56 protein-coding genes and 1 tRNA gene (2 of these 57 running past the window's edge) are annotated in these 54,866 nt (G+C 67.9%); 23 read left to right on the top strand and 34 right to left on the bottom strand.

Annotated elements, in window-relative coordinates:
• Positions 1-582, top strand: partial view of an MBL fold metallo-hydrolase gene (locus tag BU124_RS02850; RefSeq protein ID WP_084860929.1) — the 3' portion only. It extends 273 nt beyond the left edge of the window; 582 of the gene's 855 nt are visible here — the last part of the coding sequence; the start codon falls outside the window, past its left edge; it ends in the stop codon at positions 580-582.
• 51 nt (positions 583-633) lie between these two features.
• On the opposite strand, the gene clpB is transcribed toward BU124_RS02850, so the two are convergent.
• A complete protein-coding gene (clpB, locus tag BU124_RS02845; protein WP_084860928.1) occupies positions 634-3,255 on the bottom strand; it encodes an ATP-dependent chaperone ClpB in 2,622 nt (873 codons plus the stop codon).
• A gap of 191 nt (positions 3,256-3,446) precedes the next feature.
• Here clpB and pyrF point away from each other — a divergent pair, with 191 nt between their 5' ends.
• Positions 3,447-4,154, top strand: coding sequence for an orotidine-5'-phosphate decarboxylase (gene pyrF / locus BU124_RS02840; protein WP_084860927.1), 708 nt, complete (start codon positions 3,447-3,449; stop codon positions 4,152-4,154).
• 55 nt (positions 4,155-4,209) lie between these two features.
• A complete protein-coding gene (locus BU124_RS02835) occupies positions 4,210-5,463 on the top strand; it encodes a DNA polymerase IV (protein ID WP_084860926.1) in 1,254 nt (417 codons plus the stop codon).
• Positions 5,464-5,515: 52 nt separating this feature from the next.
• Here the strand turns inward: BU124_RS02835 and BU124_RS02830 are convergent, their stop codons facing one another.
• Positions 5,516-6,379: an N-formylglutamate amidohydrolase gene (locus BU124_RS02830; RefSeq protein WP_084860925.1), complete on the bottom strand. Its 864-nt coding sequence runs from the start codon at positions 6,377-6,379 to the stop codon at positions 5,516-5,518.
• A gap of 146 nt (positions 6,380-6,525) precedes the next feature.
• Between BU124_RS02830 and BU124_RS02825 the strand changes: the two genes are divergently transcribed.
• From BU124_RS02825 to BU124_RS02815, 3 genes are all read left to right on the top strand, one after another.
• Positions 6,526-6,600, top strand: a tRNA-Val gene (locus tag BU124_RS02825).
• A 75-nt stretch (positions 6,601-6,675) separates the two neighbouring features.
• Positions 6,676-6,801 carry a type B 50S ribosomal protein L36 gene (gene ykgO / locus BU124_RS02820; protein ID WP_010141322.1) on the top strand — a complete coding sequence of 42 codons (126 nt, stop codon included), beginning with the start codon at positions 6,676-6,678 and terminating at the stop codon, positions 6,799-6,801.
• A gap of 288 nt (positions 6,802-7,089) precedes the next feature.
• Entirely contained in the window at positions 7,090-8,295 is a 1,206-nt protein-coding gene (locus BU124_RS02815; protein ID WP_084860924.1) for an ABC transporter substrate-binding protein, read from the top strand.
• A 16-nt stretch (positions 8,296-8,311) separates the two neighbouring features.
• Here BU124_RS02815 and BU124_RS02810 read toward each other — a convergent pair whose 3' ends face one another.
• Together BU124_RS02810 and BU124_RS14730 are read right to left on the bottom strand one after the other, a co-directional pair.
• On the bottom strand, positions 8,312-9,973 hold the full coding sequence (locus tag BU124_RS02810; RefSeq protein ID WP_084860923.1) for a peptidoglycan-binding protein: 1,662 nt from the start codon (positions 9,971-9,973) through the stop codon (positions 8,312-8,314).
• Positions 9,955-10,098 (bottom strand): hypothetical protein, encoded by a 144-nt coding sequence (locus BU124_RS14730; RefSeq protein ID WP_179141855.1) that lies wholly within the window; start codon positions 10,096-10,098, stop codon positions 9,955-9,957. The genes BU124_RS02810 and BU124_RS14730 overlap by 19 nt, the downstream gene beginning before the upstream one ends.
• A 156-nt stretch (positions 10,099-10,254) precedes the next feature.
• Here BU124_RS14730 and BU124_RS02800 point away from each other — a divergent pair, with 156 nt between their 5' ends.
• Positions 10,255-11,094 carry a hypothetical protein gene (locus BU124_RS02800; protein ID WP_084860921.1) on the top strand — a complete coding sequence of 280 codons (840 nt, stop codon included), beginning with the start codon at positions 10,255-10,257 and terminating at the stop codon, positions 11,092-11,094.
• A gap of 163 nt (positions 11,095-11,257) precedes the next feature.
• Here the strand turns inward: BU124_RS02800 and BU124_RS02795 are convergent, their stop codons facing one another.
• From BU124_RS02795 to BU124_RS02770, 6 genes are all read right to left on the bottom strand, one after another.
• Positions 11,258-11,578, bottom strand: a complete 321-nt coding sequence (locus BU124_RS02795) for a DUF3775 domain-containing protein (protein WP_084860920.1) — start codon at positions 11,576-11,578, stop codon at positions 11,258-11,260.
• 82 nt (positions 11,579-11,660) lie between these two features.
• Positions 11,661-12,395, bottom strand: coding sequence for an SDR family NAD(P)-dependent oxidoreductase (locus BU124_RS02790; RefSeq protein ID WP_084860919.1), 735 nt, complete (start codon positions 12,393-12,395; stop codon positions 11,661-11,663).
• Between the two features lie 46 nt (positions 12,396-12,441).
• A complete protein-coding gene (locus BU124_RS02785; protein ID WP_084860918.1) occupies positions 12,442-13,020 on the bottom strand; it encodes a DUF3833 domain-containing protein in 579 nt (192 codons plus the stop codon).
• Positions 13,017-14,252 (bottom strand): MFS transporter, encoded by a 1,236-nt coding sequence (locus tag BU124_RS02780; protein WP_084860917.1) that lies wholly within the window; start codon positions 14,250-14,252, stop codon positions 13,017-13,019. The genes BU124_RS02785 and BU124_RS02780 overlap by 4 nt, the downstream gene beginning before the upstream one ends.
• Entirely contained in the window at positions 14,249-15,007 is a 759-nt protein-coding gene (locus tag BU124_RS02775) for a DUF1365 domain-containing protein (RefSeq protein ID WP_084860916.1), read from the bottom strand. Before BU124_RS02775 ends, BU124_RS02780 begins: the two co-directional genes overlap by 4 nt.
• Entirely contained in the window at positions 15,004-16,299 is a 1,296-nt protein-coding gene (locus BU124_RS02770) for an NAD(P)/FAD-dependent oxidoreductase (RefSeq protein ID WP_084860915.1), read from the bottom strand. The genes BU124_RS02775 and BU124_RS02770 overlap by 4 nt, the downstream gene beginning before the upstream one ends.
• 126 nt (positions 16,300-16,425) lie before the next feature.
• On the opposite strand from BU124_RS02770, the gene BU124_RS02765 reads away from it, so the two are divergent.
• Positions 16,426-17,094, top strand: coding sequence for a sigma-70 family RNA polymerase sigma factor (locus BU124_RS02765; RefSeq protein ID WP_084860954.1), 669 nt, complete (start codon positions 16,426-16,428; stop codon positions 17,092-17,094).
• A gap of 10 nt (positions 17,095-17,104) precedes the next feature.
• Positions 17,105-17,770 (top strand): ChrR family anti-sigma-E factor, encoded by a 666-nt coding sequence (locus tag BU124_RS02760; protein ID WP_084860914.1) that lies wholly within the window; start codon positions 17,105-17,107, stop codon positions 17,768-17,770.
• A gap of 15 nt (positions 17,771-17,785) precedes the next feature.
• Here the strand turns inward: BU124_RS02760 and BU124_RS02755 are convergent, their stop codons facing one another.
• The 10 genes from BU124_RS02755 to BU124_RS02710 all read right to left on the bottom strand — a co-directional run bounded on the left by BU124_RS02755 (position 17,786) and on the right by BU124_RS02710 (position 29,807).
• A complete protein-coding gene (locus tag BU124_RS02755; protein ID WP_084860913.1) occupies positions 17,786-18,148 on the bottom strand; it encodes a hypothetical protein in 363 nt (120 codons plus the stop codon).
• A 62-nt stretch (positions 18,149-18,210) separates the two neighbouring features.
• A complete protein-coding gene (locus BU124_RS02750; protein WP_084860912.1) occupies positions 18,211-19,389 on the bottom strand; it encodes a DNA recombination protein RmuC in 1,179 nt (392 codons plus the stop codon).
• On the bottom strand, positions 19,386-21,221 hold the full coding sequence (mutL, locus tag BU124_RS02745) for a DNA mismatch repair endonuclease MutL (RefSeq protein ID WP_084860911.1): 1,836 nt from the start codon (positions 21,219-21,221) through the stop codon (positions 19,386-19,388). Before mutL ends, BU124_RS02750 begins: the two co-directional genes overlap by 4 nt.
• Positions 21,222-21,284: 63 nt before the next feature.
• The gene (locus BU124_RS02740) at positions 21,285-22,586 is read right to left on the bottom strand and encodes a M16 family metallopeptidase (protein WP_084860910.1); all 1,302 of its coding nucleotides are present in this window, start codon (positions 22,584-22,586) and stop codon (positions 21,285-21,287) included.
• Positions 22,583-23,914, bottom strand: coding sequence for a M16 family metallopeptidase (locus BU124_RS02735; RefSeq protein WP_084860909.1), 1,332 nt, complete (start codon positions 23,912-23,914; stop codon positions 22,583-22,585). Before BU124_RS02735 ends, BU124_RS02740 begins: the two co-directional genes overlap by 4 nt.
• 90 nt (positions 23,915-24,004) lie before the next feature.
• Positions 24,005-24,511 (bottom strand): DUF3035 domain-containing protein, encoded by a 507-nt coding sequence (locus BU124_RS02730; protein ID WP_084860908.1) that lies wholly within the window; start codon positions 24,509-24,511, stop codon positions 24,005-24,007.
• Positions 24,512-24,568: 57 nt separating this feature from the next.
• Complete coding sequence (locus tag BU124_RS02725; RefSeq protein ID WP_084860907.1) at positions 24,569-25,072, bottom strand: signal peptidase II; 504 nt, start codon at positions 25,070-25,072, stop codon at positions 24,569-24,571.
• Between the two features lie 13 nt (positions 25,073-25,085).
• Positions 25,086-26,675, bottom strand: coding sequence for a bifunctional phosphoribosylaminoimidazolecarboxamide formyltransferase/IMP cyclohydrolase (gene purH, locus BU124_RS02720; protein WP_084860906.1), 1,590 nt, complete (start codon positions 26,673-26,675; stop codon positions 25,086-25,088).
• Positions 26,676-26,697: 22 nt separating this feature from the next.
• On the bottom strand, positions 26,698-28,407 hold the full coding sequence (locus tag BU124_RS02715; RefSeq protein ID WP_084860905.1) for a heparinase II/III family protein: 1,710 nt from the start codon (positions 28,405-28,407) through the stop codon (positions 26,698-26,700).
• Between the two features lie 119 nt (positions 28,408-28,526).
• Entirely contained in the window at positions 28,527-29,807 is a 1,281-nt protein-coding gene (locus BU124_RS02710) for an RsmB/NOP family class I SAM-dependent RNA methyltransferase (RefSeq protein WP_084860904.1), read from the bottom strand.
• A 67-nt stretch (positions 29,808-29,874) separates the two neighbouring features.
• Here BU124_RS02710 and BU124_RS02705 point away from each other — a divergent pair, with 67 nt between their 5' ends.
• A complete protein-coding gene (locus BU124_RS02705; protein ID WP_084860953.1) occupies positions 29,875-30,051 on the top strand; it encodes a DUF1674 domain-containing protein in 177 nt (58 codons plus the stop codon).
• Here the strand turns inward: BU124_RS02705 and BU124_RS02700 are convergent.
• Together BU124_RS02700 and dapB are read right to left on the bottom strand one after the other, a co-directional pair.
• Positions 30,048-30,404, bottom strand: coding sequence for a dihydrodipicolinate reductase (locus BU124_RS02700; RefSeq protein ID WP_084860903.1), 357 nt, complete (start codon positions 30,402-30,404; stop codon positions 30,048-30,050). The genes BU124_RS02705 and BU124_RS02700 overlap by 4 nt on opposite strands.
• A 52-nt stretch (positions 30,405-30,456) precedes the next feature.
• Complete coding sequence (gene dapB, locus BU124_RS02695; protein ID WP_084860902.1) at positions 30,457-31,272, bottom strand: 4-hydroxy-tetrahydrodipicolinate reductase; 816 nt, start codon at positions 31,270-31,272, stop codon at positions 30,457-30,459.
• Positions 31,273-31,354: 82 nt separating this feature from the next.
• Here dapB and rbfA point away from each other — a divergent pair, with 82 nt between their 5' ends.
• From rbfA to rpsO, 6 genes are all read left to right on the top strand, one after another.
• Entirely contained in the window at positions 31,355-31,750 is a 396-nt protein-coding gene (gene rbfA / locus BU124_RS02690) for a 30S ribosome-binding factor RbfA (protein ID WP_084860952.1), read from the top strand.
• On the top strand, positions 31,750-32,490 hold the full coding sequence (locus BU124_RS02685) for a phosphodiester glycosidase family protein (RefSeq protein WP_084860901.1): 741 nt from the start codon (positions 31,750-31,752) through the stop codon (positions 32,488-32,490). The genes rbfA and BU124_RS02685 overlap by 1 nt, the downstream gene beginning before the upstream one ends.
• 33 nt (positions 32,491-32,523) lie before the next feature.
• Positions 32,524-33,429 carry a tRNA pseudouridine(55) synthase TruB gene (truB, locus tag BU124_RS02680; RefSeq protein WP_084860900.1) on the top strand — a complete coding sequence of 302 codons (906 nt, stop codon included), beginning with the start codon at positions 32,524-32,526 and terminating at the stop codon, positions 33,427-33,429.
• 102 nt (positions 33,430-33,531) lie between these two features.
• Positions 33,532-34,038, top strand: a complete 507-nt coding sequence (locus tag BU124_RS02675) for a DUF1643 domain-containing protein (protein WP_084860899.1) — start codon at positions 33,532-33,534, stop codon at positions 34,036-34,038.
• A 96-nt stretch (positions 34,039-34,134) separates the two neighbouring features.
• Positions 34,135-35,031, top strand: coding sequence for a calcium-binding protein (locus BU124_RS02670; RefSeq protein ID WP_084860898.1), 897 nt, complete (start codon positions 34,135-34,137; stop codon positions 35,029-35,031).
• A 152-nt stretch (positions 35,032-35,183) separates the two neighbouring features.
• Complete coding sequence (gene rpsO / locus BU124_RS02665) at positions 35,184-35,453, top strand: 30S ribosomal protein S15 (RefSeq protein WP_084860897.1); 270 nt, start codon at positions 35,184-35,186, stop codon at positions 35,451-35,453.
• 120 nt (positions 35,454-35,573) lie between these two features.
• Here the strand turns inward: rpsO and BU124_RS02660 are convergent, their stop codons facing one another.
• A complete protein-coding gene (locus BU124_RS02660) occupies positions 35,574-36,008 on the bottom strand; it encodes a DUF3592 domain-containing protein (protein ID WP_179141854.1) in 435 nt (144 codons plus the stop codon).
• A gap of 54 nt (positions 36,009-36,062) precedes the next feature.
• On the bottom strand, positions 36,063-36,467 hold the full coding sequence (locus BU124_RS14725; RefSeq protein WP_179141853.1) for a DUF4189 domain-containing protein: 405 nt from the start codon (positions 36,465-36,467) through the stop codon (positions 36,063-36,065).
• Positions 36,468-36,741: 274 nt separating this feature from the next.
• On the opposite strand from BU124_RS14725, the gene BU124_RS02650 reads away from it, so the two are divergent.
• The 4 genes from BU124_RS02650 (at position 36,742) to BU124_RS02635 (ending at position 41,955) form a co-directional block, all read left to right on the top strand.
• Positions 36,742-37,710, top strand: a complete 969-nt coding sequence (locus tag BU124_RS02650; protein ID WP_084860895.1) for an NAD(P)H-binding protein — start codon at positions 36,742-36,744, stop codon at positions 37,708-37,710.
• A 171-nt stretch (positions 37,711-37,881) separates the two neighbouring features.
• A complete protein-coding gene (gene pnp / locus BU124_RS02645; RefSeq protein ID WP_084860894.1) occupies positions 37,882-40,014 on the top strand; it encodes a polyribonucleotide nucleotidyltransferase in 2,133 nt (710 codons plus the stop codon).
• 131 nt (positions 40,015-40,145) lie between these two features.
• Positions 40,146-41,048 carry an ATP-grasp fold amidoligase family protein gene (locus BU124_RS02640; protein WP_179141852.1) on the top strand — a complete coding sequence of 301 codons (903 nt, stop codon included), beginning with the start codon at positions 40,146-40,148 and terminating at the stop codon, positions 41,046-41,048.
• Between the two features lie 64 nt (positions 41,049-41,112).
• Positions 41,113-41,955, top strand: coding sequence for a putative nucleotide-diphospho-sugar transferase (locus BU124_RS02635; RefSeq protein WP_084860892.1), 843 nt, complete (start codon positions 41,113-41,115; stop codon positions 41,953-41,955).
• 168 nt (positions 41,956-42,123) lie between these two features.
• Here the strand turns inward: BU124_RS02635 and BU124_RS02630 are convergent, their stop codons facing one another.
• The 5 genes from BU124_RS02630 to BU124_RS02610 form a co-directional block, all read right to left on the bottom strand.
• Entirely contained in the window at positions 42,124-42,777 is a 654-nt protein-coding gene (locus BU124_RS02630; protein ID WP_084860891.1) for a peroxiredoxin, read from the bottom strand.
• 124 nt (positions 42,778-42,901) lie between these two features.
• Complete coding sequence (locus tag BU124_RS02625; protein WP_084860890.1) at positions 42,902-43,549, bottom strand: RluA family pseudouridine synthase; 648 nt, start codon at positions 43,547-43,549, stop codon at positions 42,902-42,904.
• 65 nt (positions 43,550-43,614) lie between these two features.
• Positions 43,615-44,502 (bottom strand): homocysteine S-methyltransferase family protein, encoded by an 888-nt coding sequence (locus tag BU124_RS02620; RefSeq protein WP_084860889.1) that lies wholly within the window; start codon positions 44,500-44,502, stop codon positions 43,615-43,617.
• A complete protein-coding gene (locus BU124_RS02615) occupies positions 44,499-44,954 on the bottom strand; it encodes a pyridoxamine 5'-phosphate oxidase family protein (RefSeq protein WP_084860888.1) in 456 nt (151 codons plus the stop codon). The genes BU124_RS02620 and BU124_RS02615 overlap by 4 nt, the downstream gene beginning before the upstream one ends.
• On the bottom strand, positions 44,944-45,423 hold the full coding sequence (locus tag BU124_RS02610; protein WP_084860887.1) for a GAF domain-containing protein: 480 nt from the start codon (positions 45,421-45,423) through the stop codon (positions 44,944-44,946). The genes BU124_RS02615 and BU124_RS02610 overlap by 11 nt, the downstream gene beginning before the upstream one ends.
• 303 nt (positions 45,424-45,726) lie before the next feature.
• Between BU124_RS02610 and BU124_RS02605 the strand changes: the two genes are divergently transcribed.
• Positions 45,727-47,301, top strand: coding sequence for a gamma-glutamyltransferase family protein (locus BU124_RS02605; protein ID WP_084860886.1), 1,575 nt, complete (start codon positions 45,727-45,729; stop codon positions 47,299-47,301).
• Positions 47,302-47,313: 12 nt separating this feature from the next.
• Here BU124_RS02605 and hspQ read toward each other — a convergent pair whose 3' ends face one another.
• Positions 47,314-47,640: a heat shock protein HspQ gene (hspQ, locus tag BU124_RS02600; protein WP_084860885.1), complete on the bottom strand. Its 327-nt coding sequence runs from the start codon at positions 47,638-47,640 to the stop codon at positions 47,314-47,316.
• A gap of 82 nt (positions 47,641-47,722) precedes the next feature.
• Between hspQ and BU124_RS02595 the strand changes: the two genes are divergently transcribed.
• Positions 47,723-48,607, top strand: a complete 885-nt coding sequence (locus BU124_RS02595) for an AEC family transporter (protein WP_084860950.1) — start codon at positions 47,723-47,725, stop codon at positions 48,605-48,607.
• Between the two features lie 75 nt (positions 48,608-48,682).
• On the top strand, positions 48,683-49,270 hold the full coding sequence (locus tag BU124_RS02590) for a transglycosylase SLT domain-containing protein (protein ID WP_084860884.1): 588 nt from the start codon (positions 48,683-48,685) through the stop codon (positions 49,268-49,270).
• A 20-nt stretch (positions 49,271-49,290) separates the two neighbouring features.
• Here BU124_RS02590 and BU124_RS02585 read toward each other — a convergent pair whose 3' ends face one another.
• The 4 genes from BU124_RS02585 to BU124_RS02570 all read right to left on the bottom strand — a co-directional run.
• Positions 49,291-49,908, bottom strand: a complete 618-nt coding sequence (locus BU124_RS02585) for a LolA family protein (protein WP_084860883.1) — start codon at positions 49,906-49,908, stop codon at positions 49,291-49,293.
• A gap of 137 nt (positions 49,909-50,045) precedes the next feature.
• Positions 50,046-52,952, bottom strand: coding sequence for a DNA translocase FtsK (locus tag BU124_RS02580; RefSeq protein WP_245831588.1), 2,907 nt, complete (start codon positions 52,950-52,952; stop codon positions 50,046-50,048).
• Positions 52,949-54,133 (bottom strand): aminotransferase class I/II-fold pyridoxal phosphate-dependent enzyme, encoded by a 1,185-nt coding sequence (locus BU124_RS02575; RefSeq protein ID WP_084860881.1) that lies wholly within the window; start codon positions 54,131-54,133, stop codon positions 52,949-52,951. The genes BU124_RS02580 and BU124_RS02575 overlap by 4 nt, the downstream gene beginning before the upstream one ends.
• A gap of 125 nt (positions 54,134-54,258) precedes the next feature.
• Positions 54,259-54,866, bottom strand: the 3' end of a protein-coding gene (locus BU124_RS02570; protein WP_084860880.1) for an amidase. It continues 721 nt past the right edge of the window; the window shows 608 of its 1,329 coding nt (coding positions 722-1,329); its start codon lies beyond the right edge, outside the window; the stop codon is at positions 54,259-54,261.

Genomic DNA, 54,866 nt, shown 5'->3' with positions numbered 1-54,866 from the left:
ATCGGGCCGCCGGGCCTGTCGGCCTACTGGGAGGGGTTCCTGCACGCCATGGCCTTCGACGTGACCCTGCGGATGGAGGACGAGGGCCGCGTGCCGCCGGGCCCGCTCTTCGATATAGGCCGGCTGTGCGAGGGGCTGGTGCATGACGCGGGGCGCGTGCGGGTTCACGCCATGCGCAACGATCACCCGCCCATATCAGAGAGCTACGCCCTGCGAATCGACTGTGGCGGCGACAGCATCGTGATCTCGGGCGATACCGCTTACATGCCGCAGATGGCCGAGTTCGCCGCCGATGCGGATATCCTGATCCACGAGGCGATGCTGCCAGCGGGGGTCGAGGCCCTTGTCGCGCGCATGACCAACGGCGACGATCGCCTGCGCGATCACATCCTGCGCAGCCACACCAGCGCCGAGGACGTCGGCCGCATCGCCGCCGCGGCCGGCGTTGGCCAGCTGGCCCTGACCCACATGGTGCCCGACGGCGACCCGGACATCACCGAGGATGACTGGATCGAAGCGGTGCGCAGGCACTGGCAGGGGCAGCTGCACATCGGCCGCGACGGGATGGTCCTGACCACCTGAAACGCGAAAGGCCCCGCCGACGGGCGGGGCCTTTGCTCGATTTTCGGCTGGTCAGTGGACGACAGCGTCGTCGGGCTTGGGCCGGTCGGAGCTGCCCAACCGTTCGCCGACGATGAGCCCGTCCGCCCCGGCAGTCACCGGCACGGTATCGCCGTCGCGGATCTCGCCGCCCAGCATGGCTTCGGCCAGCGGGTTCTGCAGCGCGGTCTGGATCACGCGGCCCAGCGGGCGCGCGCCGAAGACCGGGTCATACCCCTCGTCGGCCAGCCACTTGCGGGCCGCCTCGTCCAGCTCAAGCGTGATTTTGCGCGGGGCCAGCCGCTTCTGCAGCCGGGCCAGCTGGATATCGACGATCCCGCTCATGTCGGCGCGGCCCAGCCGATCGAAGACGATCTGATCGTCCAACCGGTTCAGGAACTCGGGCCGGAAATGGGCGCGCACGGCATCCATCACGTCCTGCTTGGCGCGAGCGGCATCGCCGCCGTCCTCCAGCCGGCTGAGCGCCTGCGAGCCGAGATTCGAGGTCAGCACGATCAGCGTCTGCTTGAAGTCCACTGTGCGGCCGTGCCCGTCGGTCAGGATACCGTCGTCCAGCACCTGCAACAGCACGTTGAAGACCTCCGGATGCGCCTTCTCGACCTCGTCGAACAGCACCACCTGGTAGGGGCGCCGGCGCACCGCCTCGGTCAGCACGCCACCCTCGTCGTAACCGACATAGCCCGGCGGCGCGCCGATCAGGCGCGAGACCGCGTGCTTTTCCATGAACTCGGACATGTCGATGCGCACCATGGCCTGGTCGTCGTCGAACAGGTAGTCGGCCAGCGCCTTGGTCAGCTCGGTCTTGCCCACGCCCGTGGGGCCAAGGAACAGGAACGACCCCAGCGGGCGGTTTTCGTCCTGCAGCCCCGCGCGCGCCCGGCGCACCGCGTTCGACACGGCCGTGACGGCCTGACGCTGCCCGACGACGCGGCGGCCAAGCTCGGACTCCATCTTGAGCAGCTTCTCGCGCTCACCTTCCAGCATCTTGGACATCGGGATGCCCGTCCAGCGTTCGACCACGGCGGCGATCTGTTCCGGGCGCACGGCCTCGTCGACCATCACGCCCTCGGCCCCTTCGGCCTGTTCGGCCTCGGCCAGCTGCTTTTCCAGCTGCGGGATGATGCCGTAGGACAATTCGCCGGCCTTTTGCAGGTTGCCCTCGCGCTTGGCGATGTCCAGGTCGGCGCGGGCGCGGTCCAGCTGGGCCTTGAGGTCGCGCGCGCTTTCCAGCTTGTCCCGCTCGGACTGCCACTTGGCGGTCATCTCGGCGCTGCGGTCCTGCAGATCGGCCAGTTCCTTTTCCAGCTTTTCCAGCCGGTCCTTAGAGGCCGTGTCGTCCTCTTTCTTGAGCGCCTCGGCCTCGATCTGCAACTGCAGGATCTGGCGGTCGAGCTGGTCCAGTTCCTCGGGCTTGGAGTCGACCTCCATCCGCAGGCGGCTAGCAGCCTCGTCCACGAGGTCGATGGCCTTGTCGGGCAGGAAACGGTCGGTGATGTAGCGCGCCGACAGCGTTGCCGCCGAGACCAGCGCCGAATCCGAGACCCGCACGCCGTGGTGCATCTCGTACTTTTCCTTGATGCCGCGCAGGATCGACACGGTATCCTCGACCGTGGGTTCCTCGACCATGAGCGGCTGGAACCTCCGGGCCAGCGCCGCGTCCTTCTCGACGTGCTTGCGATACTCGTCCAGCGTGGTGGCACCGATGCAGTGCAACTCGCCGCGCGCCAGGGCGGGCTTGATCAGGTTGGCGGCATCCATGGCGCCATCGGTCTTGCCCGCGCCGACCAGCGTGTGCATTTCGTCGATGAACAGGATGATCTCGCCCGCCGCCTCGGTGACCTCGGTCAGCACGGCCTTGAGGCGTTCCTCGAACTCGCCGCGGTACTTGGCCCCGGCGATCAGCGCGCCCATGTCCAGCGCCAGCAGCTTCTTGTTGCGCAGCGATTCGGGCACGTCACCGTTGATGATACGCAGGGCCAGCCCCTCGGCGATGGCCGTCTTGCCGACGCCGGGTTCCCCGATCAGGACCGGGTTGTTCTTGGTCCGGCGGCTCAGCACCTGCATGGCGCGGCGAATCTCCTCGTCGCGGCCGATGATCGGGTCGATCTTGCCCGCGCTGGCGCGTTCGGTCAGGTCCTGCGCGTATTTCTTCAGCGCGTCGTACCCTTCTTCCGCGCTGGCGCTGTCGGCGGTGCGGCCCTTGCGAATGTCCTCGATGGCTGCATTGAGCGCCTGGGCATTCACGGCCCCCTCCTCCAGGGCCGTCTTGGCCCCGGATTTCACCATGGCCAGCGCCATGAGCATCCGTTCGACCGGGACGAAACTGTCGCCGGCTTTCTGGGCGAGCTTCTCGGCCTCGGCCAGCACCTTGCCGGTGGTGGAATCAAGGTAGACCTGCCCGGCGTCGCCGGTCACCTTCGGCAGCTTGCCGACGGCAAGGTCGATGGACTCCTGCACGCGCTTGGCGCTGCCGCCGGAACGGTCAATGAGGTTGGCGGCCAACCCCTGGTCGTCGTCCATCAGGGCTTTCAACAAGTGTTCGGGAACCATCCTCTGATGGCTTTCCCGCATCGCGATCGTCTGGGCGGCCTGGATGAACCCCCGCGACCGCTCGGTGAACTTCTCCAAGTTCATGAGCTTTCTCCTTTTTCAAGCGCCCTGTTCCGGGTGCCCGTCACGCGGCGCACCCTCTCTGGGCCTCGCTCAACAGATGGGGAAAGGGCGATGTGTTTTCAAGTTGCCCGGCTCCGACAAATCCGTTCCGGCTTGACCTTCGCGGGACCAGCGGGCACCTGCATGGGCGTATCCATACGAGGAATGCCGCCATGCCCCAGCCCCCCGCCGATGACCGCCTGATCGTCGCCATGGACGTGCCCGACGCGCTTCAGGGGCTGGAGCTGGCGCGGACCCTTGGCGACGCGGTCGGGTTCTACAAGATCGGGCTGGGCATGCTGACGGGTGGCGGGCTGGCGCTGGCCAACGAGCTCAAGGACGAGCACGGCAAGCGCATCTTTCTGGACATGAAGCTGTTCGACATCGGCGCGACGGTCGAGGCCGCGGTGCGTGGCCTGTCCCAATTCGACCTGGACTTCCTGACAGTGCATGGCGACCCGCATGTGGTGCGCGCCGCCGCCCAGGGCCGCGGGGGCCGCGACATGAAGATCCTCGCCGTCACCATCCTGACATCGCTGGATCGCGGCGACCTCGACGCCAGCTGCATCAAGGCAGGGAAAATGACCGACCTCGTGCAGGAACGCGCCGGCATCGCGCTGGCCAACGGGGCCGACGGGGTGATCGCCAGCCCGCAGGAGGCCGCGCTGATCCGCGCCCTGCCCGAGGCCGCCGGCAAGCTGATCGTCACCCCCGGCGTGCGCCCGGCAGGCGGCGACCCGGGCGACCAGAAGCGCGTGACCACCCCCGCGCAGGCCATCGCGGGCGGGGCCGATCACGTCGTGGTGGGCCGTCCCGTCTGGCAGGCCGCGGACCCGCGCGCGGCGGCCCGCGCGATCACCGCGGAGATGGGCGCCAAATAGAGCCACGCCGGCGATTCCGGCTGACGCGGCCGCGCCGCGCCTGTATCCTCGCAACATGCCCAGCCTGTGCCGCGACTGCCTGCACGACTTCGACAGCGGCACCCGGTGTCCGGTCTGCCGATCGCCGCGCGTGCTCGCCCACCCCGAGCTGTTCGACCTGAGCATCGCGCACATGGACTGCGACGCCTTCTACGCCGCCGTCGAAAAGCGCGACAATCCCGACCTCGAGGGCAAGCCGGTCATCATCGGCGGCGGCCGGCGCGGGGTGGTTTCCACCGCCTGCTACGTCGCCCGCATCAAGGGCGTGAAATCGGCCATGCCCATGTTCAAGGCCCTGCAGCTGTGCCCCGAGGCCATCGTCGTGCGCGGCCGAATGGACCGCTACGTCGAAGTGTCGAAACAGGTGCGCGCCCTGATGGACGGCCTGACCCCGGTGGTCGAACCGCTTTCATTGGACGAGGCCTTCATGGACCTGACCGGCACCGCGCGGCTGCACGGCGCCCCGCCCGCCGTGATGCTTGCGCGGCTGGTCAAGCGGATGCAGGACGAGATCGGCATCACCGGCTCGATCGGGCTGAGCCACAACAAGTTCCTGGCCAAGGTCGCCAGCGACCTGGACAAGCCGCGCGGCTTTTCCGTGATCGGGCAGGCCGAGACGATGGATTTCCTGCGCCCGCAACCCGTGCGCCTGATCTGGGGCATCGGCCCGGCGGCGCAGGATAGCCTCGCCCGGGCGGGCATACGCACCTTCGACGACCTGCTGCGCTGGGACCTGCGCGATCTGCAACACCGCTTTGGCGGCATGGGCGCGCGCCTCTGGCACCTGGCACGCGGAAAGGATGCGCGCCGGGTCAGCGCGCACCGTCCCATCAAGAGCCTGTCAAACGAGACCACCTTTCCCGAGGACACCGCCGATCCGGATATCCTCGATGGCCACATCTGGCGCGTGGCCGAAAAGGTCAGCGCCCGCGCCAAGGCCAAGGGCAAGGCGGGGCGCGTCGTCACGCTCAAGCTCAAACGCGCCAACCACAAGGGCCTGACCCGGCGCCAGAGCCTGCACCAGCCCACGCAACTGGCCGACACGATCTACCGCACCGCGCGCGCGCTCTTCGACGGGGCCGCCGATCAGGGGCCGTTCCGCCTGCTGGGTGTGGGGATTTCCGATCTAGTCCCAGCCACTGCCGCCGACCGCGAGGCCGACCTGCTGGACACCGGCGCCGCTCGCCGGGCCGAGGCCGAACGCGCGCTGGACCGGATCAAGACCCGGTTCGGCACCGACGCCATCGTCAAGGGCCGCGCGCTGCGCTAGCACGGAGTCCCGCGATGGACCGGCGACGACCGCTGCGCTGTCGGGTGACCAGCTATTCCGCCGCCATCGGCATGTCCGCGGGCCGGCCGATATCGGCCAGCTGTCCGATCACGGTGTTCAGGGTGGCCTTGATCGCGTCGTAGTCGGCACTGGCCCGGATCGTCGCCTCGTTCATGTAGAGCGCGCGGTCGATCTCGACCTGCACGGCATGGCGGTGGCGCGCGGGGCGACCATAGTGCTGGCAGATGTAGGCCCCGGCAAAGGGCATGTTGCGCGCTACCTTGAATCCCGCCTGCGCAAAGGCCGCTTCGACCCGGTCCACAATCTCGGGCGCGGCCGAGGCACCGAACCGGTCACCCAGAACCACGTCGGGGCGGGTTCCGCCACGGGGGCCGACGCTTTCCAGCGCCTCGTGCGGCATCGAATGGCAGTCGATCAGGATCGCCTCGCCGAAGATGTTGACGGACCCGTCCATCAGCGCCTGCAATCGGTCGTGGTAGGGGCGCCAATGATCTCGGATCCGGTCATGCGCCTCGGCCAGGCCGATCTTGCCGCGATAGATCGGGCGACCGTTGGACACCACGCGCGGGATTACCCCCAGTCCCGAGGCGATGCGCGGGTTGTGTGCCCCGCGGACCAGCCCGCCGATCACGGCCGGGTCCAACTCGTCCGCGCCGCGGTTGAGGTCCAGAAAGGCCCGCGGCGCCCGCGCCGCCAGAAGCGGCGCTCCGTGATCCACCGCGGCGGCGAAGAGATCGTCGACAAAGGCATCCTCGGAGGAACGCACCTGCGCCTCGCTCAGGCAGGTCGCGCGCATGAAGCGCTCCGGATAGGCCCGCCCGCTGTGGGGCGAGGCGAAAACCACGCTGGTCGCGCGATGGCTGGGGTGCGACAAGGTGTAGGCTTGGTCGGTCATGTACCCTCCTGTCGGTCAGTCTAGCCCGTTTCGGCGATTTGCCAAAAGGCCTTGATCCCCGGTGCGACTCTTTATATAGCCCGCGTACCTGACGCGGTTCGCCCGCGTCCTGTTTCGTTACGGGACATGCGAACGGCCGACGGCGAGGGCGATTAGCTCAGCGGTAGAGCACTTCGTTGACATCGAAGGGGTCACTAGTTCGAACCTAGTATCGCCCACCACGCAAACACCGCGCCTGCCGGGCGCAGAACGCAACCCAAGGCGCATCGCCGCGCCGCGACAGAAGGATACGTGCCATGAAGGTTCGCAATTCCCTCCGCTCGCTCAAGCAGCGTCATCGCGATTGCCGCGTCGTGCGCCGCAAGGGCCGGGTCTACGTCATCAACAAGACCCAGCGTCGGTTCAAGGCTCGCCAGGGCTGATCCCCGAACCGGAACCGAACACCAAAGGCCGCGTCCCCGGGGACGCGGCCTTTTGCATTGCAGGCCAGACTCCCGGCGCAGCCGCCGGTGTGCCGGCGCCGCCCGGGGAAATTGCGCCGTTCACCCCGAGGCCGTGACGATGGCCCTTTCCGAACGGACCTGACCTTCCGCCGACGCAAGGGGTGATTTCATGCGAGCGCACCGTGACCACGCCCGGTTTTCGCTGGCCACGACAACCGCCCCCGGACTAGGCTGAATGCGACGCGCAACGCAGCACGAGGATCGGTCATGTCCTGTCTCACCCTCCGCTTGGCCGCCGCAGTGCTCGGCTTGGCCGCCACCGGTGCCAATGCCCAGCAGACCGATCTTTGCGGCGGGATCGGGGAAAACGGGCAATGGATCGGCAGCGACGCCGCGGGATCGGACATCTCGCGCGCGCCCGATCATCTGGAACAGATGGCACTGGTGATGCTGCGCGATGAATACGTCGCGCTCTTCTCGCTGTCCGATCCCGGCCCGGTCCGCGTCGAGGCAGCCGCTCGCGGCACCGGCGATACCGTGATCGACCTCTACGACGCGGCGGGAAACATCGTGGCGTCGGATGACGATTCGGGCGGCAATACCGACAGCCGCGCCGAACTCACCCTCGATCCGGGCACCTATTGCCTCGCCCTGCGCAGCTTCGACGGGTCGCCGCTGACCGGCCTCGTCCGGGTGGGCCGCCCCGAGCACCAGCCCCTAACCGAGGGGCTGGGCCCCACTCCCGTTGCCACACGGGGCACCTGCGATCCATCGGCGGCCACGCCGATCACGCTGGGCGCGCCACTTTCGGCCCCGGTCGAGACCACGCCTTTCTACAGCTTCACGCTGGATCAGCCCACCGCACTGTCGCTGACGGCCGAGAACCAGAACGCCGACCCGGTGCTGACACTCTACGACGCCCAGGGTGACTGGCTTGCCGAGAACGACGATTTCGAGGGGCTGAACAGCCGGATCGACATGGCCGAACCGCTGCCAGCCGGTCAATACTGCCTGGCGGTCGACGCGTTGGGCGACACCACCCTGCCCGTCGTGACAAGCGTGCGCAACTACGACCCCGAAGAGGTCATGCAGTCCCTTTATGACAGGGGCGAAGCCGCGCCGCCCCTGGACGGCTCCTACCCGGTGACAGACCTCGGCCAGGTCCAGACCCGGCAGCGCACCGATGCCAGGGTCGGTGGCGCGGCCGCCTGGCACGTCGTGGAGGTGCCCGCGCCCGGCCTTCTGCTGATTGAGGCGATTGCCCAGGGTCAGGGTGATCCGGTGCTGACCCTCTTCGACGACCTGGGCCGTCAGTTGGGACACAACGACGATTCGGGCGGTACGCTCGATTCAAGGCTGGCGCTTCGGGTCCAGCCGGGCACCTACCTTGTCGCCGTGCGTCAGGTCGACGACTCCGTGCAGGGCGTCATCCGAGTGCTGTTCGAACGCTACGTTCCGGCCCGGCCGGAGTAGGGCCGGCCAACGCGCCCTACTGTCCGGTGACCCCGGCCATGAGGCGTACCAGCGTTGCCTGGTCGAGGTAGCCCGTGGGCGCGATGCCCTGCTCCGTCTGATAGCTGCGCAGCGCGGTTCGGGTGCGGTCGTCGATGACCCCGTCCAGCGGCCCCGGCGACAGGCCGAGGTCGCGCAGCCGCAGTTCCAGCAGTTGCGCGCGCACGCCGCTCAGTTGCAGGCGCTCTTCCTGTGCGCGGGCTCGGGCGATCTCGTCGTCGGACACATCCGGCCCCCGCATCCGGTCGATCCGGGCGCGGGCCTGATCGGCAAAGACACCGTCGGGCCACGCGGCCAGGTAGTCCTCGTAGGCGGCGCGCGTGTCCTCGGCGGCGGCGATGCCCCAGGCCGACCGGTCGGCCAGCTCCGCATCCTCGGCGCGCTCGGACTCGATGGCCTCCAACCGGCGCAGCGCCACGTCCGCGAACAGCCCCCCGGGATAGCGGTTCAGATAGGCGCGATAGCCCGCCTCGCCGCCAAGCGCGCCGGTCTCGGACCAGTATTCCCGGTCCAGCCGTTCGGCTTCGGCGCGCGCGCGGTCCTCCTCGGCGGCGATCTCGGCGCGGCGACGCTCGGCCTGCGCGTTCAGGCGGTTGATCTGGCCCCGCGTCAGGTAGCTGGTCTGCGGATAGCCGTTGGACTGCTGCCAGTTGGTGACGGCCTGCCGGGTGCCCGGCCCGAAGATGCCGTCGACGCCGCGAGTATTGTAGCCCAGCACCGTCAGGTCGCCCTGCACCGCGCGGCGGTCACCGGCCGAAAGCGACAGCGCCTCTTCGGCCAGCCGAGCGTCGCGGTTGGGCTCCTCCAGGAGGGCGCTGATCCGCTCTTCGGCCAGGTCCACGAAGCGGCCATCGGGAAAGGCGCGGATATAGGCACGGTAGCCGTCCGCATCGTCGGCGTCCTCGGCCGCGTCCCAGGCCGCGGCCTCGGCGGTCAGGCGGTCGCGGTCTGAGCGGTCCTGGGTATCGGGCGCAGCCTCGGCCGCGGCGGGCATCAGCGACCAGCCCGGCATCAGGAAGCCGCGCGCCACCAGATCCGGGCGATCTTCGATGGCGGCGGCAAGACGGGTGGCCGGTTCGGCAAGATCCTCTTGCATGAAATCGGCGATGTCGCGGGGGGTGCCCCGCAGCACCGTGACCCCCTGCGGGATATCGAGATCGCCCGGCCCCGCGCGCAGCACCGGCCCGGCGATATCGAGGTTGCGCGCATCACCGGGGGCCAGTAGCAGCACGGCTTGCCCGGGCCGCGCGGCAAGCACCTGCAACAGGCTGTCGACCGACAGCGCCTGCCCGCGCAAGCCGAACAGCGTCGGCGATGGCGCCTCGGCGGTCAGGAGCCAGCTGCGCCGGCCGTCGGTCACGAAATGCCCCGACAGGGCAACAACCAGTCTCTCCGCCTCTTGCGCGTCTTCGGCAAAGGCCGCGGCCAGGTCATGCGCCACCGCACCACGCGGATTGGCGCGCGCCCGGACCGCGAAGCCCAGGCCGCGCAGCCCGTCCCGCGCGTCGATCAGGGTGTCGGCCCGGTTCACCCGGTCCAGACTTTCGTAACGCTCGACCCCGAGGATCAGCGCCGCGTCCTCGGCCCACACCATCAGCGGCGCAAGGATCAAAGCGGTTGTCAACAGAAGGCGGCCCATGACGTGTCCTTTCCCTTGGCACAATAGCTGCCCCGATGCGCGATCACCAGCCCGTCGCGCGACAGGCTGCCGGCGGCACAGACCCCGACCGTGCCGTGCCGGAGCACCGTGACACGCCGCAGCATCCTGCGGGCGCGGCCGCACAAGGCACCGGGGCAGGGAAAAAAGTCATGCGTCTTTTCCGTGAATTTGATCCGTGTCATCCACCGGCTCGCCCGGTCCGGGCGATTATCTGACCCTGTATCGTCGCATGTCGCGACCCGCAGGCAACGGAGAGGCCCATGACAGGCCGCTACACGCAGACGTTCTCACTCGACGAGATCGACAGCAGGATCACGGTGCACGAGGGGCGCCAGACGGTCGAGCTCGACCTGTCCGGTCTGTATTTCCGAACGTCGCGGGATGTTAACGCGCTGTTCGACCGGATCGAGGACCGGCTGCAGGAAACCGGCGAGCCGCTGTGGTTCTTTCTCGACAATGTCACCGATTACCGCGTGGACGAGTCCGCCTGGTTCGCCTTCACCCGCCGCGGCAACGACCTGCACCAGGCCCATTCCATGGGCACGCTGCGCTATGACACCACCCCCGAAACCGCGGCCCGCATCGCCCGGGATCGGGGCACGGACCGCGAACGTCCGAACCTGTTCGCGGATCGTGCGGCGGCGCTGGCGCATCTGTCCACGTTGCCGTCGAAGCGGCGCGAACGCATCCACCATCACCCCAACCACGAGCGCGGCCGGTTCATGCGGCGGCTGTCGTTCGACCCGGCGTCGCGGATATTCGAGATCGACCTGTCGGGGATCAGCTTCGAGCATTCGCGCGACGTCAACGACATCCACGACTGGCTGGAACAGGCGCTGCGCCGGGCCGGGGGGCGGTGGTATTTCCTCATCAATTACGAGAACACCCGCATCCAGTCCCCGGCCTGGGTCAAGTTCGCCGAGCGCGGCAAGGACCTGAACGCCCGGTTTTCGCTGGGCGCGGTGCGCTACGCGCCCTGCTCGGAAACCGAGACCGACATTCGCCTGCGCGCCGAAAGCGGTGGGTTCCGGCCCAACATCCGCAACACCCGGGTCGAGGCGCTCGCGCGCATCGACGAGATGAAGGCCGCGGCCGCCTGAGGCATTCCGGGGCGCGCGATGACAGACAAAGCGTGCGCCCCGTTCGCCGGGCGGGTGCCCCGCGTGCTGATCAACGGGGCGCAGGGCCGCTGCCACACCTGCACATCCGCGACCGGATCGACGGCCCATGGGCCCGCGCGGCAGAGGTCTTTCGCGGCTATCGCTACTGATAGAGCGCGTCCTCCTCGGCGCTGGCCGATATGCCCAGCGCATCGAGCCCGTTTTCCAGGTGGTCGGCCAGGTGCGGCGAGCCCTTGAGGTAGGTCTCGGTCGGCGTGCTGGCCTCGGCGGTGGCGTGGCGCGTGGCCTCGGCCAGCTCCTCGGCCTCGTAGGAGCCGCGCCCGATCCACATGATGGCCACCAGGCTGGCCTGTTCCTCTTCGGTCAGCCCGCCGACGAAGGCGTCGAATTCCGCCTCGGCCCGGTCAATTTCCCGCGCGAGGATGATGACCTCGGCGACCTTGTCCGTCGTGATGTTCAGCATCGGATCCTCCCGCAGCTTGCTGTCGCGTCCGCGTGCTCAACTTGGCCGCCAAAGTGGCACGTCGCCTTGATCCAGGACAAGCTCAGCGCCCGAAAAGGCGATAATAGGCCCAGTCCGGCAGGAATTGCGACAGCCGGAAGACCCAGGAAAAGACCGTCGGAAAGCTGCGCTTGAAAACATCCGTCTGCATGTGCTCGAACACCTCGCGCGCGGCCGGTTCGGGCTCCATGATGAAGGGCATGTGAAAATCGTTCTTGTCGGTCAGCCGGGTGCGGATGAACCCGGGATTGACCACCTGAACGTCGACGCCGGTGCGCCGCAGGTCGGCGTGCATGCATTCGGCCAGGCTCATGGTGCCCGCCTTGGAGGCGGTATAGCCGATGGACCCCGGAAGCCCGCGAAAGCCGGTCAGCGACGAGGTGATGACGATATGGCCCGCATTGCGCGCGACCATGCCCGGCACCACCTGGCCCAGCACCCGGATGAAGCCGGTGAAATTGACGTTGGCCATGGCGGTCGCCTGATCGGCGTTCCAGTCCTGCGCGCCGAAGGGCCAGTAGACCCCGGCCAGCAGGACCACGCCGTCGACCGCGCCCACGGCCTCGCCCGCCTGCCTGACACTCTCGTCCTCGCCGATGTCCATGGGCTGCACATGGGCCTTGCCGGACAGTTCGCCGGCCAGCGCCTCGAGGCTTTCGGCCGAGCGTGCCGAGAGGATCAGCTCGGCCCCGGCCCTGCTGAGGTGATGGGCCACGGCCCGGCCCAGCCCCTCGCTGGCACCGACCACCCAGTAGCGTTTTCCTGCGAACTCTCTCACGACTGCTCCTTCCGTGCGGACCTGCGCCCCTCTCCTGTTACCCGTCTCACGCGCTCGGCGCCATCTCGCCCTCGTCATGGATCGGGCGCATCGTGGCGACAAGCTCGGCCACCTTGATCCCGAACTTGCGGAACTGGCTGCGATTCATGATCGTGCCATTGGGCATGAGATACATCCAGTCCACGGTGTCCAACTCGTGGCCGCCGGCGTCCTCGGTCAGCTTGATGCGGTATTTCAGCCGCACGGCCGAGCCCTGCTGCCGCCCCTCGCCCGTGCCGATCACGTCGGGCGCGGTTGCCCGGATGCGCCCGTCGTTGCCCAGCCTGAGGGTCCACTCCCGTTCCTGCCGGGTGCCGCTGTCGTAGTCGAAGACCTCGCGCAGGGTGCCGGCATCGCCGTCCCAATGGCCCTCGAAGCGGGCCACGAAGCGCGAGGCGACCCGCCCGGTGGGGCCGTAGATCACGCCCTCGCAGGCCAGCGGGCCGTTGAGCACGGCGCGGATATTGAACACCGGGCCGTCAGCGTAATCCTCGGGGCTCTGGGCGGTGAAACCGGCAAACCGGGCCTTGAGGATCATCAGCGCGACGACCGCCGCCGCCCCCAGCAGGATATGGAACGCAGTCATGTGGTTTCCTCCAGTTGAGTGGCCGCCAGAAGCGCGATCGCCACGAGTTTGAGCACCGACGGCACCAGCGCATAAAGCACCGTCAGCATGGCGAGGGCCGCCTCGGGCTGGGCCTCGGCCCCGGCGCGAAAGCCGGTCCATTCCAGCACGGGCAGCAGCACCGCCGCCGCCAACGCCAGGGTGAACTTGCTGACCAGCGACCACAGCCCGAAGCCCTGCCCGGCGTTGGGCGCGATGGCGGCCATGCGCCGGGCGAACATCGCCGGCAGCAGCGTCAGGTCGGCCCCGATCGTCGCCCCCGAGGCGATGCAGATCGCAGCAAAGGGCACGGTATCCCCGGCCCCCAGCATCAGCGTGAACCCGAAGGAGACCACCGCCAGCACCATGGCCGCCAGCAGCACGCGCCGCGCCCCGAAGCGCCGCGCCAGCGCGCCCCAACCGGGTGCCGAGGCGGCGGCGGCCAGGAAAAACAGCACCAAGAGCGGCCCCTCCCAGCCCGGCGCGTCCAGCCGGCTTTCCACGAAGAACAGAAACAGCGTCGAGGAGACCGCCAGCGGCGCGGCGTTGACCAACGCGAGGATCAGAAGACGCCGCGCGACGCGGTCCTGCAGGATCATCCCGATGCGCGCTGGCGGCGCGGCGTGGCCACGGTCGGACCATTCCGGCAGCATTGCCAGCGCCGCCAGCCCCGCCGCCAGCGCAAAGCCCCAGGCAAAGACCGCGTAGGGCCCGGCCACCACCCCGGTCAGCAGCGTGGGCATGACCGCCGCCAGGCAGACCCCGAGCAGCGCCCCGGTTTCGCGCCAGGCGGCCAGTCGCACGTGCCCGCCCGTCAGGCCGTCGGCTTTGGCCACGCCCTGGGCGTAGAAGGTGATGGTCAGGAAACTGAAAGCGGTGAACAGCCCCGTGATCGTCAGCCCGAACCACCAGACCGGGGCGATGGGCGGGGCCACTGCGAAGAGGCCCAGCATCGACAGGCCCAGCAGCGCCGCGCCCAGCGTGGCCGCCCCCGGCCGCGCTCGGCGCAGCCGCTCGCTGACCCAGCCCAGCGCCGGGTCCTGCACCACGTCCAGCAGCCGCAACCCGAAGAGCACCGCCCCCAGCAGCGCGAGGCTGACGCCGTAATTGTCGGCATAAAACTTGGGTGCGTAGATATAGATCGGCAGCCCCGCGCCCGACAGCACGGCGGCAAAGCCCGCATAGGCGGGCAGCCTCTGGGTCAGCGCCGTCATCGGCTGACCTCCTCGGCGGGCGGGTCCGGGCGCGGGCGATAGCCGGCCCCCTTCCACCACAGCTTGAGCGCCTGCCAGTGGATCAGCGCCAGAACACGGCGCGACCCGAACGGCCGGCGCAGCAGCGCCCGCAGGATCGCGGCGTTGGTCAGCGGCTGGCGCGGCCCTGCCAGCGTCGCCACCAATCCGTCGTCCCCATCGGCGAAGTCGATGCGGATGGCGACCCGGTCCTCGGTGATCTTGAAATTGAAGCGATAGCCACCGCCGATGTCCTGAAATGGCGAGACATGAAACACCTTGCGCGCTTGCAGCGTGTCGGCGGGCCGGATTTCGCGCTGATCGTCGTGATGGCACAGGTAGGAATGCCGGTCGCCGAAGGTATTGCTGACCTCGGCGATCACGCAGGTCAGCGCGCCCTGCGCGTCATGGCACAGCCAGAAGCTGACCGGGTTGAAGACATGGCCCAGGACGCGCGGTTGCGCCAGAAGCGCGATCCGCGTCGGCTGGGCCAGGCCATGTTGGCCCAGCACCTCGCGCACCCAGGCAGGCCCTTGGCCATTGTGCGGCGGGCCGCCGTGATCGCGGTCGCGCAGGGCCATCACTCCCCGCCCGTTTCGCGCGAAAAGCGCGGGATGGGCGGGGGCCGCCGCCTCGGCATCGACCAGCACGTAGTCGATGCCGTAGACAAAGGCGTTCGAAACCGCGCCCTTGCGGCCGTGCCACGTCTCGCCGGATATGTGCTCGACCCGCGTCACTCGGCCGCCAGACGCGCCGCGGTATTTGCGCGGATGCCCGCGACAACCTCCATCGCCGAGGCAAGGCCGTCTTCGTGAAAGCCGTCCTTCATCCAGGCGCCGCAGAACCACGTGTGGTTCTCGCCGTTGATCCGGGCGCAGGTCCGCTGCGCTTCCAGCGCCGTCAGGTCATAGACAGGGTGGTGCAGCGTCGTGGTATCCCAGATCAGGTCCTCGCGGATCGGGCGGTCCGTGTTCAGTGTCACGAACAGAGGGTCTTCCAACCAGCTTTGCAACGAGTTCATCCAGTAGGTCAGGTCGATCTTCTCGGTGCGCCGGTCGGGCGCCTCGGTATAGTTCCACGACGACCAGACCGCGCGCCGGCGCGGCATGACCGACGCGTCGGAGTGCAGCACCACGGTGTTGGGCTGGTAGCGGAACCGGCCGACGCTGGCGCGCTCGGCCTCGGTCGGGTCGGCCAGCATGGCAAAGGACTGGTCCGAATGACTCGCGAAAACGACCTCGTCGAAGGCTTCCCAGTCCGCGCCCTCGGTCTTGATCTCCACGCCGGTGTCCGTGCGCCGGACGGCATCGACCGGACAGCCCAGACGCATCGCCACGCCCCGCTGGGCCATGGCATGGCCCAGTCGGCTGACGTATTCCTGACTGCCGCCCTTCACCGTGTACCACTGGTGCTGGCCGGTCACGCCCAGCAGCGCATGGTTGCGAAAGAACGTCATCATGGCATGGGCGGGAAAATCGAGGATCTTTTCCTTGGGGGTCGACCAGATCGCGCCCGACAGCGGCAGGATATAGTAATCGCGGAACCACGCCCCGGTGCCGAGACGGTCGAGCAGGCCGCCGACGGTCAGGTCGCGCTCCTGCGCCAGCTCCAGCCCGCGCGCATTGAACCGCATCACGTCACGGCACATGCGCAGAAAGGCCGGACGCAGCGCGTTGCGCCGCTGGGCAAAGACCGCGCCCAGTGATTTCAACCCGTATTCGAACCGCCCGCCGTTCACCGAGGCGCCAAAGCTCATGTCCGATTCGATCACCGGAACGTCCAGTTCATCGAAGAGCGCCGCGAGATGCGGGTAGTTGGCATAGTTGAAGACGATGAACCCGGTATCCACCGGCTGATCGCCACGCGGCCCGGCCATGCGCGTGCGGGCATGGCCGCCAAGGCGCGGTTCCGCCTCGAACAGGACGACCCGGTTATCGCGGGCCAGCTCGTGCGCAGCCCCCATGCCGGATATACCGGCACCAACCACGGCAATTCTCGGCTGGCGGCGCGAACTTGGTTGAGAGGACATTTCGTCTCCGTCGTGTCTGGGCTTTCTCGAATAATACGGCAGCCCCGGAAAGATGGATTGATAAACCGGTCCGAACCGGGTGAAAACATTTTTGATCCGGGCCCCGATACCGCGCGTAGTCATGGCATGTTGACCGAGACCAGCGCCCTGACGAATGCGGATGCACACCGGCGTGCAGCCCCCTATGCTGCCGCCCATGTGATGCAGGCAACAAGGACGATGGCCAAGGTGACACAATCAGGACCGGGAACACCGGGGTCGGCCGACAGGATGGCGTGGGTCGCCCACGTCGAGGCGATCCGCGACAGGAAGGATCAGGCGGCCTTTGCCGAGATTTTCGGGCATTTCGCCCCGCGGGTTAAAGCTTTCCTGATGAAATCGGGGACAAGCCCGGAGTTGGCAGAGGAATGCACGCAGGAGGTAATGACGACGCTCTGGCGCAAGGCGCACATGTTTGATCCGGCCAAGGCCAGCGTTTCGACCTGGATCTTCACGGTCGCCCGGAACCGCAAGATCGACATCCTGCGCAAGGAACGCCGCCCCGAGCCCGACGACCTGCCCTGGGGCCCCGAGGCCGAACCCGAGCAGGAAGAGGTCATGGTGATCCAGCAGGAGACGCGCAAACTGGGCGAGGCCCTCGCCGACCTGCCCGACAAACAGAAGGATCTGATCTTCAAGGCCTATTACGGCGAGTTGTCGCACAGCGAGATCGCCGAGCAGACCGGCCTGCCCTTGGGGACGATCAAATCGAGGATACGGCTGGCGCTGGACCGCCTGCGCCGCCAGATGACGTAGAGTTGAGAACATGCAGCAAGAGATCACCCACCACCTGAACGATGCCCTGCTGATGGGCTATTCCGCGGGCGTACTGCCCGAGGCGTTCAACCTAATTGTCGCCGCTCACGTCTCGATGTGCGACGAGTGCCGCGCCCGGCTGGCCGAATTCGATGCCGTCGGCGGCGAGGTCGTCGCCACGGGCGAGACCGCGGAGATGGCCCCCGACAGCTTGGCCCGCACGCTTGCCGCCATCGCCGAAGCCCCCGCCGATGCGGACGACGCGGAAGAGCGGCGTCAGGCACAGGCCGCCCCCGGCAGCGTGCCGCGCCCGGTGCGCGATTATATCGGCGGCGACCTGGATGCGGTGAAATGGCGCCGCGTGGGCGGCGGCGTCCGCCAGGCGGTTCTGCCGACCTCGGCCGATGCCTCGGCGCGACTGCTGCACATTCCCGCCGGTTGCGCCGTGCCCGACCACGGCCACGCTGGTACGGAGTTGACGCTCGTGCTGCAGGGGGCCTTCCGCGACGAGACCGACCGGTTCGGCGCGGGCGATGTCGAGGTCGCCGACGCGGACCTGGATCACCAACCGGTGGCCGAAGAGGGTGAAGATTGCATTTGCCTGGCCGCTACCGACGCGCCGCTGAAGTTCAACAGCATGCTGCCCCGGCTGGCGCAACCGTTCCTGCGCATCTGACCGGCCAAGACAGGTTCAGCGCGGTTGAGTCATCCAAGTGATACCGATCCGCGCGCCCGAAGCCGGGGCCCACGCGCCAGTGCCGTCGCCGTTAAGTGTCACGGCAGTAGTGCCCCACTCCAGGGCATACCCCGCCTCGGTCGTACGGATCGGCGAAGGCGGGGTCATGCCGCCAAGGCACAGACCGCTCGCGGCCGCGCAGTTGACAACTGGCGCCGAGGCCGGCGGTTCATCCACGCCGGACTGAAAGAAAACGAGAAGCTCCTGATCGGGCGCCAGCATGTGCGCCGGGGCCATGGGGTCTTCCACGCCGCCGACCACGGTGTCGGTGCAGCCTGCGGCCATGGTTAGGACGATGACTGTTACCATTGCCCGCATGTCGTGCCTTCTGCGCTGTCTGGCTTCAAAAAGGCTAGCCGACCGCGGCAATCGCCGCAAGCCTAAGGATCCGGGCGCGCCAAGGGCACGACACCCGTGGCGGCGCGGTCCTCGGGGGCGACCTCCTCGAAATCAAAGTTGTTCAGCCGCCCGGCCCGCTTGCCCGCACGCTCAGCGGCGGTGTTGATCGCGTCGAGGTCCTTGCGGGCCTGCCCGAAATGGGTGTTGAGCTTGTCCACCCGTTCGACGACCAGCTCGACGTCGCGGTGCAGCTGGCCCAGCGTCTTGCGGATCGCGCCGGCCTGTTCACGCATCCGCGCATCCTTGAGGATCGCGCGCATGGTGTTGAGCGTGGCCATGCAGGTCGTCGGCGACACGATCCAGACCCGCGCGGCAAAGCCCTCGCGCACGACCTCGGGGAAATTGGCGTGCAGTTCGGCGTAGACCGCCTCGGAGGGCAGGAACATCAGCGCACCATCGGCCGTCTCGCCGTCGATGATGTAGCGGTCGGCGATGTCCTTGATGTGCTTGCGCACCGCCACGCGCAGCGCCTTGCCGGCCTCGGTCGCCTCGCTGTTGGTGCTGGCCCGGCGCAACGCCTCGTAGGCCTCCAGCGGGAACTTGCTGTCGATGGCAATCGGCCCCGGCGGGTTGGGCAGGTGGATCAGGCAGTCGGCGCGCTTGCCGTTCGACAGGGTTGCCTGCAGCGTGAAACTGTCGGCGGGCAGCGCCTTGCCGACGATGTCGGTCAGCTGGATTTCCCCGAAGGCCCCGCGCGTCTGCTTGTTCGACAGGATGTCCTGCAATGACAACACGTCGCCGGACAGCTTGGTGATGTTCTCCTGCGCCTTGTCGATGGTCTGCAACCGCTGTTGCAACTCGCCCAGCGATTGCGCCGTATTGCGCGCGGTGCTCGATAGGTTCTGGTTCATCGCCTCGGTCACCGAGGCCAGGCGCTGTTCCATCAGGTTCAGCGTCTTCTGCTGCTGCGCCGCCTGGGTTTCGGACACCGCGTTCAATCCGCCGAAAAGCTGCTGCTGACCGTCGGCAAGCGACTGCACCCGGGAATTTACCCCGCCCATCTGGGCCGCAAGATCGGCCGCCGTCCGGGCCGCCTGCCCGGTGCGGCGCACGGCCGCGATGAGCAGCCAGAGCACCATCAGAACCAGCACGGCCCCGCCAGCCACCCCGAGCACGACGGGATCGTCCAGCGCGTAGGTGGTGCCGCCGATTTCGATCATGACCGCCCGAAAAGCCGTTCGATATCGGCCAGTTGCAGTTCCACGTAGGTGGGCCGTCCGTGGTTGCACTGGCCCGACAGCGGCGTTTCCTCCATCTCGCGCAGCAGCGCGTTCATCTCTTCGGCCTGCATCCGGCGCCCCGACCGAACCGAGCCGTGACAGGCCACGCGCGACAGGATCGCGTCCAGCCTGTCCTGCACAAGGTCACTGCTGCCCTGATCGGCCAGTTCGTCCAGGATATCGCCAAGCAGCGCCTTGCAGTTCACCTCGCCCAGCAGCGCCGGGGTCTCGCGCACGGCCACGGCGCCGCCGCCGAAAGGCTCAATCGTCAGGCCGAAACGGGCCAGGGCCGCGGCATGGGTCAGCAGCAGGTCTGCATCGCCCGGCGACATCTCGACGATCTCGGGGATCAGCAGCGCCTGAGCGGCCACGCCAGTGTCGGCCATCTGCCGCTTGAGCCTTTCGTAGACCAGCCGTTCATGCGCGGCGTGCTGATCGACGATGACCATGCCGGTCTCGGTCTGGGCGACGATGTAGTTTTCGTGCACCTGCGCCCGCGCCGCGCCCAGCGGGCAGGCCTGCAGCGCGGCCCCGTCGTCGCTGTCGCCGCCCGGCTCGACCCGGGCCGAGTAGTCCTGCGCCATCTCAGCAAAACCGGGGGCCTGGGCGGCGTGGCTCGCCGCGCGCGCCTCGGGCGACGGTCGGTCCATCTGGTAGACACGCGCCCCGGCCGGTTCGGGCCGGGCCGCGCCCAGGGCCGCCTCCGCGACGGTCGAGGACGACCGGTGCCCGGCCTCGGCCAGCGCGTGGCGCAGGGCCGAGACGATCAGCCCGCGCACGGTGCCCGGATCGCGGAACCTGACTTCCGATTTCGCCGGATGCACGTTCACGTCAACGCGCGTCGGGTCCACCTCGATGAAGAGGCAGGCGGCCGGGTGGCGGTCGCGCGACAGCGTGTCCGAATAGGCCGCCCGCAGCGCCCCGATCAGCAGCTTGTCGCGCACCGGGCGGCCGTTGACGAAAAGGAACTGCTGCACCGCAGCGCCGCGCGAATAGGTCGGCAGCGCAGCAAAACCTGTAAGCTGCACGCCCTCGCGCTCCGCCTCGATGGGGATGGCGTTCGAGGTGAACTCCTTGCCCAGAACGCCGCGCAGGCGGGCCTCGAGCGCGGTAAACAGATCGCCGGTCTGCGCATCGGCGCGGAAGGTGACCCTGTCCTTGCCGCCCGAGACGTCGCGCAGGACGACCCCGACCTGCGGCTCGGCCATGGCCAGCCGTTTGACCACATCGCCGATCGCCTGCATTTCCGCGCGGTCGGTGCGCAGGAACTTCAGCCGCGCGGGCGTGGCGAAGAACAGATCGCGCAGCTCGACCACCGTGCCGCCGGTCAGGGCCGCGGGGCGGACCTGTTCGGCGGCACCGCCGGAGACCGACACCTCAGCCCCCTCCTGGCCCGCGGCGCGGCTGCGGATCATCAGCCGCCCCGCCGCCGCCAGCGAGGGCAGCGCCTCGCCGCGGAACCCGAAGGACTGGATGTTCAGAAGGTCCGCGCCGTCGATCTTGGAGGTCGCGTGCCGCGCCAGCGCAAGCGGCAGATCGGCCCGCGACATGCCCCGTCCGTCGTCGCTGACCCGGATCAGCGTCTTGCCGCCGTCGGCCACCTCGATCTCGATCCGGGTGGCCTGCGCGTCCAGCGCGTTCTCGACCAGTTCCTTGACCGCCGAGGCGGGCCGCTCCACGACCTCTCCGGCCGCGATCCGGTTGATCGCGGCCTCGTCCAGCTGACGGATCACGGGGTGATCGTCGCTCATGTTGCGGTCATGCGCCGTCATGCCCCAAGGGGTAGCACGACTTGCGCCGATTCTGACAGGGCAAATCGCCCGACGCCGGGGGCTTTACTCGACGCCCTCGGGCTGGCCGACCACCACGAAATGCAACGCCTCGGGGGCTAGCAACTCGGCCGCCACGCGGTTGATCTCCTCCAGCGTCACGGCCTCGATATAGCCGTTGCGGTTCTCGACGTAGTCCGGCGGAAGATCAGTGGCCTGCATGCCCGCGAGGATGCCGGCGATCGCGGCGTTGCCGTCGAAGCGCAGCGGGTAGGCCCCGGTCAGATAGGTCTTGGCCTCGGCCAGTTCCTCGGCGGTGACGCCCTCGTCGGCCATGCGCGCCCATTCATCGCGGATCACCGCGATGGCCTGGGCGATGCGGTCGTTGGCCGAGGCGACGTTGCCAAGGTAGAGCGCCGCGTGATCCTTGGGCACCAAGTAGGTCGAGACGCCATAGGTCAGGCCACGCTTCTCGCGGACCTCTTCCATCAGGCGGCTTTGCACGCCGCGCCCGCCCAGGATTTCGTTGAGGATATAGGCCGCGAAGAAATCCTCGTCGTCGCGGGCCAGCCCCCGGTGGCCGAACAGTGCCACCGACTGCGGCGTCTCGAAGTCCACCACTGTCGTGCCGCCGTCCAGCGCGAACCCGGCCGGGCCGGGCCGCGCTGGGCCCTCGGCGGGCAGGTTGCCCAGCAGATCGTCCAGCAGCGGGCCGAGCGCGGAGGGCGTGATGTCACCCGCCGCACCGACATGCACCCGGCTGCGCACCAGCGCATTGCGGTGGGCCGTCACGATATCATCACGGGTCAGGCCGGTCACGCTCTCGGCGGTGCCACTGACGGGCGATCCGTAGGGATGGTCCCCGAAGGCCTCTCGGTCAAAGGTGCGGCCGGCGATGCTGTTTGGATCGGTCGCATTGCTGCGGATGCCCGACAGAACCTGCCCGCGCACCCGGTCGAGCGCGTCCTGGTCGAACCGCGGCTCAGTCAGCGCCTTGCGCAGCAGGTCGACCGCGGCGTCGCGGTTCTCGGTCAGGAAACGGGCGGTGATGACAACGCTGTCGTCGCGGGTGTCGAACCCGAAGCTCGCCGCCAGCCCCTCGCGTGCGGTCTGGAATTGCCGGGCGTCCATGTCGCCGGCGCCTTCTTCCAGCAGGCCCATCATCAGGTTGGTCGCGCCGCGCTTGCCGGGCTGGTCGAGCGTGGCGCCGCCGTCGATGATGATCTCCAGCGCGACAAAGGGGATGGCAGGTTCCGCGACCAGCCAGGCGTCGATGCCGCCGGGCGAGGTGACCTGCTCGATATCGATCTCGGCGCGGGCCGTGAGCGGGGCAAGCAGCAGCGCCAGTATCAGGGCAAGACGTTTCATTGCAGCACCTCCCGGTCGGGCACGACCCAGCCAGTGACGGACCGGTCGCGGCTTAGAACCTCGCGCGCCGCCGCCATGATGTCCTCCTCGGTGACCGATTGCAGGACCTCGGGCCAGGCCTGAACATCCGCAACCGTCAGGCCCTGCGTCAGGGCGGCGCCATAGCGGCGCGCCAGCCCCTGCACGTTGTCGCGGGCGTAGATCTGGCTGGCCCGCAACTGGGTGCGCAGGCGCTCCAGCCGGTCGGCGTCGATGCCGGTGTCCAGGAACTCCGCGATGGCCGCGTCCATGGCATCCTCGGCCTCTTGCAGGGTCACGCCCGGCTCGGGCACCACGGTCAGCCCGAATGTCGTATCGTCCAGCGACCGGCCGCTGTAGTAGGCCGAGGTATAGACGGCCGTCTGGCTGTCGAACTGCAGCGCGACTGCCAGCGTCGAATTGAAGGACGATCCGCCCAGAAGCTCGGCCAGGTAGGTCAGCGCCGCGGCCTTGTCCTGTGCCCCGCTATCACGTTCCGGGGCGAGGTAGCTGCGGGTCAGGTAGGGCTGCGACACCCGCGGGTCCTCGAAGACAAGGCGGCGCGCGGCGCTCTGCGGGGGTTCCTGCGGGCGGGCGCGCTCTGGCAGGTCCGGTTCCCGCGGGATCGTGCCATAGTTTTCCCGCGCAAGCGCGACGACCTCGTCGGGCTCGACGTCACCGGCCACGACGAGGACGGCGTTATTGGGCGAATAGTAAAGGTCGTAGAAATCCAGCGCATCCTGCATGCCCAGTTGCTCCATCTCGTGCTTCCAGCCGATGATGGGCACGCCGTAGCCATGGTTGAGGTATTGCGCCGCGCGCATTTGTTCACGGGCCAGGGCGTTGGGTGAATTCTCGACCCGCTGGTTGCGTTCTTCGAGGATCACGCCGCGCTCGGTCGTGATGTCCTCTTCGGTGACGGCAAGGTTGGTCATCCGGTCCGCCTCAAGGCGCATCATCAGCGACAGGCGGTCGGCGGCGACACGCTGGAAATAGGCGGTGTAATCGTAGCTGGTGAAGGCGTTGTCGCTGCCCCCCTGCGCGGCGACGATGTCGCCGAATTCGCCCGGCTCCATGGTCTCGGTGCCCTTGAACATCAGGTGTTCGAGAAAATGCGCAATCCCCGAGGACGCCGGCGGCTCATCCGCCGATCCGGCCCGGTACCACAGCATGTGGACCGCGACCGGGGCGCGGTGATCCTCGATCACGACGACTTCAAGGCCGTTGTCGAGCGTCGTGGTCGTGACCTCGTCCGCGTGCAGGGCCGATGTCAGGCCCAGAGCTACCGCGAGTGCCGCCAGAAAACGCATGTCACCTCCGATGGACTATCCGCGCCGACAAATTACGCCGCCGACGGGGCTGTTCAAGGGACCATACGCGGATGTGAGCGGACGGGGGCGTTACCGCGCAGGCGGGGCGCTGGGCACCGCAACGCCCGCATCGCGAAAGCGGGCGAGTTCAGAATAGGCGTCGAGCGCCTGGCCCGAATAGGCGCGGAAATACCTGTCGCCGCGCGCGAAGACCCCGCCGAAGCGGCTGCGGCGGTCGCGCAACGCCCGGTCCTCGGCGGCCAGCGTGGCGCGGATATCCGGGGCGACGCCGTTGCGCGTGGCATAGCTCACCAGCGCAGTATCGCCGGCCGGAATGCCACCGGCCACCGAAGCGCCCGGATTGCCGCCCAGCGCGGCCACGGCCTCGGCGCGCGGGTCGCGGTCGGTGCGGTTGGCACCGCCGGGGGTGGGGGCCGGCAGGGTCGACAGATCATCGGGAATATCCAGCGGGGCCGAGGGGTTGACGGCGAACTCGTCCGGCCCGTCGCCGCCCGCCTCGAGGTTGCGCAGACCGTCGTCGCCGCCGCAAGCGGTCAAGGCTGTCAGCACCAGAATGGCAATGATCGTCCTGGCCATTGTCGTCGTTCCCGAATAACCCTTTGCACCGGGTTGTAACGCAGCCCGCCGCCCGCGTCACGCGCTCTTGTTGTCGGGCGCGAAGAGGACAAGCCCCACGGCCCCGACGAAGATCGCGATATCGGCCACGTTGAAGGCATAGGGGTTGGTGATCCCGCAGCACGACATGTTCAGGAAATCCGCCACCGCGCCATAGAGCACACGATCCAGCGCGTTGCCCAGCGCGCCGCCCACCAGCAGCCCCGCACCGAACATGGCCGGGCGCCCGGGCCGTTCGCGGTTCATCCACCACAGCACGAAAAGCGACACCGCCAGGGCGACCCCCACCAGCACCCAGCGCAGGTCCAGCCCGCCGAACAGACCGAAGTTGATGCCCCGGTTCCAGGCCATTGTCAGCACCAAGTAGGGCTCGACCACCTCGACCCGCGGAAGATACGGCAGCCCGGCCGCGTTGCCCGTGACCTGCGACCAGTCCAGCCGGAAAACCCGGAAGATGACCAGAAGCTTGAGCGCCTGATCGACCAGGAAGGTCACGGCGGCAGTGATGGCCAGCAGGCGCATGGCGGTGCCTTTCCTAGTGCCGGAAGTGGCGCATGCCGGTGAAGACCATGGCCAGGCCGGCCTCGTCGGCAGCGGCGATGACGGCGTCGTCGCGCATCGACCCGCCGGGCTGGATCACGGTGGTGGCCCCGGCGGACACGGCCTCCAGCAGGCCGTCGGCGAATGGAAAGAAGGCGTCCGAGGCCACGGCCGCCCCCTTGGTCAGCGGCTCGGGCAGATCCAGCGCCTCGGCCATTCGCTCGGCCTTCTTCGCGGCGATCAGGGCGCTGTCCAGCCGGCTCATCTGGCCCGCACCGATGCCCACGGTCGCGCCGTCCTTTGCGTAGACGATGGCGTTGGACTTGACGTGCTTGGCCACAGTCCAAGCAAAGCGCAGATCGGCCATCTCATCGGCCGTGGGCGCGCGGGTCGTCACCGTTTTCAGATCGTCCCCAGACACCTGTCCGGTGTCGCGGTCCTGCACCAGCATCCCGCCGGCCACCTGCCGATAAGCGACGCCCGCCGAGGTCGGGTCGGGCAGGCCCCCGGTGGTGAGCAGCCGCAGGTTGGTCTTGGCCGCGAAAACCGCCCGCGCGGCCTCGGTCGCGGCGGGGGCGATGACGACCTCGGTGAAGATGCCGGTGATGGCCTTTGCCGTCTCCTCGTCCAGCTCCGTGTTCAGGGCGACGATACCGCCGAAGGCGCTGGTCCGGTCGCAATCGAAGGCCTTGCGGTAGGCCTCTTGCAGGGTCGCGCCGCGCGCCACGCCGCAGGGGTTGGCATGCTTGACGATGGCGCAGGCCGGCCCGCTGGCGGGGTCGAATTCCGCGACCAGTTCGAAGGCGGCGTCGGTGTCGTTGATGTTGTTGTAGGACAGCGCCTTGCCCTGGTGCTGCTCGGCGGTGGCAACGCCCGGCCGGCCCGTGCCGTCGGTGTAGAAGGCCGCTGTCTGGTGCGGGTTCTCGCCATAGCGCATGGTCTGGGCCAGCGTCCCGGCAAAGGCGCGGCGGCGCGGGATCTCCTGCCCGGTCGCGCCCGCCATCCATGTGCTGACGGCCGCGTCATAGGCCGCCGTCCGGGCATAGGCGATCTGCGCCCGGCGCTGTCGGAAGGCGTAAGACGTCCGGCCGTCATGCGCCGCAAGCTCGGCCAGCAGCGCGTCGTAATCGGCGACATCCACCACGGTGGTGACGAAGGCATGGTTCTTGGCCGCCGCGCGGATCATCGCCGGGCCGCCGATGTCGATGTTCTCGACCATCTCGTCATAGCCCGCACCGCGCGCGAGCGCCGCCTCGAAGGGGTAGAGGTTGACCACCAGAAGGTCGATGCCGCCGATGCCGTGCGCATCCATCGCCGCCACATGCGCCGCGTTGTCCCGCTGCGCCAGCAACCCGCCGTGGACCATGGGGTGCAGGGTCTTGACCCGGCCGTCCATCATTTCGGGAAAGCCCGTCACCTCGGCGACGTCGCGCACCGTCAGGCCGGCCTCGCGCAGCGCCGTTGCCGATCCGCCCGTCGAAAGAAGTTCCACGCCCCTGTCGGCCAGCGCCCGGCCCAGGTCCACCAGGCCGGTCTTGTCGGAAACGGAAAGCAGCGCGCGGCGCACTGGCTGGTCGTCGGTCATCAAGGTCTCCCGCGGGGCAAGTCTAGTCGGGTCCGTCGGCAAAGGTGCCGGGCAGGCGGTCTTCCAGGTCACGTACCGCCAGCGGCGTGTCCTGCGCCTTGGCCAGCGACCAGCGGACGCGCGTCGAATAGGACATTGCGCGGCCGGATAAAACCACTTGTTGCGTCGCACGCGGGCGCAGCCGCCCGTATTCGAGGTAGACCGACGGCTTGAGATCCAGCGTGTCGGCCCCGTCCTGCCGGAACACCCATATCTCGCCTGATTTCAGCGTCAGCGACACCGCCGCCCCACCCAGGTCGATCTCGGCCTCGACCTCGGGATGCATATGGAAATGCAGCGCCCAGGGCACGCCCTGCAGGCTGTTACGGTCAAGTGCCGCGTCGAAAACCGGCTGATCGCGGTCCGCTAGGATGGTCAGCAGGTCCTCGCCCGCAAGGCCGCGGCCGTCGCTGCTCAGGTCCAGGGTGCGCACGTGGGTCAGCCCGTGGCTGCGGCGATAGCCGTCATGCGCCGCGGCCAGGCGCAAACCGTCGGCAAGACCGGTGAATTCCGAGCGCACGTCACCGGGGACATCGTCCAGCGGCTCGGCGCCGTCACGCGCGGTCCGGCTGATCCGCGACGAGGAATAGCCCTCGAGCACGAGGGTGGAATGGCTGGGCGTGGCGCGCCCGGCCCGGCGCCACTCGGGGCCGAAGCTGCGCCCCGAGCCGCAGTTGACAATGATGGGCCGCCGCCCCGAGGTCAGCTCGAAGGCCAGCGTCGCGGCATGGGCGTCGCGTGAGGCCGCTCCGGCGGGCGGGCTGGCCGCGTCCATCACCACGGTCGTCCGCCCCCCGCTCAACCGACCATACCCCATGTAGAGCCGCCGCTCGGGTCTGTCGCGATTGCCCGCGGCAACCAGGGCCTGGTCCAGCCAGCCCTCCAACCCGCGGCCGCCGCCATGGAACCGCGCCAGCCCGCCATCGGCATGTCGCAGTGCGCGCAGGGTGGGCGCGATCCGGGCGATGGCCGACATTAGGGTCTCTGGCAGGGCCCGGTCGGCACTTGTGAGGGCCGACTGAACCCATGTCAGCAGCGAAAGGATGTGCAGCAATTCCTCGGGGTTGCGCGAGGGGATGCTGCCGTCGGGGCCGATCTGCACCTTGCAGTCATAAGCCAGCGCCGCCACCGCTGGCGCGACACGGCCCTCCATGCCCTGCAAGGACAGGCCGGCATGAATCACACCGGCCAGCGCCTCGAAACGGGGCAGACCGGGGCGCGCGACCCTCCAGCGCCGCGACAGGAAAATCGTCTGCCGCGCGGCGGACCGGTAGTAGGCTTCGGCCGCCGCCTTGTCCTGCGCGCGCAGCAGGAACAGCCCGTGCGTGATCCAGCGGATCATGCGCCGCCCGGCGACGTCCGGCGCCCAGCCAGGACCCACGCCCTTGCCGTAGCGCGCGATCCACTCGGCCAGCCAGGCTTGCGCGGTCGTCCGCGCCCGCGCGTCGCCCACAGCCGCGAGGTCATCAAGCCAGGTGAAGCCCTGTACCAGCTCCGGCCCCTGCGGCACCTCCTCGGCGGCTTCCCAGATCGAGCGGCCCCTGGCCTCGACCAGTTCACCGTGGATCAGGAAATTGCCCGCCAGCAACTGCCGGCCGCGCGCGAAATGGCCGATCACCTTGGGTTCCGGCGAGGACACGAAGCCGGTCGCGGGGCGCGCCCGCGTCGCCAGACGGGCGTGCAGCCTGTCCATGCGCGTGACATGGCCCGAACGGGGTCTGGGGGTCCTGCTGGCCAATCCTGCCGCCTCGAAAACCGGGTGCGTTCCGCATCTTCTGTGACCCCGGCTTATACAGGCTGGTGCGGATCAAGTCACGCGGGCTTTCGCAGGCCACACATGTAAAAGCCGTCCATCCCGCCCCGGTCGGCCCAGTGATCGGGCCGCAGGCGCAGCCCGCCCGAGGCGCTGTGCCAGTCAGGGTCTAGCCCTGGCAGATCGACGGCCGCGACCGCCAGACCCGCGTGCCGCGCCAGCGCCGCCTCGACCTGCACCTCGCCTTCGTCGGGTAACAGGCTGCAGGTGCAATAGACCAGTCGCCCGCCGGGCCGCAGCAGGGCCAGCGCCCGGTCGATCAGCGCCGATTGAAGCGCGAAAAGCTGCGCGAAGTCCGACCCGTCCTTCGCGTGCGGCAGGTCCGGGTGGCGGCGTATCGTGCCGGTCGCCGAACACGGCGCGTCCAAGAGGACCGCATCGAAGGCGCCGGCATCGAAGGTCAGGGCATCGGCGACGACGATCTCGGCCGTTAGCCCGGTGCGCTTCAGGTTCTGCCGCAGCCGCCCCATCCGCCCTTCGGAGATATCCAGCGCGGTCACATCGGCCCCGGTCGCGGCCAGTTGCAGGGTCTTGCCGCCGGGCGCGGCGCAGAGGTCCAGCACCCGCTCGCCCGGCTGCGCGGCCAGCATCCGCGCGGGCAGCGCGGCGGCGGCATCCTGCACCCACCAGTCGCCCGCGTCGTACCCCGGCAGGCCTGTGACTTGCCGGCCCGCCGCCAGCCGCACCGTGCCCGTAGGCAGGACCGTGCCGCCCACCTGCCCTGCCACCGCTTGCGGATCGGCCCTGGCTGTCAGGTCCAGCGGCGCGCCCGCGAAATGAACCCGTTCGATATCCGCGACCACCTCCGGGCCGTAGGCCTCTTTCAGCGGCACGCGAAGCCATTTCGGCAGGCGCGGCACCGCCAGCTTGTCCCAGCCGCCGGGCAGGTCGGCGGCGACCTTGCGCAGCACGGCGTTGACCAGCCCTTTCATCCCGGCGGTGCGCTTGGTCATCCCGACCATTGCGACGGCGGCATTGACGACACCATGCGCCGCCGCGCCGCCGGCCAGTTCGACCGTGGACAGGCGCAGGATGTTGCGCACATGAAGCGGCGGTGTCTTCTGCAGGAAACGCGCCAGCATCCGGTCGGCGCGCGGCAGGCCGCGCAGGGTCTCAATGGCCAGGCGTTGGGCGCGGGCGCGATCCTCGGGGCCGAGGTGATCCAGCGCGCCCTCGGCCAGTATCTCGGACAGCGGGCGCTGGTCGCCCGTCACTTGATCGAGCAGAAACAGCGCCGCGCGGCGGGCCGGCACGCCTTGGTGCGAGGTTGTTTCGGACATGACGCCCCCTTGGCCGATGGATCGCTGCGGCCTATATCAGCCGCATCGACGCGACAAGGCCATGATCATGAGCGACACCCCGACCGACCTGCCCCCTGCCGCCAAACGCGCCCTGGCCGAGGCCGAGGCGCGCCGCAAGGCCGCCACGCCCGAGGCACACCCCGTCGAACTGGGCGGCCGCGACGGCCCGGAACCGGTGCGCTACGGCGACTGGGAAAAGAAGGGGATCGCCTACGATTTCTAGCGCAGGCTGAAGGTGGCCTGCCGCCCGTCGCCGCGATCGACGGTAAACCGGATGCGCTCGCCGCCCTGCTGTTCGACAAGCTGGCAGTTGTAGGGGATGGGCGTTCCCGACCAGTCCATCTCGCGGCAGAAATAGCCGTCGCGCCAGGCCCAGGTGCCGGTTACGTCCGACCCCAGGGCCGACCCTTCGATGGTGCCTTCGGCGTCGACGCGCAGCCTCACCCCGAAAAAACCCAGGCGCAATTGCTTGTCGGCGACCAGATCGATAAACCTCTCGCGGTCCTCAACACGGTCGAACGCCGCCGCCGCCTCGGTTGAAAACGCCAGTCCCGCGGCCAAGACGATCGCACGCATAGTGGCCTCCTCTAACAGTCCACTTCAGCTACGCACAGCGGGACACTCCGGATCAGTCGGCCAGCCCCAGCACGTCGATCATGTCGTAGTCGCCGGGCTTGCGGTCCTGCCCCCAGAGCGCCGCGCGCAGCGCCCCCTTGGCGAAAAGGCGCCGGTCGCTGGCGACGTGGCGCAGCACGATCCGTTCGCCCGGCCCGGCGAATAGAACGTCGTGTTCGCCCACGATGTCGCCGCCACGCACCGCCGAAAACCCGATGTCGCCGCGCCTGCGGACGCCGGTCATGCCGTCGCGCGCCCGGTCAGAAACCTCCGTCAGGTCGCGCCCACGCCCCTTAGCGGCGGCCTCGCCCAGCATCAGCGCGGTGCCCGAGGGCGCGTCGACCTTGCGGTTGTGATGCGCCTCGATCACCTCGATGTCGAAATCCTCGTCCAGCGCGGCGGCGACCCGTTTGGTCAGCTGCACCAGCAGGTTCACCCCCAACGACATGTTGCCCGCGCGAACGATCACCGCATGGCGCGCGGCCCGGCTGAGCCGGGCCAGGTCGTCCTCGGACAGCCCCGTGGTGCCGATGACGTGAACGGCCCGGGCCTGCGCGGCCAAGTCGGCAAACTCCACGGTCGCGGCCGGCGCGGTGAAATCGATCACTGCCTGCGCCCGGGCGAAGGCCGCGACCGGGTCGTCACTGACCGTCACCCCCAGCGGCTGGCCACCCATGGCCGCGCCCACGTCCTGCCCGATCCAGTCATGGCCGGGGCGTTCGAGCGCGCCGACCAGCTTGCAGGCCGGCGCGGCGGCCACCGTCTCGACCAGCATCCGGCCCATGCGGCCGGAGGCACCTGTGATCACGATCCCCGGTGTGTCGGTCATTGCTGCTGTCCTTCCGTTACGTTCGCACCCCGCGGCTGCCACTGCGCTTGGCATCCCTTTGCCGACCCCTTACATGGGCGACATGGCAAAGAACAAGTTACAAGGCGAGTCCGGTCCGTCGCAGCGGCAGCTGCGCGTCGGCGAACTGATCCGGCGGACCCTGTCCGACGTGCTGATGCGCGGCGAATTGCACGACCCCGACCTGACGCGCCTGTCGATCACCGTGGGTGAGGTCCGGGTCAGCCCCGATCTGCGCGTCGCCACCGCCTATGTCCTGCCGCTGGGCGGCGACGGCGCCGAGGCGGCGGTGCAGGGCCTGGCGCGGCACCAGGGCGAGCTGCGCCACGTCCTGGGCAAGCAGCTCACACTCAAGAACGTGCCTGAGTTGCGCTTCCGCGTGGACGACACATTCGAACGCATGGACCGCACCCGCGAGATATTCGCCGACGAGAAGGTGCGCCGGGACCTCGACGACTGATGCGCGGGCTGCTGGGCCTGCTGATGCTCTGGGCCGGCCCGCTGGCGGCGGTGGACTGCCGCGAGGTCACCCACCTGAACCAGGCCTTCACCGTCTGCGAGGTGGACCCGGCCCGCGACGAACTGCGCCTGTTCCTGCGCGATGACGTGGGCGACATCCTCGGCAGTTTCCGAGCGGTCGAACGGCACGCGGGCCGCCCCCTCGCCTTTGCCATGAACGCCGGCATGTACCACGACGACCGCCGCCCCGTTGGCCATTTCATCGAGGACGGGCAGGAGGAAACGCGCGTGATCGAGGGCCCGGGGCCGGGCAACTTCGGCCTGCTGCCCAACGGCGTGTTCTGCATCACCCGCGACCGCGCCCGCGTGATCGAGACCCGCGCCTACCAGGCCGACCGCCCCGCCTGCCGCCACGCCACCCAGTCCGGCCCCCTGCTGGTGCGCAACGGCGCGCTGCACCCGCGGCTGATCCCCGACGGCACCTCGCGGCACATCCGCAACGGCGTCGGCACCAGCGCAAGCGGCGATCGCGCGGTCTTCGCCATTTCGCAGGCGCCGGTCAATTTCCACGATTTCGCCACGCTGTTTCGCGACCGGCTCGGCCTTGGGAACGCGCTCTATCTCGACGGCAAGGTCAGCCGCCTGCACGCGCCACAACTGGGGCGCAGCGATTTCGGCCTGCGGATGGGGCCGATCGTCGGCGTCCTCGCCCCGGTTGACGGCGACGGCAGCGCGGACTAATCCGCGCGCTCTCATCGGGATCGGAGGCGTGCCATGGGGCGCAAACGCAAGGGCCGCGACATTTCCGGCTGGCTGGTGGTCGACAAACCCGCCGGGATCACCTCGACCGCCGTGGTGAACAAGGTACGGTGGGCCTTCGACGCGAAAAAGGCCGGCCATGCCGGCACGCTCGACCCGGCGGCAACCGGCGTGCTGGCCGTCGCCCTTGGCGAGGCAACGAAGACCGTTCCCTACATCACCGATGCGCTCAAGGGCTATACCTTCACGGTGCGGCTGGGGCAGGCCACCAATACTGACGACGCCGAGGGCGAAGTGACCGGGGCCCGCGATGCGCGCCCGACCGATGCCGCGATCAAGCAGGCGCTGGGCAGCTTCGTCGGCGAGATCCTCCAGGTCCCGCCCGCCTATTCCGCCGTCAAGATCGACGGGCAGCGCGCCTACAAGCGCGCCCGCGACGGCGAGGATTTCGAGATCGCCGCCCGGCCGCTCTGGGTCGAGGAACTGTTGCTGGTCGATCGCCCCGATGCCGACCACGCGGTGCTGGAAATGACCTGCGGCAAGGGCGGCTACGTCCGCGCCATCGCTCGCGACCTCGGGCAGGCGCTGGGCTGTCTCGGCCACGTCACCGACCTGCGCCGGACCTGGTCCGGCCCATTCGTGGCCGAGGACGGGGTCGGCATGGACCTGCTGGACGAAAAGGCCAAGTCGAGGGAGCTGGACGAATACCTGCGCCCGCTGGAAGACGGGCTCGACGAACTGCCCCGCGTCCACTGCCCCGAAGCCAGCATCGCGCGGCTGCGCAACGGCAACCCGGCGATGGTCATCGGCGACGTGGAGTACGGCGACGAATGCTGGGCCGCCCACGGCGACGAGGCGATTGCCGTCGGCGTGTTCAAGGCCGGCGAATTGCACCCCGCGCGGGTTTTCGTGCGCGGCTGACGGGGCGGCGGGCGGGGCGCATTTGCCGGGCTGGCCCGGCAAACAGCGGCGTCCGGCGGCCCGCCCTTCCCTTCTGCGGCTCAACGCGGCAAAATCAGGGCCATGATCACCCGCACTCACACCAAGGGCGATGCGCCCTCCACCGCGGTCTATTCCGATTGCGAACGCTATCGTTATGCCCTCACCCGCGTCTGGGATCCGGCGGGCGAAAGGGCGCTGTTCGTCATGCTCAACCCTTCGACGGCAACCGAGGTGCAGAACGACCCCACCGTTGAACGCTGCGAGCGACGGGCCCGCACGCTGGGCTTCGGCGGCTTTCGCGTGACCAACATCTTCGCCTGGCGCGACACCGACCCGAGGAAGATGCGCGCCGCGCCCGATCCGGTGGGGCCGGAAAACGACACGGCCATCCGCGCGGGCGCGGACTGGGCCGACCGGGTCATCTGCGCCTGGGGCAGCCACGGCGCCCATCTCGCCCGCGGCGCCGCGGTCGAGGCGCTTCTGCGGGCCACCGGGGCGCCGCTCGAGCACCTGGGGCTGACCAAGCACGGCCATCCGCGGCATCCCTTGTACATCGCCTACACGCGGACCCCCGAACCCTGGACGTGATCCCCGGATTAACCCTGTGTTCACTTTGGCCACTCCCGGCTTGCGAAAAAATGTTAGAAGATTTGCGAAGATTGCGACGCGATGTCGCGACGGTGAATGGCCGGGATCGTGGAAACCGGTTTCCTGCGAAAGGGTTCGGGCATGTTTTCCTTGCTGGGTCTCATGGGGATCGCGCTGGCCGGTTCGGCGTTTGTCGACATGCCGTGGCAGACCGGCACCGACGAGGGCGCCGATACCGACGGGGCACCTGACCCGGAGCACGAGGTTGCCGCCCCCCCGGCACCGCCAATCGAGGGCGGCGATGGCGCGGACGAGCTCTATGGCGGTGATGGCAGCGACTCGATCACCGGCCTCGGGGGCGACGACTACATCGACGGCCGCGAAGGCGACGACACGATCGAGGGCGGACAGGGCGCGGATTCGCTGCACGGTCACGACGGTGCCGACGATCTGTCGGGCGGCGACGGCGCGGATGCGCTTTTCGGCGATCTCGGCGATGACTGGCTCGACGGCGGTGGTGGCGATGACGCGCTGACCGGCGGCGCGGGCGCGGATGTGCTGCACGGCGGCGGCGGCGCGGATTCCCTGCTGGGTGGCTTCGACGGTGACACCCTGATCGGCGGCGCGGGCGAGGATGTCCTGCATGGTGGCGACGGGGACGATCGCGTCGACGGTGTCGCCGACGAGCAGACCGCCGCACGCGACTATCTCAACGGCGGGGCCGGGCAGGATCACGTGACCGGCGGCGACGGCGATGTCCTGGATGGCGGCAGCGGCAGTGATACCCTCGAGATCATGGGCACGGATGTGACCGTCATGGATTACAACCCCGCCGAGGACAGCCTGATCCTGCACACCAGCGGGCCCGAGACGACGCTGTCCAGCACCGTGACGGACGAGGGTGTCGTCGTTCTGGCCGACGGCGAGCCGCTGGCCCTGCTGCGGGGGATGGACGCTGTCGACCTCGACGCCATCACGGTCCAGCCCGCGTAGGCCCGCCGAATCCCTTTGCAAAGCACCGCGGTCGCGCCTATACGCGCCCCAGCGATGGTCGGGTGCCCGGCACCCGACCCCGCCCCTCCATGGGCCTTGTCTGGACGACATCCCGGCTTGCGCCTTGACACATTCTTGAACAGGAGATCCCGATGTCGATTACCGCCGAAGAGAAATCCCGGATTTTGAAGGAATTCGCCACGAAAGAGGGCGACACCGGATCGCCCGAGGTGCAGATCGCGATCCTGACCTCGCGCATCAGCACGCTGACCGAACACTTCAAGACCCACAAGAAGGACAACCACGGCCGCCGTGGCCTTCTCAAGATGGTGGCCCAGCGCCGCAAGCTGCTGGACTACCTGCGCGGCAAGGAAGAGGCCCGCTATCGCGACCTCATCAAGCGGCTCGGCATCCGCCGCTGAACCTGCCGCGATGACCATCGTAAACGCCCGTGCAGAACTGCGCGGGCGTTTTGCGTCGGGGCCACTGACGGGTCCGCGCTGACACGCCGATCCCACCGTGCGCCCGCTGAAGCCGCCTGGTCAGCCGGGGCTGCGCCGTCGCCATGCGAACCCGATCAGCCCGCCGGCGATCAGCAGGCCGCCCAGCAACCGGCCCACCCGGACGGGCGCCATGTTGGAACGGTTGACCACACCGGTCCGGGAGGGGGCGTCGGGCATCACCCAGACCTCGATCGTGTCGCCCACGGACCAGTCATCGTGGTTGTTGGCGCCGATCGTCACACCGCGCGCGTGGTGTGTCTGTCCCGCCAGATCGAAGCTGTAATCGGCCGAGAAATGGGCCGAATCGGTGCCGATCATGTCTGCGTGCAGGGCCTCGATCCGCGCCTGCAGGCGCAGACCGTCACGGGCGATGCGCGCCTCGTCGGCGGCGCGCCAGCTCATGAGGACGATCAGCGCGATCCCCGCCGGGACGAGCCAGAGGAAATCGCGGGCTGTCATGTTGCCGCTTGCCATGTCCGCCGCACCGAAATGGACCAACCGGGGGGGCATGCCCCCCGGAAGCCTGTGTCACTTGCAGTAGCTGTAGCGCACCGTGCACATACCAGGCGCGGCCCCGAAGCAGTGCTGCGCGGCAAAGGCAACGGCCTGGTCGTTCGTCTCCGCGGCCCCGACGCCGAACCAGTAGCCCCCATCGCGGTAGTCGGCGAGCGCCTGGCAGCGCGTCTGCACCGGGCGTTCGGCGATGCGGCAATCACCGCTGGCGCAGTTGTTCAGCGCGGTCCGCTGGGCGTCCTGAACGGTGGCACCGCGGCCGTGGCCCCAGGTGCCCTGCATGTCGAGCGCAAAGGCCATGTAGTCGCCGCTGTCCTGTGCGCGCGCCGGACCGGCCTCACCGACGATGCCCGCGACGAGGGCAAGCCCTGCAACGACCAGGCCGGCCTTGCCATGCGGGGTTTGAAAAACGGGTCTCATCTCTGCCTCCTTTGAAAAGGTTGCAACCGCGGCGTGGTGGTGGGAGTCTTTCCGCCCATCGCGCCAGAGCCCAATGGTCCGCCGTGCGCCGTCCCGCGGCGCCGAGCGTGGACTTGGGACCTTGGGGCCGGGTAACAGACGACCGGGGCCCGAGCCAAGGCCCGCGATCGGCCCGGCCCCCTGCACCGGACGATCGGACCGCGGCCTCGCGAGGGCGCAGTGCGGCGACAAGCGGGTTTGTGCCGCGGCGGGGTAATGACGTAGACCTTGAGGCATGGTCGAGCCCCGAAATGTCTTCCTTGTCGGCGCGACCGGCACCATCGGCCGGGCCACCGCCCGCGCCCTGCGGCAGGCCGGCCACCGTGTCACGGCGCTGATCCGGCACCGCCCCGACGGGGCCGCCCTGCTGCCCGGCATAACCCTGCGCGAGGGCGACCCGACCGATCCACGCTCGATCCGCAGCGACGGGCTGCGTGATGACAGGTTCGATGTGGTGCTGTCCTGCCTTGCCTCGCGCACCGGCGCCCCTAGTGATGCTTGGGCGGTCGATTACCGCGCCCACATGGACCTGCTGTCGGCCGCGCAGGCGGCCGGCATCGGGCACATGATCCTGCTGTCGGCGCTCTGCGTTCAGAAACCGCGTCTGGCCTTTCAACACGCCAAGCTGGCCTTCGAGCGCGCGCTGGCCGCCGCCCCGCTGGACCACACGATCGTCCGGCCCACGGCCTTTTTCAAATCACTGTCCGGGCAGGTGATGCGGGTGCGCGACGGCAAGCCCTACCTGATCTTCGGGGACGGGCGCCTGACCGCCTGCAAGCCGATTCATGACGATGACCTCGCGGCCTATCTCGCCCATTGCGTGACCGAACCGGACCTGCGCAACCGAACGCTGCCCATCGGCGGGCCGGGGCCGGCCCTGACGCCGCGCGACATGGGCGAGATTCTGTTCGACCTGACCGGCCAGACACCGCGGTATCGCGCGATCTCGCCCCGCGTCCTGAGCGGCATCGCAGGCGGCCTTGGCGTGCTGGGCCGGGTCTCGCCGCGCATGGCCGACCGGGCGGAATTTGCCCGCACCGGGCATTATTACGCCACCGAGTCGATGCTGGCGCTGGACCCGGCGACCGGCCACCCCGACGCACAGGCCACCCCGTCGTTCGGCACGCATCACCTGCGGGATCACTACGCCGACCTCCTCGCCGGCCGTGCCAAGGACGACCGGGGCGATCACGCCGTGTTCTGACCCCATCGCGTGCTTTTCAGGGGCCCGCTTTTGCTGTATCAGCCGGGGCATCTGAAACGTGACGCTCTGGACCCCGGCGCATGAGATGATGAGAGGGGTCGGCGGCAATGGGGCCGCCAATGACACGAGGGACCCGGACCGCCGGGCGCGCCCTCAGACAGGAAACGACAGATGTTCAAAGAAGTGAAAAAATCGATCCAGTGGGGCGAGGAAACGCTGACACTGGAAACGGGCAAGATCGCCCGCCAGGCCGACGGCTGCGTCATCGCCACCCTCGGGGAAACCTCGGTCATGGCCGCCGTGACCTATGCCAAGGAACCCAAGCCGGGCATGGATTTCTTCCCGCTGACGGTCCACTACCAGGAAAAATACTACGCCGCCGGCAAGGTGCCGGGCGGCTTTTTCAAGCGCGAGGCCCGTCCGACCGAGAAGGAAACCCTGACCGCGCGCCTGATCGACCGCCCGATCCGCCCGCTCTTCGTGCCCGGGTTCAAGAACGAAACCCTCGTCATGTGCACGGTGCTGAGCCATGACCTCGTCAACGACCCTGACATGGTGGCCATGATCGCCGCCAGCGCCGCGCTGACGATTTCCGGTGCGCCCTTCATGGGGCCGATCGCCGGCTGCCGCGTGGGCTACGAGGATGGCGAGTACATCCTCAACCCCGAACTCGACGACATGCACAAGCTGCGCGACAACCCCGAGCAGCGCCTCGACCTGGTCGTCGCGGGCACCAAAGAGGCGGTCATGATGGTCGAGTCCGAGGCCTATGAGCTGACCGAGGACGAGATGCTGGGTGCCGTCAATTTCGCGCACGCGCAGATCCAGCCCGTAATCGACACGATCATCGACCTGGCCGAGGACGCCGCCAAGGAGCCCTTCGATTTCACCCCGCCGGATTACGCGGACCTCTACGCCATCGTGGCCGCCGCGGGCGAGGACAAGATGCGCGAGGCCTACGCGATCCTCGACAAGCAGGAGCGCACCAGTGCCGTGGCGGCCGTCAAGGCCGAAATCATCGAGGGCCTGTCAGAAGACCAGCAGGAAGACCCCAACCTCGGCGCCGCGCTCAAGAAGCTGGAATCGGTCGTCCTGCGCGGTGCCGTCGTCAAGGAGGGCAAGCGCATCGACGGGCGCAAGCTCGACGAGGTTCGCGACATCGTCTGCGAAACCGGCCTCCTGCCGCGAACCCACGGCTCGGCGCTGTTCACGCGCGGCGAGACGCAGGGCCTGGTGGTGACCACGCTGGGCACCGGCGACGACGAACAGATGATCGACGCGCTGGAAGGTACCTACAAGTCGAACTTCCTGCTGCACTACAACTTCCCGCCCTACTCGGTCGGGGAAGCGGGCCGCGTCGGCCCCCCGGGACGGCGTGAGGTCGGCCACGGCAAGCTGGCCTGGCGCGCGCTGCAGGCCGTCCTGCCCGCGCCGACCGATTTCCCCTATACCATCCGCCTTGTGTCGGAGATCACCGAATCGAATGGCTCGTCCTCCATGGCCTCGGTCTGTGGCGGGTCTTTGTCGATGATGGACGCGGGCGTGCCGCTCAAGGCGCCGGTCGCGGGTGTGGCCATGGGCCTGGTGCTGGAAGACGATGGCGACTACGCCATCCTGACCGATATCCTCGGCGACGAGGACCACCTCGGTGACATGGACTTCAAGGTCGCGGGCACCGAAGACGGCATCACCTCGCTGCAGATGGACATCAAGGTCGCCGGGATCACCCCCGAGATCATGCAAAAGGCACTGGCCCAGGCCAAGCAGGGCCGGATGCACATCCTCGGCGAGATGGGCAAGGCCCTGTCCGAGGCCAGCGATTTCTCGGTCCACGCGCCGCGCATCGAGACGATGCAGGTGCCCACCGACAAGATCCGCGAAGTGATCGGCTCGGGCGGCAAGGTGATCCGCGAGATCGTTGAGGTCTCGGGCGCCAAGGTCGACGTCAACGACGAGGGCATCATCAAGATCGCCTCGCCCAACGGCGAGGCCATCAAGAAGGCCTACGACATGATCCACTCGATCGTGGCCGAACCCGAAGAGGGCCACATCTACAAGGGCACCGTCGTCAAGATCGTCGATTTCGGGGCCTTCGTGAACTTCTTCGGCAAGCGCGACGGGCTGGTCCACGTCAGCCAGATCGAGAACCGCCGCCTGAACCATCCGTCGGATGTGCTCCAGGAGGGCCAAGAGGTCTGGGTCAAGCTGATGGGCTTCGACGACCGCGGCAAGGTCCGCCTGTCGATGAAGGTCGTCGACCAGGAGACCGGCGAGGAAGTGGCCAGCGAACCCGCCGCAGGCTGATCCTTCCCCAGCGGCGGCGCGAGACAATCCTGGCCCATCTTTTTCCTCTCTCTGGAGTACGAAGATGTCTGGCTCGCGCCGCCATGCCACATGGCGCAAGGCTGTCCCTGACCTTTCGAGAAAAGCACACGATGTGGACCTATTGGCTTGATCAGCAGTGCAAACTCGTACTGGCACATGTTGACTGGGCGATTGGCGCGCCACGGCTCAAGCGACGTTTTTTCAGGCGCCATGGGTATCCACTGAACCTGGAAAACCCGCAGACCTTTTCCGAAAAGATCCAGTGGCGCAAACTGCGCGACGCCAACCCGATTTTTCCAACGTTGAGTAACAAGTACCTCGTCCGCGCCTATGTCGCCGACAGGTTGGGCAAGGGTCGAGCGCAGGATCTGCTGGTCCCGTTGTTGCAATTTGCCGAGGATCCGAGTGCAATCGATTTTTCGGAATTACCTGCACAATTCGTCCTCAAGGCCACGCACGGCTCCGGCATGAACCTGATCGTCGAGGATGCCTCGCAACTCGATCAGCAGGCGACGCGGGCCTTGATGCGCAAATGGCTGATGACCCATTATCGGATAAAAGACCATGAGTGGATCTACACCAAAACACCAAGAGCCATTCTCGCCGAAGCGCGGGTGGCGGCGCCCGAACAGCTCGTCGACGTCAAGATAAGTTTCTTCGATGGACAGATGACTGATTACATGATCATTGAGACGATAAATGGTACCAGATGTCTGACCTTCATGGACGCTTCATCAAAGCCGCAGGATGTCCGACAGAAGGGCCTGGCCATGAATCGAGATGCCCGGCCGCCCCCCGCGCTGGGTGAGATGATTAAGATCGGCGAAGTTCTGTCCGCGGGCCTCGATTTCGTCCGAGTGGATTTCATGTGTACGCCGGACCGATTCTATATTGGTGAGATGACCTTGCTCACTGGAAGCGGGTTGGTCGTGCTGGACCCGGCAAGTTACCATCGGAAACGCGGCACATTCTGGACGCTGCCTGATCCGAAAACTACGCGCCAAAGCGACTAAGAAAGGATGATAGCTGCCCAATTAATATCCGACACTGCCGCGGGACGATCGAGAGATAAAGCCAATGAGTAAAACGATTGGTGCCATCTTCGCCACGACTGGCAAAAATTACACAGACTTGGCCGAGCGTGCTGCTCAATCCCTCAAGGATAGCTGTCCGGGGCTAGCGGTAGATCTGTTCACGGACCAACAGGTGAACATGCCGGTTTTCGATCGCATTCACCAACTCGAAGATCCCTGGCGGCGGTCGAAGATCGACGCAATGGTGGCAAGCCGTTTCGACAAAACGCTTTTTCTCGACGCGGACCTTTTTGTAATCGCCGATATTCGCGATATTTTCGACGTACTCGATCGCTTTGATATCGCTATGGCGCATGATAGCTCAAGAAACAGCGTTGCATGTCACTCATTTTGGAGCAAGTCATTACCAAACACCTTTCCGCAGTTCAATTCTGGTGTGGTTGCGTTTCGGCGTAATGCTGAGGTTACGAAGCTGCTTCAGCACTGGAGCGAGACTGTCCGTCGGGAAGAATTCAAACGGGATCAATCAGTGTTGCGTGAATTGATCTGGGACAGCGATCTGCGCGTTGCAACGCTGCCTAGAGAATACAACCTGATGCGCTTTAAAGTTTTACGCCTTTGGCGAACGCGACATGCCGCGCCGCGCATTATCCACAGCCCCAGACTTCACAAGCATTTCACAGCGAACAAATCCAAAATCGGCAATGTTGAGTGTTTGGTGGGACCGCTCATCGCGTCAAAACTCCCGGTAATGGTTGCAGCCGACCGGAGTCTTGCACGTATGGCCGGTCGAGAGCCGCATTTTCCAAATGGTCGAGAGATCTGGATTAGACGCCTGCGCCTGGTCCGCGATATTTTCATGCACTGGCTTCGCCGGTTGCTATGATGCCTGCCTTCCCCGCGGAGCAGACTTATCAAGAAGTTACGCCAGGGGCGAGCACTGGCGACACGTGTGACTTGCGGTCTCGAGTATTGACCGTCATAGGCTAAATAAGATCTGGCCGTTAAATGTGTCACCGCCCCGGGCAAGCCCCGGGGCGGCTGCGCCGGAGGCTCAGCCCGGTTCCTTGACCCAGCGCAGGTAGGGCAGTTCGACCCGCATATCGCCGAATTTCTCTTTCGCCTGGGTATCGTCAAGCGACAGGGCGGCGATGACGTCCTGGCCCTTTTCCCAGTTGGCCGGCGTGGCGATCGGGGTGCCATAGGTCGCCTGCAACCCGTCCAGCGCGCGCAGCACCTCGGCGAAGTTGCGGCCCACCGACATCGGGTAGGTCATCATCAGCTGCACCTTCTTGTCGGGGCTGATGATGAAGACCGACCGCACCGAGGCGGTATCGGCCGGCGTGCGACCATCGGGCAGATAGGCCTCGGCGGGCAGCATGTCGAAGGCCTTGGAAAGCTCCAGGTCTGTGTCGGCCACGATGGGGAAGCCCGCCTTGGCGCTGGCGTGGCCCTCGATGTCGGCCTTCCACTGCTTGTGCTCGGCCACGGCGTCGACGGAGACACCGAGCACCTTGGTGCCGCGCTTGTCCCATTCGTCGGCCAGTTGGGCCACGGCGCCGAACTCGGTGGTGCAGACCGGGGTGAAATCCTTGGGATGCGAGAAGATGATCCCCCAGCTGTCACCGAAGTAGTCGTGCAGGGCAAAGCTGCCCATGTCCGTTTCGACGGTCAGGTTGGGGATCGCGTCGTTTATGCGCAGGGCCATTGGTCGGGCTCCTTCCGTTGCGGTTTCAAATCATTACAAGGTCTACATATATAATGATTCCAAGGATACCAGCCCCCGTGGGACAGTGACAGGGTGTCGCGGCCTGCGGCACGGGCCGGGCCCCTCAGAACGGGCATGTCGCGCGGAACCGGACGCCGCGCCCGCCGTCGGGATGGCGCAATTGCAGCGCCTCGGAATGTAGCATCAGGCGCGGATGCGCCCGCGCCGCGCCCTCGGCATAGAACGGATCGCCCAGGATCGGGTGGCCCAGCGCCTGCATGTGGACGCGCAACTGGTGGCTGCGCCCGGTCCGCGGCATCAGCCGCACGCGGCTCTCAGACTCGCTCGCGCGCATCACGCGCCAGTCGGTCACCGCCGGCTTGCCGGTGACGTGGTCCACCATCTGCCGCGGGCGGTTGGGCCAGTCCACGATCAGCGGCAGGTCGACGGTGCCGGTGCGCGGCGTCAGCCGCCCGGCGACGCGGGCGATATAGGTTTTCTTCACGCGGCGTTTCTCGAACTGCTGGCCGAGGTGACGCTGGGCATGGGGCGTCAGCGCAAAGACCATCAGGCCCGAGGTATCGCGGTCCAGCCGGTGCACCAGCAACGCCTGGGGAAAGGCCTCCATCACCCGCGCCAGCAAACAGTCGGCCAGGTGCGGCCCCTTTCCCGGCACCGACAGCAGGCCGGCGGGCTTGTCCACCAGCAAGATCTCGTGGTCGTCGTGGACGATCGCCAGCGGCGTGTCGGGCGGGGCATAGGTGTCGCTCATGCGCGCCTGCGTGGCCCAAGACCCGCCCGGGCGCAAGCCGGCCGTCCCCCGTTTCATGGCCCGGCTCAGACGATCTGATGGCCGGCCGCGCGCAGGCGGCGGGCGATCTCTGCGATATGCGCCGGGCCGGTCTCGCAACAGCCGCCCAGGATCGTCGCGCCGTGATCCAGCCAGGACAGCGCGTGGCCGGCGTAGGTATCCGGCCCCATGTCGCGGCGTGGCGTCTGGCTGTCCGCGGTCGGGGCATCGCGCAGGAAATCCTTGGTGAGCCGCGTAAAGGCATTGCCGTAGGCTCCGTAGGGTAGGCCCGTGGGAGCGATGGCGTCGAGCGCGGCCGGCATCGCCTCGGGGGCGGCGCAATTGGCCAGGATCGCATCCGCGCCGCCATCGGCGACGGCGCGGGCGGCCTCGGCCACCCGCTCGCCCGAGCGCAGGCGGCTGCCGTCCTCGTCATCTACGGTGAAACTGACCCAGACGGGTTTGCCCGCCGCCAGCGCGCCCTTGAGGATCGCCCGCGCGTGGGTGAGCGAGGCGACGGTTTCGCACAGGATCAGGTCCACCCGGTCGGCCATCAGACGCGCGACCTCGGCATACTGCGGCACGGCTTGCGTGTGGGGCGGATGGGTCTCCGGGCGGTAGGTCGCTACCAGCGGCCCGATGGCCCCGGCGACACGGCCCCGGCCCCGGGCGGCGGCACGGGCCTCGGCCAGCGCGGCGGATTGAAGCGACGCGAAGCGATCCTCGATGCCGTCTTTCACCAGCCTGTCCCGCAGGACGGCATAGGTATTGGCCGTGGCGATAGTGGCGCCCGCGTCGAAATAGTCGCGGTGGATCGCCTCCAGCAGGCCGGGATTGTCCATCATCGCCTGCGTGGACCAGAGCGGCGTGGGGCTGTCGCCCGCGCGCTTGACCAACTCATGGCCGATGCCGCCATCGAGCAGCGTGACCTTCATGGATACATGCCCGCGAGCTTGGCCTTGTAGGCGGCGATCATCTCCTCCTCGCTGGCGCCGTCGTCATAGGGCGGCGTGGTCAGCGGCTTGACCGCCGCGACGTCGATCACGACAAGCGTGCCGATCCGGTCGGCCAGATCGGGCCATGTGGCGTGCCAGCGGCTGATCAGGGCCTCGAACGCGTCGGTGCCCCGGCGCAGCATCCGTGCCTGCCCGCGCAGGCGGGCCCCCTTACGGGTCAGGATGTTGACGAAGTTGACCTCGCACTCGGGGTTGGCCGCCAGGTTCGTCACCGTCCCGGGCGAGCGGATGTCACCGAAGGCGACCGTCTTGTCATCGAGCACGAGAAAGGTGCCCTTGGGCGAGACGGCCGGCCGACCGCCCGGCGTCACAGTGGCCACGAAACCCAGCGGGAAGCGATCGATCGTGTCGCGGACATGGTCATTTATCACTCAGGTGTCCTCCCTGTCCTGGCCCGCTGAAGACGGACCGCAAGATCGCGGCCAGTTCACGGGCGTCGGTCTCGGTAAAGGCGTCGGGTTGGTCGCTGTCGATGTCGAGTACCGCGATGACACGTCCGGCTTGATCGAACACCGGCAGCACAAGCTCCGACCGGGTCGCGCTGGAGCAAGCGATGTGGCCCGCGAAGGCCTCGACATCCGCGACCAGCTGCACCTCGCCGGTCCGGGCCGCCGCGCCGCAGACGCCCCTGTCGAAGGGAATCTGCAGGCAGCCGTGCCCGCCCTGATAAGGCCCGATCTTGAGCAGGCCCGGCGCGGTCACCCGGTAGAAACCCGTCCAGTCGAAGCGGTCATCGGCATGGTGGATCTCGCAGGCCAAGGTGGCCATCAGGGCGACGTCATCGCTTTCGCCCTCGGTCAGGGCGTCGATGGTCCGGGCCAGGGCGGCGTAGTCGGTCATGGCCGATCCATCGCGATGGTCGTGCCTGCGCCCCGGAAACCACCCGGGAGCGTGCCGGACGCGTCGGCGATGACACCTGTCGGCATGCTGCTCCTCCCTGTCCGGCGCCACTGCGGATTTCGTAAAAGCGCCGCAATTCCAACAAGCCCACGCCGCGAATCCCCGGCATCAAGTTGCCTGTAGCTGCATAGGCTTCCCTCGGCGTCGCGTGAACAGCCCCCACCCAATGCGTGGCGCCGAGGTCTTCCCCTTGTCTCGTGGCTGATGCTATCCAAGGCCGGATCGAGGGACCAGAGGCATTCCATGCGCGATTTCCAATCTCCTGGCCGCTCGGCGGTTTTCGCCGAGAAAGGCATGTGCGCCACGTCGCACCCCCTCGCGGCTAAGGTGGCCGTCGAGCTGCTCGAACGGGGCGGCAACGCCATGGATGCGGCCATCGCGGGTGCCGTGCTTCTGGGTATCTGCGAGCCGCAATCGACGGGCATCGGTGGCGATGCCTTCTGCCTGTTTTCCCCTCCAGGGTCCGAGGCGGTGCGGGCGCTCAACGCGTCGGGCCGCGCGCCCGCCGGGTTCGACGCCGAGGCGGCCCGCGCCAAGGGCGCGACCATCGGCTTAAGAAGCATCGAGTCCGTCACCCTGCCCGGCGCCGTCGACGGCTTCTGCCGCCTCTCCGCCGATCACGGGCGCCTGGATCTTGCCGAGGTGCTTGCCCCGGCGATCCACTATGCCGAGGCAGGCGTGCCCGTGGCCCCGCGCGTGGCCTTCGACTATGCCCGGTCCTGGGGCACCCTGCACGGAGCGGGCCCCGCGCATTTCCTGCAGGGCGGCAGGCCGTTGAAGGCGGGCGAGGTCTTTCGCGCCCCCGGCCAGGCCGAGGTGCTGCGCCGCGTCGCCCGTGACGGGCGTGCTGGCTTTTACGAGGGGGACGTGGCCGCGGACATGGTCGGCACGCTGCGCGCGGCGGGCGGCAATCACACACCGGAGGACTTCGCGGCCGTGGCCTGCGACTACACCGACCCGATCACGGGCCGTTACGGCGAGATCGACCTGCTGGAACACCCGCCCAACGGGCAGGGTGCGACGGCTATTGCCATGCTCAACATCCTGAAGAATTTTGATCTTTCCGCGATGGACCCCTGGGGCGCCGAGCGCGCCCATATCGAGGCCGAGGCGGCCAAGCTTGCCTACGACCTGCGCAACCGCGTGATCGCGGACCCGGACCGAACCGCACGGCTGGATCACATGATGTCACAGGACACCGCCGACCGGCTGGCGGCGCTGATCGACCCCGCCCGTGCCCTGCCCCCCGGCCTGCCAGGGGCCGAAGCGGTGCATCGCGACACGGTCTACATCACCGTGGTGGATCGTGATCGCATGGCGGTCTCGCTGATCTATTCGACATTCCACAGTTTCGGGTCCGGGCTCGCCTCGGATCGCTTCGGCATCCTGTTCCAGAACCGCGGCGCGGGTTTCACGCTGCAGCGCGGCCACCCCAACGAAGCCGGCCCCGGCAAACGCCCGCTGCACACGATCATTCCCGGCATGACGCGCCGGAACGGGCGGGTCGAGATGTCCTTCGGCGTCATGGGCGGGGCCTATCAACCGACCGGCCATGCCCGGCTCCTGACCAACCTGCAGGACTTCGGAATGGACCTTCAGGCGGCCATCGACGGCCCGCGCAGCTTTGTCGAGGACGGCAAGCTTTGGCTGGAGACGGGTTATGCGCCCGAGGTCGCGCAGGCGCTTGCGAGCCGTGGCCACGACCTGCGCCGCGCGGAAAGCCCGATTGGCGGCGCCCAGGCCATTCGCATCCGTCCTGACGGCATCCTTGAAGGCGCCAGCGACCCACGAAAAGACGGGATCGCACTGGGCCACTGAGGCGGCCGGGCCTCAGTTCAGTTGAAAGTGCAGCGGGTAGTAGCCGTCCTGAAAGGGGCCGAAAAGCTCGCTCAGGTCGGGATGATCCACCGGCTCGCCGGAGTAATCGGCGACCAGGTTCTGCTCCGAAACGTAGGCCACGTAATAGGACTGATCGTTCTCGGCCAGCAGGTGGTAAAACGGCTGATCCTTGGCCGGCCGCGCCTCCTCTGGGATGGACTCGTACCACTCATCGGTGTTGGCAAACTCCGGGTCGACATCGAAGACGACACCGCGAAACGGATGCTTGCGGTGGCGGACGACTTGCCCGAGGTAATATTTGGCGCGCATTTTCATCATGGTCGTTCAGCCCCTGCACGATTAGTAAAATGAACGGCGCCCGATGTCCATGAATCGGGGCATAAATCATGGGAAACAGTCTGTGAACCTCGCCCTGACAGTGCTGGAGATTTCGGCCCCGGTCTTCCTGCTGGCGGCGATCGGCTTCGGCTGGGTCAAGCTGGGGTTCGAATACCGGATGCAGTTCGTCACCCGGCTGTCGATGACGCTCGCGGTGCCCTGCCTGATCTTCGTGTCGCTGATGCAGACCGAGATCGAGGCGCGCGCCCTGGCGACGCTGTCGCTGGCCGCGCTGGCCGCCTATGCCGGGGTCGGGCTGGTCACCGCGGCGCTGGTCTGGCTGCGCGGGCTGGACGTGCGCACGTTCCTCAACCCGCTGGTCTTCGGCAACACCGGCAACCTCGGCCTGCCGCTGGCGCTTTTCGCCTTCGGCGAGACGGGCCTTGGTTATGCCGTCGTGGTCTTCGCGGTCATGGCGATCCTAAGCTTCACGGTCGGGGTCTGGTTCGTCGCGGGCGGGGGCAACCCCGCGAAGGTCCTGCGCGAACCGCTCGTGGGGGCCACGCTGCTGGGCGCGCTGTTCCTGTGGCAGGGCTGGCAGACGCCGGCCTTCCTGACCAACGCGCTTGACCTGATCGGCCAGATGGCGATCCCGATGATGCTGATCACGCTGGGCGTCGCCGTCGCGCGGCTGCGGCCCAGCCACCTTGCGCGCGCGACGGGGCTGTCGCTGGTCAAGCTGGCGATCTGCACGGCCGTGCCCGTTGCGGTGGGGCTGTTGTTCGGGCTGTCCGGGGTGGCGCTGGCCGTGCTGATCGTGCAGGTCGCAACGCCGGTGGCGGTGACCTCCTACCTTCTGGCCGAGAAATACGGCGCGGACTCGGATGCGGTGGCCGGGCTTGTCGTGGCCTCGACCCTGCTTTCGGTGCTCTATCTTCCGCTCATCCTGGCCTTCGTGATCGACTGAGCCTTGATCACAACTTCCCACGCGGGCCGGGATCGGCTAGACTATCGACAATAAAACAAGAATAGCGAGAGGCAGATGAGCAGACTCTTTCGCGTCGGACTGATCCTGTTGATCCTGGGCAGCTGTGGCACCCGGGATGGCAGTGCGCCCCGTGACCTGGACAACGCCTGTTCCATCCTTGAGGAACGGCCGCACTACACGCGCGCCTTCCGCGCCGCCGAGCGTGACTGGGGCGTCGACACCCATGTCCTGATGGCCATGATCTATCAAGAGAGCAAGTTCATCTCGGACAACCGCCCGCCGCATGTCTACGCGCTGGGCGTGATCCCGACAGGGCGGCAATCCTCGGCGCTGGGCTACAGCCAGGCGCTGGACGGCACCTGGGCCGAGTACGAGCGCGACCGCGGCGGCCGCGGTGCCCGGCGCACCGATATCCGCGACGCGGCCGATTTCATGGGCTGGTACATGACCGCCACCGTCGAGGAGACCGGCGTGCCGCTGGACGACACGCGCAACCAGTATCTGGCCTACCACGAGGGGCGCACCGGGTTTAACCGGGGCAGTTACCGCGGCAAATCCTGGCTGATGCGCATCGCCGACGAGGTGGACCAGCGCGCCGTTCTCTACGAGGCGCAACTGCGCAACTGCCGCGCCTATCGCTGAGGCGCGGGCCGCGCGGCTGCTCACTCCTGCCAGTCGCGCATTTCGGCCTGGATGTTGAACAGGATGTTGGGCACGTCGGCCCCGGTGACGAGATCGCCCAGCACCACGGTGGTCTGGCGCCCGGTATCATCCGTGATGACCCATTGGCGCAACTGCACCGGGTCGCCGGTGAACACCAGCTGTATATTGCCGTAGTCGGGGTTCTCGGGGTCCTGCGCGGTGACACTGGTGGTCGTGCCATCGCTGGAATGCGCCGTGACCATGTTCGTGCGCGTCAGGTCGATATCCTCCTGCAGGATGATCTTCAGCGGCGTTTCCCGCAACGGATAGCGATCCGGGCCGGTGTTCGACCGCGGGTCGAAGACCGCGAGCTGCCCGCCGCCGGCGATCACCATGGCCCGTTCGGGCGGGTCGTATTCGAAGCGGATGCGCCCGGGCCGCCGGATATAGATCCGACCCGTCGAGATCGTGCCATCGGCGTTGATCTGGGTGAACTGCCCCTCGGCGGTGTCGAACGAATTCAGGTAGCCCGAGATTTCGGTCAGCGAAATCTGCTGCGCGTGACCCGGCCCGGCGGCCAGACCGGCCATGGCCAGCGGGGCAGCGAGGAATAGAAAGCGGCGTGTGATTGTGCTCATGAAGCTCACCTAGTATGGCCTGCGCGGCATTTCACCCGGCAGATGGCACTGAAGATGCCCGAAGGGCGATCGCTAGGCGATTTCACGCCGCTTGTCATCCGATTGCGGTCGGCCAGAGCGGCCGCGCGGGGCGGCGCCTACCCCGGCTCGGGCACCAGGATCTCGCGCTTGCCGACGTGGTTGGCGGGGGACACGACGCCTTCTTCCTCCATCTGTTCGACCAGCCGCGCGGCCTTGTTGTAGCCGATGGCCAGCTTGCGCTGAACGTAGGAGGTCGAGCACTTGCGGTCCTTGGCCACGATGGCAACGGCCTGGTCATAAAGCGCGTCCTCGCCGCCGGTATTGCCGCCCAGGCCAAGCACCGCGTCGATGTTCGCCTCTCTGTCGTCGTCCGGCCCTTCGACCACGCCCGACTTGTAATCGGGTGGCCCGAAGGCCTTGAGGTAATTGACGACCTCTTCGACCTCTTCGTCGGAACAGAACGGCCCGTGCACGCGCGTGATCTTGGACCCGCCGGCCATGTAGAGCATGTCGCCCATGCCCAGCAACTGCTCGGCCCCCTGTTCGCCCAGGATCGTGCGGCTGTCGACCTTCGAGGTCACCTGGAAGGAAATCCGCGTCGGGAAGTTGGCCTTGATCGTGCCGGTGATGACATCAACCGAGGGGCGCTGCGTGGCCATGATCAGGTGAATGCCGCTCGCACGCGCCATCTGTGCCAGCCGCTGGATGCAGGCCTCGATTTCCTTGCCAGCGACCATCATCAGGTCGGCCATCTCGTCGACCACGACGACGATGTAGGGCATCTTCTCGGGGGTCATCTCCTCGGTCTCGAAGACGGGTTCCCCGGTTTCGTCGTCAAACCCGGTCTGCACCGTCCGGGTGAACATCTCGCCCTTGCCCAGCGCATCGGCGACGCGGCCGTTGTAGCCCTCGATGTTGCGCACGCCCATCTTGGACATCTTGCGATAGCGTTCCTCCATCTCGGCCACGACCCACTTGAGCGCGACCACCGCCTTTTTCGGGTCGGTCACCACCGGCGAGAGCAGATGTGGGATGCCATCGTAGACGGACAGTTCCAGCATCTTGGGGTCGATCATGATGAGGCGGCATTCGTCGGGCGACAGCTTGTAGAGCAGCGACAGGATCATGGTGTTGATCGCCACCGACTTGCCCGACCCTGTCGTGCCCGCGATCAGCAGGTGCGGCATCTTGGCAAGGTTCGCCACGATCGGGTCGCCGCCGATGTCCTTGCCCAGCGCCAGCGGCAACTTCTGGTTGCCGTCGCCATAGTCGCGGGTCGAGAGAATCTCGCGAAAGGGGACCATCTCGCGCTTTTCGTTGGGCAGTTCGATCCCGATCACCGAGCGCCCGGGCACCGTCGACACCCGCGCCGAGAGGGCCGACATGGACCGCGCGATGTCGTCGGCCAGCCCGATCACACGGCTCGCCTTGAGGCCCGGGGCCGGTTCAAGTTCGTACATCGTCACCACCGGGCCGGGGCGGACGCTGACGATCTCGCCCTTGACGCCGTAGTCGTCGAGCACGGTTTCAAGCATCCGGGCATTTTCCTCGAGCGCTTCGTCCGACAGCGGGTGGCGGGTGATCTCGTCGGGCGAGGTCAGAAGGTTCAGCGGCGGGTGTTCATAGGCCGCCGCGGTATCCTCGAATTGCAGGCTTGGCTGGGCTTCGGCACGCGCCTGCGCCGACGGCGGCACGGACTTCTTCGTCGGGTGCTGGACGACACTGCGCGGCGCGGCACCGGCCAGTCCTTCGGTCGAAAAGAGCGGCGCGGCGGTCAGGGGGCGCGCGGTCTCCGGCGCCGCCTGTTCCGTGGCCTGCACGGGCGGTTCGGGGGGCAGCGCCGCTCCGGTGGCGTCGTCTTGGCTGTCGCGCAGGGTCAGGGGCCGCGGCGCGGTGGGCTGCGAGACCTGAGGCTCGCGCCGCCCGGCGACCGCGGCGCTGACGGCCGGGCTCACCCCGGGTTTCGGCGCGGCAGGCTCGGCCGGGGCCTTGCGCGCACGGATGGCATCGCTGATGCGGGCCCGGATCCGATCATCGTCGGCGGCCGGCAGATCCTGGCCCGGCGCGGCGCCTTCGACCAGTTCGGGTTCGGGCATTTCATCGGACGGGCGCCTGCGAAGCTTGGGCATCCGGGCAAAGAGCCCGCCGGTTTCGGGGCGTGCGGAAGCGTCCTCGATGTCGTCCTCGACGGGGTCGAAATCTTCGTAGCGCCGCGCATCGGCCCCCGGCGCGCGGCGCACCGTGGCGGCGCTGGCGGCAGCGGGCCTGTCCGCGGGCGGCTCGGACCGGTTCGCGGGCCTCGCGGCGCGCCGGGCCTGTCGCCTTGCGTGCAGCGCCTTGCCGCCCCGTATCACGGTCCGCGTGCCGCCGGTGAGGCCCTGCAGGACGAGCGAATAGGCGATCACCATCCCTATGACGACCAGCCGGCCAACGGTCCTGACCTCGACCCGGGTGAAGCCCAGCACGAAGGCCCCAACCACAAGCACGCCGAGACCGGCCGCCACGGATACCAGCTTGAGCGCCCATGTCGTCGGGATCGGCAGCATGGTCAGCGCGATGGACAGGACGGTGTCGCCGAACAGCCCGCCCAGCCCGAAACTGTGCGCCCAGCCCGACCCTGTCGCCAGGGTCGAGACATGGATGGCCAGAAGGGCAATGGCGATGGGCGCAAAGACAACGCGGCCCAATCCCCGCTGCGGCACCCGGTGAAGGACCAGCCGCGCCCCCCAGGCCAGCAGCACCACGGCGACCCCGACCGAGGCCCAGCCCATGATCATGAAGACCGGCGCCGCGATCATGGCGCCGTAGCGGCCCAGCCAGTTGCGGACAGGCGCATCGGTCGCGGCCAGGAAACTGGGGTCCTCGGGCGAGTAGGACAGGAACATCATCGCCACAGCCACCCCAAGCACGAGCAGGCCGATACCCAGCAACTCCTTGCCGCGTCGTTCGAGCGCCGCCTGCATGTTGCTGTCGAGAAGCGGATCTCTCTGCCGGGACTGGTAGGACGCCATGTTCTTCCTCATGCTCGATCGTAAAGACAGGCGCGGATGCGGGTCAGGCCGCGCTGCACATCGTGTTTCGGGGCAACCATCGCGACCCGGATGAAACCATCGCCCGGGTCGCCCGCGGGCCCGGGGCGGCTGAGATACTTGCCGGGCAGGACGCGCACCCCGGTCTCGGACCACAGCTCGAGCGCCGCCGCCTCGCTGTCGGCGACGGGCAGCCACAGGAAGAACCCCGCCTCGGGGCCGGTGTAGCCTGGCACATCGCCCAGGATCTCGTCGGCCAGTGCGTATTTCTCGCGGTAGAGCGCGCGGTTCTCCGCGACATGGGCCTCGTCCGACCAGACCTGTTCGGCCACCCGTTGCAGCGGCAGCGGCAGCGGCGCCCCGGCATAGGCGCGCAACTGGCGGATGCGGCGGATGTTCTCGGGGCCGGAGGCGACAAACCCCGACCGCAGCCCGGGCAGGTTCGAGCGTTTGGACAGCGAATGAAAGACCACCACCCGCTCGGGGTCGGTGCCGGTCTCGGCCACCGCCTCGAGGATGCCGGGCGGCGGCGCATCGCGGTAGATCTCGGAATAGCATTCATCCGCGAAGACGCGGAAATCGTGTTTCTCGGCCAGGGCCAGAAGCTCGGCCCAGTATTCACGGCTTGCAACCGCGCCCTGCGGGTTGGCCGGGCTGCAGATATAGGCGATGGCCGTGCGGTCGAGCGTTTCGGGGTCGAGGCCGGCGAAATCCGGCAGATGGCCGCTGTCGGCGGTCGCGGGCACGAAGACAGGCTCGGCCCCCACCGAAAGTGCGGCCACGGCATAGACCTGGTAGAAGGGATTGGGGGACAGGACGACAGGGCGCTGGCCGGTCTTTGTTTCCGGGCACAGCGCCATGGCGGCGTTGTAAAGACCCTCGCGCGTGCCGTTCAGCGCCATGACGCGATCCGGAGTGATCGTCACCGAATAGCGCCGTTGCAGCCAGCCGGTGATCGCCGCCAGCAGTTCCGGTGCGCCGTCGTTGGGCGGATACTTGCCAAGGCCCGACAGGGCATCCGACAGGACCTCGCCCACCCAGGCGGGGAAGGGATGCTGCGGCTCGCCGATGGTCATGGTAAGCGGTTCGTCCCCCGGCTCAACGGGGTTGAGCAGGCTGCGCAGGCGCGGAAACGCATAGGCCGGTAGGTTCGAGAACCGCTCGGGATAGTCCATGTCTGCCTCAAAGTATGGCCTCGTTGGCGGGCCATTTTAAGGGCAGGATAGACGCCCCTCGTACCGCTTGTCCAGAAAATCGGCGGAAATTTCGGGGGTTGGCGCGCGGGGCTGTTGCTTTTGGGTCAGGTCAGCGCCGCCTCGGCCGCGGCGGCCAGCCGCAACAGGCGCAGGTCCTGCCCCGGCCCGGCGTTGAACATGACCCCGCGCGACGCCGCGCCGGTGGGCAGCGTGATGGAACACAGGCCCATCATGTTGCCGATGCGGGTATTGCGCAGGGTCAGCAGGTTTTCCGATGCGAACAGGGCACTGTCGGCCAGCAGGTCCACCGTGCGCGGCGGCGCGAGGGCGGCCGAGGGGAAGATCACCGCGTCATACCCGGCGGTCGCAGTGGCGAACTGTGTGCGCAGGACATCAAGCCGCTGCCAGGCGGCAACGTAGTCGGCGGCACCGTGGGCGCGACCGGCGCGAAACCGGTCCCGCACCGGGGCATACATGCTTTCCGGGGCGGCTTCGATGGCTTGCCCCCAGGTGCCGTAGCACTCGGAGGTGTAGAGGATGCCGGCCAGGTCCAGCGCCTCGGCCACGGCGGGGATCGCCCCGCGCGAGACCCGCGCGCCAGCGGCCTCGAGCCGGGTCACAGATTGTTCGAACGCCTGGTCGGTGCCGTCGCGCAGCCCCTCGCAGGCCACGGTTTCCAGCACCAGCAGCCGCGTGCCGGCAAGCGTGGCCC

The organism is Salibaculum halophilum (assembly GCF_002094885.1).
Lineage (GTDB): Bacteria > Pseudomonadota > Alphaproteobacteria > Rhodobacterales > Rhodobacteraceae > Salibaculum > Salibaculum halophilum.
Note: the sequence above shows the minus strand (reverse complement) of the source record. Positions and strands in the feature narration are given on the sequence as shown.

Excerpts from the sequence above, each read along its gene's own strand:
- BU124_RS02700 (WP_084860903.1), bottom strand. The coding sequence starts at position 30,404 with ATGCGTGCGATCGTCTTGGCCGCGGGACTGGCGTTTTCAACCGAGGCG.
- ykgO (WP_010141322.1), top strand. The coding sequence starts at position 6,676 with ATGAAGGTTCGCAATTCCCTCCGCTCGCTCAAGCAGCGTCATCGCGAT.
- BU124_RS02650 (WP_084860895.1), top strand. The coding sequence starts at position 36,742 with ATGGTCGAGCCCCGAAATGTCTTCCTTGTCGGCGCGACCGGCACCATC.
- BU124_RS02685 (WP_084860901.1), top strand. The coding sequence starts at position 31,750 with ATGCGCGGGCTGCTGGGCCTGCTGATGCTCTGGGCCGGCCCGCTGGCG.
- dapB (WP_084860902.1), bottom strand. The coding sequence starts at position 31,272 with ATGACCGACACACCGGGGATCGTGATCACAGGTGCCTCCGGCCGCATG.
- BU124_RS02735 (WP_084860909.1), bottom strand. The coding sequence starts at position 23,914 with ATGCGTTTTCTGGCGGCACTCGCGGTAGCTCTGGGCCTGACATCGGCC.
- BU124_RS02760 (WP_084860914.1), top strand. The coding sequence starts at position 17,105 with ATGCAGCAAGAGATCACCCACCACCTGAACGATGCCCTGCTGATGGGC.
- rpsO (WP_084860897.1), top strand. The coding sequence starts at position 35,184 with ATGTCGATTACCGCCGAAGAGAAATCCCGGATTTTGAAGGAATTCGCC.
- BU124_RS02710 (WP_084860904.1), bottom strand. The coding sequence starts at position 29,807 with ATGTCCGAAACAACCTCGCACCAAGGCGTGCCGGCCCGCCGCGCGGCG.
- BU124_RS02625 (WP_084860890.1), bottom strand. The coding sequence starts at position 43,549 with ATGAGCGACACCTATGCCCCGCCCGACACGCCGCTGGCGATCGTCCAC.
- BU124_RS02635 (WP_084860892.1), top strand. The coding sequence starts at position 41,113 with ATGAGTAAAACGATTGGTGCCATCTTCGCCACGACTGGCAAAAATTAC.
- BU124_RS02630 (WP_084860891.1), bottom strand. The coding sequence starts at position 42,777 with ATGGCCCTGCGCATAAACGACGCGATCCCCAACCTGACCGTCGAAACG.
- BU124_RS02620 (WP_084860889.1), bottom strand. The coding sequence starts at position 44,502 with ATGAAGGTCACGCTGCTCGATGGCGGCATCGGCCATGAGTTGGTCAAG.
- BU124_RS02810 (WP_084860923.1), bottom strand. The coding sequence starts at position 9,973 with ATGGGCCGCCTTCTGTTGACAACCGCTTTGATCCTTGCGCCGCTGATG.
- rbfA (WP_084860952.1), top strand. The coding sequence starts at position 31,355 with ATGGCAAAGAACAAGTTACAAGGCGAGTCCGGTCCGTCGCAGCGGCAG.
- BU124_RS02605 (WP_084860886.1), top strand. The coding sequence starts at position 45,727 with ATGCGCGATTTCCAATCTCCTGGCCGCTCGGCGGTTTTCGCCGAGAAA.
- BU124_RS02580 (WP_245831588.1), bottom strand. The coding sequence starts at position 52,952 with ATGAGGAAGAACATGGCGTCCTACCAGTCCCGGCAGAGAGATCCGCTT.
- truB (WP_084860900.1), top strand. The coding sequence starts at position 32,524 with ATGGGGCGCAAACGCAAGGGCCGCGACATTTCCGGCTGGCTGGTGGTC.
- BU124_RS02660 (WP_179141854.1), bottom strand. The coding sequence starts at position 36,008 with ATGGCAAGCGGCAACATGACAGCCCGCGATTTCCTCTGGCTCGTCCCG.
- BU124_RS02730 (WP_084860908.1), bottom strand. The coding sequence starts at position 24,511 with ATGGCCAGGACGATCATTGCCATTCTGGTGCTGACAGCCTTGACCGCT.
- BU124_RS02670 (WP_084860898.1), top strand. The coding sequence starts at position 34,135 with ATGGCCGGGATCGTGGAAACCGGTTTCCTGCGAAAGGGTTCGGGCATG.
- purH (WP_084860906.1), bottom strand. The coding sequence starts at position 26,675 with ATGACCGACGACCAGCCAGTGCGCCGCGCGCTGCTTTCCGTTTCCGAC.
- BU124_RS02785 (WP_084860918.1), bottom strand. The coding sequence starts at position 13,020 with ATGACTGCGTTCCATATCCTGCTGGGGGCGGCGGCGGTCGTCGCGCTG.
- BU124_RS02765 (WP_084860954.1), top strand. The coding sequence starts at position 16,426 with ATGTTGACCGAGACCAGCGCCCTGACGAATGCGGATGCACACCGGCGT.
- BU124_RS02705 (WP_084860953.1), top strand. The coding sequence starts at position 29,875 with ATGAGCGACACCCCGACCGACCTGCCCCCTGCCGCCAAACGCGCCCTG.
- BU124_RS02585 (WP_084860883.1), bottom strand. The coding sequence starts at position 49,908 with ATGAGCACAATCACACGCCGCTTTCTATTCCTCGCTGCCCCGCTGGCC.
- BU124_RS02770 (WP_084860915.1), bottom strand. The coding sequence starts at position 16,299 with ATGTCCTCTCAACCAAGTTCGCGCCGCCAGCCGAGAATTGCCGTGGTT.
- pnp (WP_084860894.1), top strand. The coding sequence starts at position 37,882 with ATGTTCAAAGAAGTGAAAAAATCGATCCAGTGGGGCGAGGAAACGCTG.
- BU124_RS02640 (WP_179141852.1), top strand. The coding sequence starts at position 40,146 with ATGTGGACCTATTGGCTTGATCAGCAGTGCAAACTCGTACTGGCACAT.
- mutL (WP_084860911.1), bottom strand. The coding sequence starts at position 21,221 with ATGACGGCGCATGACCGCAACATGAGCGACGATCACCCCGTGATCCGT.
- pyrF (WP_084860927.1), top strand. The coding sequence starts at position 3,447 with ATGCCCCAGCCCCCCGCCGATGACCGCCTGATCGTCGCCATGGACGTG.
- BU124_RS02755 (WP_084860913.1), bottom strand. The coding sequence starts at position 18,148 with ATGCGGGCAATGGTAACAGTCATCGTCCTAACCATGGCCGCAGGCTGC.
- BU124_RS02750 (WP_084860912.1), bottom strand. The coding sequence starts at position 19,389 with ATGATCGAAATCGGCGGCACCACCTACGCGCTGGACGATCCCGTCGTG.
- BU124_RS02795 (WP_084860920.1), bottom strand. The coding sequence starts at position 11,578 with ATGCTGAACATCACGACGGACAAGGTCGCCGAGGTCATCATCCTCGCG.
- BU124_RS02725 (WP_084860907.1), bottom strand. The coding sequence starts at position 25,072 with ATGCGCCTGCTGGCCATCACTGCCGCCGTGACCTTCCTGGTCGATCAG.
- BU124_RS02815 (WP_084860924.1), top strand. The coding sequence starts at position 7,090 with ATGTCCTGTCTCACCCTCCGCTTGGCCGCCGCAGTGCTCGGCTTGGCC.
- hspQ (WP_084860885.1), bottom strand. The coding sequence starts at position 47,640 with ATGATGAAAATGCGCGCCAAATATTACCTCGGGCAAGTCGTCCGCCAC.
- BU124_RS02835 (WP_084860926.1), top strand. The coding sequence starts at position 4,210 with ATGCCCAGCCTGTGCCGCGACTGCCTGCACGACTTCGACAGCGGCACC.
- BU124_RS02740 (WP_084860910.1), bottom strand. The coding sequence starts at position 22,586 with ATGAAACGTCTTGCCCTGATACTGGCGCTGCTGCTTGCCCCGCTCACG.
- BU124_RS02610 (WP_084860887.1), bottom strand. The coding sequence starts at position 45,423 with ATGACCGACTACGCCGCCCTGGCCCGGACCATCGACGCCCTGACCGAG.
- BU124_RS02800 (WP_084860921.1), top strand. The coding sequence starts at position 10,255 with ATGACAGGCCGCTACACGCAGACGTTCTCACTCGACGAGATCGACAGC.
- BU124_RS02780 (WP_084860917.1), bottom strand. The coding sequence starts at position 14,252 with ATGACGGCGCTGACCCAGAGGCTGCCCGCCTATGCGGGCTTTGCCGCC.
- BU124_RS02830 (WP_084860925.1), bottom strand. The coding sequence starts at position 6,379 with ATGACCGACCAAGCCTACACCTTGTCGCACCCCAGCCATCGCGCGACC.
- BU124_RS02575 (WP_084860881.1), bottom strand. The coding sequence starts at position 54,133 with ATGGACTATCCCGAGCGGTTCTCGAACCTACCGGCCTATGCGTTTCCG.
- BU124_RS14725 (WP_179141853.1), bottom strand. The coding sequence starts at position 36,467 with ATGAGACCCGTTTTTCAAACCCCGCATGGCAAGGCCGGCCTGGTCGTT.
- clpB (WP_084860928.1), bottom strand. The coding sequence starts at position 3,255 with ATGAACTTGGAGAAGTTCACCGAGCGGTCGCGGGGGTTCATCCAGGCC.
- BU124_RS14730 (WP_179141855.1), bottom strand. The coding sequence starts at position 10,098 with ATGCTGCGGCGTGTCACGGTGCTCCGGCACGGCACGGTCGGGGTCTGT.
- BU124_RS02590 (WP_084860884.1), top strand. The coding sequence starts at position 48,683 with ATGAGCAGACTCTTTCGCGTCGGACTGATCCTGTTGATCCTGGGCAGC.
- BU124_RS02715 (WP_084860905.1), bottom strand. The coding sequence starts at position 28,407 with ATGGACAGGCTGCACGCCCGTCTGGCGACGCGGGCGCGCCCCGCGACC.
- BU124_RS02675 (WP_084860899.1), top strand. The coding sequence starts at position 33,532 with ATGATCACCCGCACTCACACCAAGGGCGATGCGCCCTCCACCGCGGTC.